56 protein-coding genes and 3 pseudogenes (1 of these 59 running past the window's edge) are annotated in these 57230 nt (G+C 39.4%); 44 read left to right on the forward strand and 15 right to left on the reverse strand.

Annotated features, from left to right (window positions below):
- The first annotated feature begins 207 nt into the window (after nucleotides 1–207).
- The 9 genes from G6W42_RS07085 (at nucleotide 208) to G6W42_RS07125 (ending at nucleotide 7439) form a co-directional block, all read left to right on the forward strand.
- Nucleotides 208–600 (forward strand): hypothetical protein, encoded by a 393-nt coding sequence (locus tag G6W42_RS07085; RefSeq protein WP_242042718.1) that lies wholly within the window; start codon nucleotides 208–210, stop codon nucleotides 598–600.
- Nucleotides 601–756: 156 nt separating this feature from the next.
- Nucleotides 757–2130, forward strand: a complete 1374-nt coding sequence (locus G6W42_RS07090) for a sodium-dependent transporter (RefSeq protein WP_194173480.1) — start codon at nucleotides 757–759, stop codon at nucleotides 2128–2130.
- 3 nt (nucleotides 2131–2133) lie between these two features.
- Nucleotides 2134–3252, forward strand: coding sequence for a hypothetical protein (locus tag G6W42_RS07095; RefSeq protein ID WP_194173481.1), 1119 nt, complete (start codon nucleotides 2134–2136; stop codon nucleotides 3250–3252).
- 8 nt (nucleotides 3253–3260) lie between these two features.
- A complete protein-coding gene (locus G6W42_RS07100; protein WP_194173482.1) occupies nucleotides 3261–4463 on the forward strand; it encodes a M48 family metallopeptidase in 1203 nt (400 codons plus the stop codon).
- The gene (gene prmC, locus G6W42_RS07105; protein WP_194173483.1) at nucleotides 4453–5265 is read left to right on the forward strand and encodes a peptide chain release factor N(5)-glutamine methyltransferase; all 813 of its coding nucleotides are present in this window, start codon (nucleotides 4453–4455) and stop codon (nucleotides 5263–5265) included. The genes G6W42_RS07100 and prmC overlap by 11 nt, the downstream gene beginning before the upstream one ends.
- A gap of 10 nt (nucleotides 5266–5275) precedes the next feature.
- Complete coding sequence (locus G6W42_RS07110) at nucleotides 5276–5755, forward strand: DUF4149 domain-containing protein (protein ID WP_107969764.1); 480 nt, start codon at nucleotides 5276–5278, stop codon at nucleotides 5753–5755.
- Nucleotides 5739–6521, forward strand: a complete 783-nt coding sequence (locus G6W42_RS07115) for a threonine/serine exporter family protein (protein WP_103635598.1) — start codon at nucleotides 5739–5741, stop codon at nucleotides 6519–6521. Before G6W42_RS07110 ends, G6W42_RS07115 begins: the two co-directional genes overlap by 17 nt.
- Nucleotides 6514–7029, forward strand: a complete 516-nt coding sequence (locus G6W42_RS07120; protein ID WP_103635597.1) for a threonine/serine exporter family protein — start codon at nucleotides 6514–6516, stop codon at nucleotides 7027–7029. The genes G6W42_RS07115 and G6W42_RS07120 overlap by 8 nt, the downstream gene beginning before the upstream one ends.
- 20 nt (nucleotides 7030–7049) lie before the next feature.
- Nucleotides 7050–7439: a YbgC/FadM family acyl-CoA thioesterase gene (locus G6W42_RS07125; RefSeq protein ID WP_002940422.1), complete on the forward strand. Its 390-nt coding sequence runs from the start codon at nucleotides 7050–7052 to the stop codon at nucleotides 7437–7439.
- Between the two features lie 12 nt (nucleotides 7440–7451).
- Here G6W42_RS07125 and G6W42_RS07130 read toward each other — a convergent pair whose 3' ends face one another.
- Both G6W42_RS07130 and G6W42_RS07135 read right to left on the reverse strand, forming a co-directional pair.
- Nucleotides 7452–8732, reverse strand: coding sequence for a hypothetical protein (locus G6W42_RS07130; RefSeq protein WP_194173484.1), 1281 nt, complete (start codon nucleotides 8730–8732; stop codon nucleotides 7452–7454).
- Nucleotides 8729–9220 carry a uracil-DNA glycosylase family protein gene (locus tag G6W42_RS07135; protein WP_242042719.1) on the reverse strand — a complete coding sequence of 164 codons (492 nt, stop codon included), beginning with the start codon at nucleotides 9218–9220 and terminating at the stop codon, nucleotides 8729–8731. Before G6W42_RS07135 ends, G6W42_RS07130 begins: the two co-directional genes overlap by 4 nt.
- Before the next feature lie 285 nt (nucleotides 9221–9505).
- On the opposite strand from G6W42_RS07135, the gene rpmH reads away from it, so the two are divergent.
- The 17 genes from rpmH to G6W42_RS07220 all read left to right on the forward strand — a co-directional run bounded on the left by rpmH (nucleotide 9506) and on the right by G6W42_RS07220 (nucleotide 24937).
- Complete coding sequence (gene rpmH / locus G6W42_RS07140; protein WP_002940373.1) at nucleotides 9506–9640, forward strand: 50S ribosomal protein L34; 135 nt, start codon at nucleotides 9506–9508, stop codon at nucleotides 9638–9640.
- On the forward strand, nucleotides 9628–9963 hold the full coding sequence (rnpA, locus tag G6W42_RS07145) for a ribonuclease P protein component (protein WP_035142427.1): 336 nt from the start codon (nucleotides 9628–9630) through the stop codon (nucleotides 9961–9963). The genes rpmH and rnpA overlap by 13 nt, the downstream gene beginning before the upstream one ends.
- Nucleotides 9960–10301, forward strand: a complete 342-nt coding sequence (gene yidD / locus G6W42_RS07150; protein ID WP_002940252.1) for a membrane protein insertion efficiency factor YidD — start codon at nucleotides 9960–9962, stop codon at nucleotides 10299–10301. The genes rnpA and yidD overlap by 4 nt, the downstream gene beginning before the upstream one ends.
- The gene (yidC, locus tag G6W42_RS07155) at nucleotides 10302–11858 is read left to right on the forward strand and encodes a membrane protein insertase YidC (protein WP_194173486.1); all 1557 of its coding nucleotides are present in this window, start codon (nucleotides 10302–10304) and stop codon (nucleotides 11856–11858) included.
- Entirely contained in the window at nucleotides 11855–12946 is a 1092-nt protein-coding gene (locus G6W42_RS07160; protein ID WP_194173487.1) for a Jag N-terminal domain-containing protein, read from the forward strand. The genes yidC and G6W42_RS07160 overlap by 4 nt, the downstream gene beginning before the upstream one ends.
- A complete protein-coding gene (gene mnmE / locus G6W42_RS07165; protein WP_194173488.1) occupies nucleotides 12943–14268 on the forward strand; it encodes a tRNA uridine-5-carboxymethylaminomethyl(34) synthesis GTPase MnmE in 1326 nt (441 codons plus the stop codon). Before G6W42_RS07160 ends, mnmE begins: the two co-directional genes overlap by 4 nt.
- Nucleotides 14269–14311: 43 nt before the next feature.
- The gene (locus tag G6W42_RS07170) at nucleotides 14312–14893 is read left to right on the forward strand and encodes an NAD(P)H-dependent oxidoreductase (RefSeq protein WP_194173489.1); all 582 of its coding nucleotides are present in this window, start codon (nucleotides 14312–14314) and stop codon (nucleotides 14891–14893) included.
- 69 nt (nucleotides 14894–14962) lie between these two features.
- Nucleotides 14963–15682: a hypothetical protein gene (locus G6W42_RS07175; RefSeq protein WP_194173490.1), complete on the forward strand. Its 720-nt coding sequence runs from the start codon at nucleotides 14963–14965 to the stop codon at nucleotides 15680–15682.
- A gap of 56 nt (nucleotides 15683–15738) precedes the next feature.
- Nucleotides 15739–17928, forward strand: coding sequence for a phosphoribosylformylglycinamidine synthase subunit PurL (purL, locus tag G6W42_RS07180; protein ID WP_194173491.1), 2190 nt, complete (start codon nucleotides 15739–15741; stop codon nucleotides 17926–17928).
- Between the two features lie 3 nt (nucleotides 17929–17931).
- Nucleotides 17932–18981, forward strand: coding sequence for an SDH family Clp fold serine proteinase (locus G6W42_RS07185; RefSeq protein WP_103633788.1), 1050 nt, complete (start codon nucleotides 17932–17934; stop codon nucleotides 18979–18981).
- Between the two features lie 6 nt (nucleotides 18982–18987).
- Entirely contained in the window at nucleotides 18988–19785 is a 798-nt protein-coding gene (locus G6W42_RS07190) for a TerB family tellurite resistance protein (protein ID WP_194173492.1), read from the forward strand.
- On the forward strand, nucleotides 19786–20358 hold the full coding sequence (locus tag G6W42_RS07195; protein WP_194173493.1) for a hypothetical protein: 573 nt from the start codon (nucleotides 19786–19788) through the stop codon (nucleotides 20356–20358). It begins immediately after the preceding gene.
- 22 nt (nucleotides 20359–20380) lie between these two features.
- On the forward strand, nucleotides 20381–21913 hold the full coding sequence (purH, locus tag G6W42_RS07200; protein WP_194173494.1) for a bifunctional phosphoribosylaminoimidazolecarboxamide formyltransferase/IMP cyclohydrolase: 1533 nt from the start codon (nucleotides 20381–20383) through the stop codon (nucleotides 21911–21913).
- A gap of 78 nt (nucleotides 21914–21991) precedes the next feature.
- Nucleotides 21992–23032: a peptide-methionine (R)-S-oxide reductase MsrB gene (gene msrB / locus G6W42_RS07205; RefSeq protein ID WP_194173495.1), complete on the forward strand. Its 1041-nt coding sequence runs from the start codon at nucleotides 21992–21994 to the stop codon at nucleotides 23030–23032.
- Nucleotides 23033–23106: 74 nt separating this feature from the next.
- Nucleotides 23107–23445, forward strand: a complete 339-nt coding sequence (locus G6W42_RS07210; protein ID WP_194173496.1) for a hypothetical protein — start codon at nucleotides 23107–23109, stop codon at nucleotides 23443–23445.
- Between the two features lies 1 nt (nucleotide 23446).
- Nucleotides 23447–24637, forward strand: coding sequence for a peptidase M50 (locus G6W42_RS07215; RefSeq protein ID WP_194173497.1), 1191 nt, complete (start codon nucleotides 23447–23449; stop codon nucleotides 24635–24637).
- A gap of 3 nt (nucleotides 24638–24640) precedes the next feature.
- Nucleotides 24641–24937 carry a metal-sulfur cluster assembly factor gene (locus G6W42_RS07220; protein WP_021084849.1) on the forward strand — a complete coding sequence of 99 codons (297 nt, stop codon included), beginning with the start codon at nucleotides 24641–24643 and terminating at the stop codon, nucleotides 24935–24937.
- Between the two features lie 271 nt (nucleotides 24938–25208).
- Here the strand turns inward: G6W42_RS07220 and ftsZ are convergent, their stop codons facing one another.
- The 4 genes from ftsZ to G6W42_RS07240 form a co-directional block, all read right to left on the reverse strand.
- Entirely contained in the window at nucleotides 25209–26348 is a 1140-nt protein-coding gene (gene ftsZ / locus G6W42_RS07225) for a cell division protein FtsZ (protein ID WP_012001610.1), read from the reverse strand.
- Nucleotides 26349–26362: 14 nt separating this feature from the next.
- Nucleotides 26363–27781 (reverse strand): cell division protein FtsA, encoded by a 1419-nt coding sequence (gene ftsA / locus G6W42_RS07230; protein ID WP_012001611.1) that lies wholly within the window; start codon nucleotides 27779–27781, stop codon nucleotides 26363–26365.
- A gap of 5 nt (nucleotides 27782–27786) precedes the next feature.
- Nucleotides 27787–29244 carry a peptidylprolyl isomerase gene (locus G6W42_RS07235; protein WP_194173498.1) on the reverse strand — a complete coding sequence of 486 codons (1458 nt, stop codon included), beginning with the start codon at nucleotides 29242–29244 and terminating at the stop codon, nucleotides 27787–27789.
- Between the two features lie 139 nt (nucleotides 29245–29383).
- The gene (locus G6W42_RS07240) at nucleotides 29384–29971 is read right to left on the reverse strand and encodes a class II aldolase and adducin N-terminal domain-containing protein (RefSeq protein ID WP_103620957.1); all 588 of its coding nucleotides are present in this window, start codon (nucleotides 29969–29971) and stop codon (nucleotides 29384–29386) included.
- Nucleotides 29972–30097: 126 nt separating this feature from the next.
- Here G6W42_RS07240 and rsmH point away from each other — a divergent pair, with 126 nt between their 5' ends.
- The 3 genes from rsmH to G6W42_RS07255 are packed head-to-tail and all read left to right on the forward strand — an operon-like array spanning nucleotide 30098 to nucleotide 33257.
- Nucleotides 30098–31021 carry a 16S rRNA (cytosine(1402)-N(4))-methyltransferase RsmH gene (gene rsmH, locus G6W42_RS07245; protein WP_194173499.1) on the forward strand — a complete coding sequence of 308 codons (924 nt, stop codon included), beginning with the start codon at nucleotides 30098–30100 and terminating at the stop codon, nucleotides 31019–31021.
- Nucleotides 31022–31023: 2 nt separating this feature from the next.
- The gene (locus G6W42_RS07250) at nucleotides 31024–31317 is read left to right on the forward strand and encodes a hypothetical protein (protein ID WP_002940285.1); all 294 of its coding nucleotides are present in this window, start codon (nucleotides 31024–31026) and stop codon (nucleotides 31315–31317) included.
- Nucleotides 31308–33257: an FUSC family protein gene (locus G6W42_RS07255; protein ID WP_194173500.1), complete on the forward strand. Its 1950-nt coding sequence runs from the start codon at nucleotides 31308–31310 to the stop codon at nucleotides 33255–33257. Before G6W42_RS07250 ends, G6W42_RS07255 begins: the two co-directional genes overlap by 10 nt.
- Here the strand turns inward: G6W42_RS07255 and G6W42_RS07260 are convergent.
- Nucleotides 33236–33742: a hypothetical protein gene (locus tag G6W42_RS07260; protein ID WP_194173501.1), complete on the reverse strand. Its 507-nt coding sequence runs from the start codon at nucleotides 33740–33742 to the stop codon at nucleotides 33236–33238. The two genes, G6W42_RS07255 and G6W42_RS07260, sit on opposite strands and share 22 nt — an antisense overlap.
- A gap of 104 nt (nucleotides 33743–33846) precedes the next feature.
- On the opposite strand from G6W42_RS07260, the gene G6W42_RS07265 reads away from it, so the two are divergent.
- From G6W42_RS07265 to G6W42_RS07290, 6 genes are read left to right on the forward strand one after another with little or no spacing between them, the layout of a single operon-like run.
- The gene (locus tag G6W42_RS07265) at nucleotides 33847–34713 is read left to right on the forward strand and encodes a D-amino acid aminotransferase (RefSeq protein WP_194173502.1); all 867 of its coding nucleotides are present in this window, start codon (nucleotides 33847–33849) and stop codon (nucleotides 34711–34713) included.
- A complete protein-coding gene (locus G6W42_RS07270; RefSeq protein ID WP_194173503.1) occupies nucleotides 34710–35153 on the forward strand; it encodes a DUF523 domain-containing protein in 444 nt (147 codons plus the stop codon). Before G6W42_RS07265 ends, G6W42_RS07270 begins: the two co-directional genes overlap by 4 nt.
- Nucleotides 35146–35640, forward strand: a complete 495-nt coding sequence (locus tag G6W42_RS07275; protein WP_194173504.1) for a chemotaxis protein — start codon at nucleotides 35146–35148, stop codon at nucleotides 35638–35640. The genes G6W42_RS07270 and G6W42_RS07275 overlap by 8 nt, the downstream gene beginning before the upstream one ends.
- The gene (locus G6W42_RS07280; protein ID WP_194173505.1) at nucleotides 35637–37652 is read left to right on the forward strand and encodes an SH3 domain-containing protein; all 2016 of its coding nucleotides are present in this window, start codon (nucleotides 35637–35639) and stop codon (nucleotides 37650–37652) included. The genes G6W42_RS07275 and G6W42_RS07280 overlap by 4 nt, the downstream gene beginning before the upstream one ends.
- Complete coding sequence (locus G6W42_RS07285; protein WP_194173506.1) at nucleotides 37653–38972, forward strand: ATP-dependent DNA helicase; 1320 nt, start codon at nucleotides 37653–37655, stop codon at nucleotides 38970–38972.
- Nucleotides 38969–39508, forward strand: coding sequence for a hypothetical protein (locus G6W42_RS07290; RefSeq protein ID WP_103650207.1), 540 nt, complete (start codon nucleotides 38969–38971; stop codon nucleotides 39506–39508). Before G6W42_RS07285 ends, G6W42_RS07290 begins: the two co-directional genes overlap by 4 nt.
- Nucleotides 39509–39535: 27 nt before the next feature.
- On the opposite strand, the gene lolA is transcribed toward G6W42_RS07290, so the two are convergent.
- Nucleotides 39536–40048: a LolA-like outer membrane lipoprotein chaperone gene (gene lolA, locus G6W42_RS07295; RefSeq protein WP_194173507.1), complete on the reverse strand. Its 513-nt coding sequence runs from the start codon at nucleotides 40046–40048 to the stop codon at nucleotides 39536–39538.
- 97 nt (nucleotides 40049–40145) lie between these two features.
- Here lolA and secA point away from each other — a divergent pair.
- The 3 genes and pseudogenes from secA to G6W42_RS07305 all read left to right on the forward strand — a co-directional run.
- A pseudogene (gene secA, locus G6W42_RS07300) lies at nucleotides 40146–42542 on the forward strand (preprotein translocase subunit SecA); the annotation flags it as partial.
- Nucleotides 42543–42650: 108 nt separating this feature from the next.
- Nucleotides 42651–42752: pseudogene (locus G6W42_RS10850) on the forward strand (SEC-C metal-binding domain-containing protein); the annotation flags it as partial.
- Nucleotides 42753–42803: 51 nt separating this feature from the next.
- Nucleotides 42804–44003 carry an ABC transporter permease gene (locus tag G6W42_RS07305; RefSeq protein WP_194173509.1) on the forward strand — a complete coding sequence of 400 codons (1200 nt, stop codon included), beginning with the start codon at nucleotides 42804–42806 and terminating at the stop codon, nucleotides 44001–44003.
- A 260-nt stretch (nucleotides 44004–44263) separates the two neighbouring features.
- On the opposite strand, the gene G6W42_RS07310 is transcribed toward G6W42_RS07305, so the two are convergent.
- The 3 genes from G6W42_RS07310 to G6W42_RS07320 are packed head-to-tail and all read right to left on the reverse strand — an operon-like array spanning nucleotide 44264 to nucleotide 47167.
- A complete protein-coding gene (locus G6W42_RS07310; RefSeq protein ID WP_194173510.1) occupies nucleotides 44264–45889 on the reverse strand; it encodes a cation:proton antiporter in 1626 nt (541 codons plus the stop codon).
- Between the two features lie 3 nt (nucleotides 45890–45892).
- A complete protein-coding gene (locus G6W42_RS07315; protein ID WP_002940240.1) occupies nucleotides 45893–46267 on the reverse strand; it encodes a heat shock protein transcriptional repressor HspR in 375 nt (124 codons plus the stop codon).
- A 3-nt stretch (nucleotides 46268–46270) separates the two neighbouring features.
- A complete protein-coding gene (locus tag G6W42_RS07320; protein ID WP_194173511.1) occupies nucleotides 46271–47167 on the reverse strand; it encodes a DnaJ C-terminal domain-containing protein in 897 nt (298 codons plus the stop codon).
- Between the two features lie 155 nt (nucleotides 47168–47322).
- Between G6W42_RS07320 and G6W42_RS07325 the strand changes: the two genes are divergently transcribed.
- The 5 genes and pseudogenes from G6W42_RS07325 to G6W42_RS07345 all read left to right on the forward strand — a co-directional run bounded on the left by G6W42_RS07325 (nucleotide 47323) and on the right by G6W42_RS07345 (nucleotide 52657).
- Nucleotides 47323–48726 (forward strand): Do family serine endopeptidase, encoded by a 1404-nt coding sequence (locus tag G6W42_RS07325; protein ID WP_149712220.1) that lies wholly within the window; start codon nucleotides 47323–47325, stop codon nucleotides 48724–48726.
- Nucleotides 48727–48823: 97 nt separating this feature from the next.
- Entirely contained in the window at nucleotides 48824–49501 is a 678-nt protein-coding gene (locus G6W42_RS07330; protein WP_194173512.1) for a response regulator transcription factor, read from the forward strand.
- A complete protein-coding gene (locus G6W42_RS07335; RefSeq protein ID WP_148822713.1) occupies nucleotides 49501–50742 on the forward strand; it encodes an ArsS family sensor histidine kinase in 1242 nt (413 codons plus the stop codon). Before G6W42_RS07330 ends, G6W42_RS07335 begins: the two co-directional genes overlap by 1 nt.
- A 30-nt stretch (nucleotides 50743–50772) precedes the next feature.
- Nucleotides 50773–51210 carry a pyridoxal-5'-phosphate-dependent protein gene (locus G6W42_RS07340; protein ID WP_194173513.1) on the forward strand — a complete coding sequence of 146 codons (438 nt, stop codon included), beginning with the start codon at nucleotides 50773–50775 and terminating at the stop codon, nucleotides 51208–51210.
- A gap of 48 nt (nucleotides 51211–51258) precedes the next feature.
- Nucleotides 51259–52657 (forward strand): annotated as a pseudogene (locus tag G6W42_RS07345) (potassium/proton antiporter).
- A 278-nt stretch (nucleotides 52658–52935) separates the two neighbouring features.
- Here the strand turns inward: G6W42_RS07345 and G6W42_RS07350 are convergent.
- Nucleotides 52936–53097 carry a hypothetical protein gene (locus tag G6W42_RS07350; protein ID WP_194173514.1) on the reverse strand — a complete coding sequence of 54 codons (162 nt, stop codon included), beginning with the start codon at nucleotides 53095–53097 and terminating at the stop codon, nucleotides 52936–52938.
- Between the two features lie 446 nt (nucleotides 53098–53543).
- Here G6W42_RS07350 and G6W42_RS07355 point away from each other — a divergent pair, with 446 nt between their 5' ends.
- A complete protein-coding gene (locus tag G6W42_RS07355) occupies nucleotides 53544–53795 on the forward strand; it encodes a hypothetical protein (protein ID WP_194173515.1) in 252 nt (83 codons plus the stop codon).
- Nucleotides 53796–54899: 1104 nt separating this feature from the next.
- Here the strand turns inward: G6W42_RS07355 and radA are convergent.
- The 3 genes in view from radA to ftsY are tightly spaced (each overlapping or abutting the next) and all read right to left on the reverse strand, a layout consistent with a single transcriptional unit that may run on beyond the window.
- A complete protein-coding gene (gene radA, locus G6W42_RS07360; RefSeq protein WP_194173516.1) occupies nucleotides 54900–56240 on the reverse strand; it encodes a DNA repair protein RadA in 1341 nt (446 codons plus the stop codon).
- Nucleotides 56215–56577 carry a VanZ family protein gene (locus tag G6W42_RS07365; RefSeq protein WP_194173517.1) on the reverse strand — a complete coding sequence of 121 codons (363 nt, stop codon included), beginning with the start codon at nucleotides 56575–56577 and terminating at the stop codon, nucleotides 56215–56217. Before G6W42_RS07365 ends, radA begins: the two co-directional genes overlap by 26 nt.
- Nucleotides 56570–57230, reverse strand: partial view of a signal recognition particle-docking protein FtsY gene (ftsY, locus tag G6W42_RS07370; protein WP_194173518.1) — the 3' portion only. The gene runs 206 nt beyond the window's last position; 661 of the gene's 867 nt are visible here — the last part of the coding sequence; its start codon lies off the right edge, out of view; its stop codon occupies nucleotides 56570–56572. The genes G6W42_RS07365 and ftsY overlap by 8 nt, the downstream gene beginning before the upstream one ends.

A 57230-nucleotide genomic window follows, 5' to 3' on the forward strand; every position in this document is an offset into this window, starting at 1 on the left:
TCCCCCTTTAGATCCCCCAAACCCCTCGCACGTTAGAAGTTGCTGTGCTACGCACAGGTTTTGATGCGTAAAATCGCAAAATTACATTAAACGCTTAAATAAAATTTTATATAATCCCTCTTTTACAAAGGTGTAGTAACTTTACAAAAAAGGAGACAAATGAGCTAGAAAAATCCAGTTTCAAATTTCATCTCAGCCGATGATGAAATGCTTTCTTTTTTGTCAAATTTGGGTCAAAAATGGCGTAAAAGCGATGATGTAGCAAATTTTATAGAGCGAAATTTTACCTTTGTCGGCTCAAAACCTCTTTTGCAAAATTTAAAAGATTATAAAACGGCTGATTATGAAAATTTCGCTGATATAAAAAATTTTCTTAGCTCATATCCAAGTATCCAAAGTAAAATTTTAAGCAGCGAGATAGGCTACGTCGGCTATGGTCTAACAAGCGTAGAGCTTAAATTTGCGCCTGAATGCTTTTATGATTTTTTAAAATTTATGGTTGAAAATGTCGCGCAACATCACTATTTTTGCAGTCCCAAAGAGGGTTGGATCTTGCTCGTTGCGATGGAGGGATACGTAGAATTTGGCGTTTTGCATTAACAGAGTTAAATTTACCCACAAAAGTAAAAATAAATTCCGTCCAAAAAAGTCCTAAAATTTATCAAAAAAGCCAAATTTACACGCAAGTATCGCCTGCCGCTAGTAAAATTTAATCAATTTTTTTATATAATCCCTATTTTTCACAAAGGTAGATAGATGGATAGAAAATCGTGGAGTTCAAGACTTACATACATTTTAGCTGTTGCAGGGGCTACGGTCGGCTTTGGCGCGACGTGGCGGTTTCCTTACTTGGTCGGTCAAAACGGCGGCGGGGCCTATGTTCTCGTATTTTGCATAGCGATGATAGTCATTGGTATTCCTATGATTTTGGTTGAAAACGCCATCGGCAGGCGACTAAAGTGCAACGCCGTTGATGCATTTGGCGGCACAATAAATGGCAAAAAGATCAGCAAAAAGTGGCAGATAGTGGGCTGGATGGGGCTTGTGGGCGCATTTGGTATCATGGCTTATTATATGGTTATCGGAGGCTGGGTTTTAAACTATATCGCTCAAATTTCATTTGGCCTGCTTGATCTCTCGCACATCGTGAGTTTTGAGCAAACTAGCGCATTTTACGAGCAAAATATCGTCAGCAACCCGCTAGCCATCAGCTTTGCGACCCTTGTTTTTGTTCTGGTTAATTACGCTATCTTGGTGCAAGGCGCGGTTGGCGGCATCGAGCGCTCAGCAAAATATCTAATGCCGCTTCTTTTTATCCTAATGCTCGTCATGATCGCTAAAAACATCACGCTTGGGGGTGCGATGGAGGGTGTGAAATTTTACTTAACGCCTGATTTTTCAAAGATAAGCTTAAAGCTTTTTGTCGAGGTTTTGGGGCAGGTTTTCTTTGCACTTTCGCTTGGATTTGGCGTGATGATAACGCTCTCAAGTTTTGTGAAAAAAGACGAGGGTTTAGTTAAAATTTCTATCATCACAGGCATCTTAAACACCGTCATAGCCGTGCTTGCTGGCTTTATGATATTCCCGTCACTCTTTAGCTACGGCGTCTCGCCAGATAGTGGTCCTAGCCTAGTTTTCAAGTCGCTTCCGATCGTCTTTTCGCACATGCCGTTTGGCGGATTTTTCGCTGTTGCGTTTTTCGCGCTTCTTATGATCGCTGCGCTTACAACATCGTTACCGATATATGAAGTGATCATTACTACATTACAAGAGAAATTTAAGATAAAACGCAAAAAAGCGATATTTTTAGTGCTTAGTATCATTTTTGTGCTAGGTAATTTACCCTCACTCATGGCTACAAATTTGCTAAGCCACGTAAGCATTTTTGGTAAAAATATCTTTGACGCATACGACGCGATAAGTGCGACGATATTTTTCGTGCTAACCTCACTTGGATGCGCGATATTTGTCGGCTGGGTGCTAAAAGATGAAGCGAAAAAAGAGATCTTGCAAGGCAGCGAAAGATACGCAAAGCTTATAAATATTTGGTTTTTCTACATCAAATTTATCGTGCCTTTTGTCATTTTGGTGCTATTTATCAGTAGTTTTTACGACAACTTTTTGAAGTGAAATATGCGTGAGCTTGTAAATTTTGATAGCACTGAGCGTTTAGGGCTTAGCGTAGAGGATAAAGCTTTAGTGAGCGTGAGCTTAAAAGGTGGCAAAACAAAGCAGAGTAAAAAAGAATTTGCAAGCGAGCAAGATGCCAAAAAAGCCTGCATTAAAAAAGAGTGGGAGAGCCTAAAAAAGGGCTTTATCCTGCAAGATAGCGAGGCAAAAGCCGGCAAAGCGAGCCTGCACGTTTATATCGGCGGTGGATACACTGGAGCGCTTTCGTTTGCTGGCTTAAGAGATGAAATTTATGTTTATAAAAGTGGTGGTCAAAAAGATGGCGGCAAGCCTAGTGATCTTTTAGTAAGACTAGATAAAAGCGGTGCTATAAAAGAGCAGATCGCCTTGCCAAAGCCACTTGCGTGGCATGCCGAGCATGTAGGTGAAAATTTACTTTTAGATCTTGATCATGAAATTTACATTTTTGAGCCAAAGGAGGCTAAATTTCGCCAAATTTCAGCCGAGAAAAATGTTAAAAAAAGTAGCGAGATAGCAAGCTTTATCTGTGCTTCAAACGGCGTGGCTATTTTTGGTATGTTTGGGCAGATTTTTACTTTTTGTGATGGTAAAATTTCAAAGATCGGTGAGTATAAATGTAGCGAAAAAAGCCACGTGCCGATACTTTGTGCGGCTCTTAGTGTGGATGCTAGCATGCTTGCGCTTTGCACCAAAGAAAATGAACTGCAAATTTTAAACGCAAAAAATGGCGAAATTTTAAGCGAGCTAAGAGCCGAATTTGGCGCGCTTGATAAAATTTGCTTTTTGGACAAAAACACGCTTTTGCTTAGGCACTATCTTGAAAACAATCTATTTTGCCTAGATATCAAAAGCGCAAAAGTGACAAAGCAGCCTTGGATAAAGGACGAGTATCTAATAGCGAGCGAGTTTTGCATTGACGCCGTAGCTGGCAAGCTTGTAGTGGCAGATCAAAGTAGAGCCTACGCTATCGATCTAAAAAGTGGCGATGTGATGACGGAATTTACGCTAGATCATGTCGTAAAGAGCTGCGAGGCTAAATTTATAGATGGCAAGCTCGCAGTTAGAACGGACTATGGTTGCTTTAGTCTTTATGAAATTTAAGGGAGAATATGTTTTATACACTTTTATCTATTTATATTTTTTATGTGGTTATTAAGCTTTTTTTGGCGAATTTACAGATCAGCTTTGTAAGAGCTGAAGCCAAAAAAGAGCCAGTCGTGCTTGAAGAGAGCGAATACAAAAACGCCGCAGTTGCCGCCGTGACAAATCTAAAATTTGAAATTTTTAGCCTCATCTATCACGCCGTTATCTTCTTTGCGTGGATAAGCTTTGGGCTAAAAATGCTCTCAAACGCTTGCCTAAAAGATGGCACTACGCTTGAAAATATCATATTTGTGATGAGCTTTTTGCTGATCTCGTCGCTGCTTGATCTACCGCTAAATATCTATGAGAGTTTTGTAAAAGACAAAAAACTTGGCTTTTCAAACATGAGCGCAAAGATATTTTTGGTTGATACTATAAAGTCGCTAGCGTTAATGCTCGTTTTTGGCTCGGCCTTCGTCTGGCTCGTGCTTTTATGTATAAATTTCCTTGGGGATTTTTGGTGGTTTTGGGCATTTTTGCTAAGTTTTGGCATCGCTTTAATCATAAATTTGGTATATCCAACGCTCATCGCGCCTATCTTTAATAAGATGTCGCCGCTTGAAGATGGTGAGCTAAAGGGCAAGATAGAGGGCTTACTTACAAAATGTGGCTTTAAAAGTAGCGGCGTTTTTACGATAGATGCTAGCAAGCGCGACAACCGCTTAAATGCCTATTTTGGCGGACTTGGAGCGACAAAGCGAGTAGTGCTTTTTGACACGCTGATAAAAAAGCTAAGCACCGCGGAGATCGTGGCAGTTTTAGGGCACGAGCTTGGACACTTTAAACATAAAGATATCCTAAAAATGATAGCGCTAAGTGCGATCATGCTATTTTGTCTATTTTTCATCTTTGGAAACGTTGGCGCAAGCGCATACGAGGCGATAGGACTAGGGCAAAATGGCGCTAGCATCATCATCTTTTTGGTGCTTTTCTCACCTATTTTTAGCTTTCTTTTCTCGCCGATCATCTCGCACTTTAGCCGCAAAAATGAATTTGGCGCAGATAGATTTTCAAAAGAAATTTCAAACAAAACCGACATGATAAACGCCCTAACCAAGCTTGGCAGCGAAAACAAAGCATTTCCAAAGTCGCACTGGCTTTACTCATTTGTCTATCACTCGCACCCAAGCCTTTTTGAGCGGATAAATGAGCTAGAAAATGAGAGTTGAAGAGGCGCTAAGAGAGGCAAATTTAAGGCTAAAGCCACTTTGCGAGAACCCTAGCAGGGTGGCTAAAATTTTGCTCATGAGCTACCTTGATGTGAGCATCGAGTGGATATTTTTAAATCAAAAGAGTGAATTTGACGAGAGCGGCTACTTTGACCTTGTAAAGCGCTTTGAAAACTACGAGCCGCTTGAGTACATTACTGGCAAGACTGGCTTTTATGGACTGAAGTTTGAGGTAGAAAGTGGCGTTTTGATACCGCGCCCTGAGACTGAAATTTTAGTCGATAAAGTGCTTGAGATTGCAAGTGGCTATAAAGCGCCAAAGATCGCTGAGATCGGCACTGGCAGCGGGATAATAAGCGTCATGCTTGCCCTTAAAACAAACGCTAAAATAGTAGCTACGGATATAAACGAAAAGGCTCTAAATTTAGCTAAAAAAAATGCGCTTAAATTTAATGTAAGCGAGAAGATCGACTTTGTAAAGTGCTCTTACATAGATGAAATTTCAGGCGATATCGACATCTTGGTCTCAAACCCGCCATATATAGCGCGAGGCTATAAGCTTGATAAATTTGTGATAAATGAGCCGCATGAGGCTCTATTTGGCGGTGAGATCGGAGATGAAATTTTAAAAAATATCATCCTTATCGCTAGAAACCGCGGCATAAAAAATATCGCCTGCGAGATGGGCTATGATCAAAGGGCGAGCATGGAGATGGCACTAAAATTTAATGGCTTTAAAAGCGCTTTTTACAAGGACTTAGCGGGCTTTGATCGGGGCTTTTGCGCGAGTTTAAAACTATAAAGGAGAGAGGTTGAGAAGTATCTATTTTTTACTATTAGCAGCGGTGATCGGCACTGAGCTAACGCTTGGAATTTTGGTCGCACCAGTCATATTTTTCCCACAAAGCATCATAGGCGAGGGGGTGCTTACGCATTTTATGAGCGGGCAGATGATGACAAAGATATTTTTAAAATTTAACTATGTTTTGCTATTTGTAAGCGCATTTGTGGCGGTTAGCGAGCTCTTTGATCTAAGAAAAAGGCTTGCATTTTCACTAAAATTTAGCACGTTTATGCTCTCGTTTTTAAACTTAGCCCTAGCGCTAAGCTTTGTCTTTATCTTCACGCCTTTTATCGTGCAAGCTCAGGGTCTTGGCGCAGAGGCTACGCAGACAGCAGAGTTTGCCAAGATGCATAGCGCAAGCGAATATGTGATGAAAGTGATGCTTGTTTTGCAGCTCATTTTGTTTTTTGTGAAATTTAAGATCAGTCAAGATGAACGCCAAGCCTGATATCCAAATTTTAACGAATTTTTTAGCCGAATACACGACAGCTATGGTGAGCGCTGGCACATACACTGCGCGCGTAGAAAAGTGCGTCGACCGCATAGCTACGCACTACGGCTACGACGTTAGCGTGACAATTTTTGTGAAGTATTTTACCATTAGCGTGATGGACTCACAGGATAACTCCTTGCGCCGAACTTATGTGAGAAAGATCCCTCTAGGGCAGGTTAGTTTTAACAGAATTTCTGAGTTATCCTCACTTAGCTGGCAAATTTTAGATGAGGGTTTAAGTTTAGATGAAGCTAAAGAGAGCTTTGAGGGCGTAATGAGTGTTGGTGCAAATAAATTTGCTAGCTCACTTATCTTGATAAGCCTTGCAAATGCGGCATTTTGCAGACTTTTTGGAGGCGATGCTGGCTCAGTTGTTTGCATATTTTTTGCAACGCTTGTTGGCTACACTCTTAAATTTGCCCTTGCGAAAATGGGTGTAAATTTAAAGGTTCAATACGTCCTGACATCCTTTGTCGTCTCATTTATCGCCTATCTTGGCGTATCTTACGGACTTACGCATACAAGCGACGTGGTGATAGGCTCGTCTGTGCTCTTTATGATGCCTGGCGTTTTTCTCATAAATTCAGTCTTTGACATCCTAAATGACAACACACTTGTTGGCATCAGTAGAGCCATAAGCACAGGCATCCTCATACTTTGCATGGCCGTTGGCGTCTATATCACGCTAACGCTTAGCAGCGCGGAGATATTAAATGTTTGAGCTTTTAAGTGAAACGCTTGTAGATGCTGGCTTTGCTGCGGTGGCTGGGCTGGGCTTTGCCTATGCTAGCTCGCCTCCAAAAAGAACTCTCATCTTTTGCGCTTTGCTCGCTGCAGTTGCGCATGCTAGCCGCTTTTGGATCATGCAGATGGGATTTTTTAACATCAGTGTCGCAACGCTCATCGTCTCTTTTATGAGTGGAATTTTAGGCATGCTCTTTGCCAAACGGCTAAAGGTGCCAGCTGAGATCATCGCATTTCCAGCGCTTTTGCCGATGGTGCCAGGAGTTTTTGCGTATAAAGGCATTTTGGCAATTTTTTCATTTTTAAATGAGACAAGTATCGCTAAGAAAAATGAGTATTTGATCATATTTTTTGATAATGCTATCACGACTACAACGGTCTCACTAGCCTTAGGTGTGGGTGTTTCGGTGGTGCTTATCTTGTTTTATGATCAGTCACTTACGATAACTAGAGGCGCTAAAGGCAAGCCTAGTAATAGCAAATGAAAATTTAAAGGAGCTTTGCTGTGAAGATAAGAATTTATTACGAAGATACCGATGCAGGCGGCATTGTCTATCATACAAACTATATTAAATATTGCGAGCGAGCTAGAAGTGAGGCGTTTTTTGAGGCTGGGCTAAATTTCACAAAAGAGGGCGGATACTTTGTCGTTTCGGCACTTGAAGCTAAATTTCTTGCTTCAGCCGTGCTTGGTGATGAGGTTTTTGTGAGAACAAAGCTCATAGAGCTTAAAAAGGCAAGCCTTGTTTTAGAGCAAGAAATTTATAAATTTGATGAAAAAGATGCCGAAAAAGTGCTCTTTAAAGCGACTATCACGCTAGCTTTTATGAAAGAGGGCAGGCTAGCAAAGATAGATGAGAGCATGAAAACTTTTATAAACGAGGTTAAATTTTAGCAAGCAAAACTGCTAAATCCCGCTTGTACTGTTTTGCTCCTGCGAATTTACCTCATTAAAGTGATCGCTTTTTGTGTCATAAATTTTTACATCATATAAAACTTGTGAGTTTTCAACTCTCTCAGCAAAAATTTTGCTGGCATTTTTGTTTATGAAATTTGTATAGATATACTCCACTCCCAAGGCACTTGAGTAGCCGATCTGTGAGTATCTAAAATCAACTCCAAAAAGATCTCCAAGCCCTAAAAAACTCTCATCAAGTAAATTTAGTGAATTTGCCACAAAGAGGTTTTGTCTATCTCTTTGCGTGATGGCGCTAAAGATATTTGGCAAGAAATTTATCTGCGTGCTTAAAAGCGCGTAAGGCTTTATCTCAAAGCCTCTCATCTGCGTTGCTACAAGGGAGGCTTTAACTATAGGGATATTTAAAAAGATGCTTGCGTTATCAAATTTAGACTTTTTGCTTAAAGTGTCGTTTAAATTTATATCTTTGCCAGTGATCGAGCTCTCGTAGTAGTCGTTGCTTTGCATGCGTACATACTCGTTTAGCTTTTGTGCTAGCGCGCTGCCATCGTCAAAGGCGACTATCTTTTCGTTGGCAAAAGCTAGCAGGGCTGAAATTTGTGCTTTGTAATCAACTCCACCAAAGATAAAATTTGGCTTTGGAGCTGTCACAAAAGAGCTATGAACGCTTGGGATGTAGATGAGTTCGTTTGGCAAGATGAGAGAATTTACTATGTTTGCGCCATTTTGAGTAAGGGCTGCTATAAAGTAGATAAAACCCTCGTTTCTAGCGTTTTGAAGCGCATTTTGAAGACTAGGCAAACTCTCGTCACTGCTATTTATAAATTTCACTTCGACATTTGCATCTTGCTTTAAGATGTAACTCAAAATAGCGTTTGATACGACATTTGCGTATGATTTTATAATCTTTTGAGGGATGATAACCGCTATCTTATCGCTTTGTGTGAGCTTTAAAACCATCTCTCCGCCAAGCGAAGTGTAAAGGTCTAAAAGTGCCTTATTATCTATCTTTGCTGGCTCAAATCTCGCCATAAAGCTAGCTAGCATATCGCTCTTAATAAGCTCATTTAAACAAGAGCTATCACAAAATTCTGGCTCTAAATTTATGTAAGTGATCTTTGCTGGCGGTATGCTTGAGAGGCTTTGATTTTTAGTGATGTTACTTTCAAATTTTGCCTCAGTGATCTCGTCTTGCATTTCGGTTGAAATTTCATTTTGCGCTGCAAAAAGGCTTACAAATATAACTAAAAAAAGAAAAAATCTTTTCATACCACTCCCCTGATTTTTTTCAAATCATCTATAAAATTTTCTTCAAAACTTGGATTTTTGCTGATCCACTCTGGTGAAAAAGTTGGCATTATAAACCTATCATCATCTTTTAAAATGCTCCCTCTTATGCTTGAAAATCCGCCCTTTGAGAGCAAATTTGGATAAAGATGCATGAAAGCTTTCTCTCCTAAAGTGATGATTATTTTGGGCTTAATAAGTCTTATCTCTTCTAAAAGATAAGGCCTACAAAGCTCAAATGAGCTCTTTAGTGCTGGATTTTTCGCGTCACTATTTGAAATTTCACAGCGCAAAAGCAAGCTTATATAAACACTATCTTTTTCTAAATTTAAGCCTTCTTTTATAGCATTTTGCAAAATTTTGCCGCTTGTGCCTTCAAAATAATCATCTTTTTTGCAAAGTAAAACAAACATTATCTTGCTATTTTTATCACCAAAGCCAGTAGAAACGCACTTTGAACTGTTTCTCAAAAAGCAAAGAGAGCACTTTTTTATCTCACTATTTAGCTCGTCTATGCTGTTATAATCTTGATATTTACTTAAATTAAGAAAATTTTCATCTATAAAATTGTAACCGATCGCTTTTAAAAAAAGTAATTTTTCTAAGAGATCTTTATTTTTATGAAATTTCATTTTTGGATTATAACTTGATTTACTTAAAGTTTAAATTATAGTTTTTTCGGGCTGATTTATTCAAAGGAATTTAAGTATTGCTTTGATAAAATCCCACTTTTTATATTAACTTTAAGGATAGAAATGAAAAGGACTTATCAACCTCATAAAACCCCTAAAAAACGCACTCACGGCTTTCGTTTAAGAATGAAAACTAAAAATGGCCGCAAGGTTATCAACGCTAGACGTGCTAAAGGTAGAAAAAGATTGGCTGCTTAGCTGGTTTTGAGTCACTAAGTGACTCGAGAGAATTTTCTCAGGTTTATAAAGAGGCCAGCAAATGGCACTGCGACGCTTGCGTAGTTTTTTATAAGCCTACAATTGAAAAAAAATTAGCAGTTGTTGCTAGCAAAAAAGTGGGAAAAGCAGTAGTTAGAAATAGAGCAAAGAGGCTTTTAAGAGCTGCTTTTTTTTCTATTTCTAACGAGCTAAAAGATGGCACTTACATTATGGTCGCAAAAAATGGAATTACAGAAATTTCATTTGACAAAATTTGTAAAAATTTGAGCTGGTCTACAAAAAAAATGGGATGTCTAAAATGAAAAAATTTGCGATTAAATTTATCGCTTTTTATCAAAAATATATTTCCATACTTCTGCCAAAAAGCTGTCGCTACTATCCGACTTGCTCACAATACGCCATTTGGGAATTTCAAACAAACAGCTTTTTCTCTGCTTTTTTTGCAACATTTATGCGAATTTTAAGATGCAATCAACTTTTCAAAGGCGGTATCAACTACCCAATCATCCGCAAAAAATTTAACTCATGTTTTATATTTCAAAAAAGCGATACCAAAAATGTAAATTTCTGGTTTATCCCTTGCCAAAATAGTAAATTTTATGTCGTAAAAGTATTAGATAAATTAAAGGAAAAAAATTAAATGGAAGAGATGTCTATGCAAAAAAGACTGCTTCTTGCAGCGCTTTTGTCTATCGTATTTTTTATAGTATATGACTTTTTTATGCCAAAAAGAGCTCCACTAGAGCAGAACCAGACAACGATCTCTCAAACAATGGATCAAAGCAAAGCTCCAGCCTCTACTAGTGATACTCCAAAATCAAATGAAAATTTAGCTTCAAACGAAATAATCGCTACCATCAAAGGTCAAAGCTACGAAGCAAAGATAGATAAGCTAGGCAGGATTGCGAAATTTTATCTCACCGAAGATAAGTACAAAACAGAAGACGGTAACAAAATCGAGCTTGTTTCGCAAAATCCATTACCACTTGAGCTTAGATTTAACGATAGCACTTTAAATACTGATGCTTTTAAGGTTGCATATAGCAGTGATGCTAGCGAGGTAGATGCTAGCAGCGAGCCTAAAACTATAAAACTCATTCAAAATTTAGATGGCGTTACAGTCACAAAAAATATCAAATTTTATCCAAATGGTCGCTATGAGGTAGAAGTAAATTTAAGTAAAAGTGTTGATTATTTCATCACTCCTGGCTTTAGGCCAAACATCGCGATAGATAGCTACACAGTTCATGGTGTCATGCTTAGAAATACAGACGATAGCCTAAATATCATAGAAGATGGCGATGCAAAAGAGGTTAAAAACTATGCAAACACAACTATAGCAGCTGCATCTGATAGATACTACACAGCGCTATTTTACTCATTTAATAAGCCATTTGAAGCAGTTATAGATAAAGATGCAAATAACAATCCTATCGTCTTTGTAAAGGCAAACGATAGCCTAAAATTAGGCGCTTATATCGGACCAAAAGAGCATAAAATTTTAAGCTCGATGGATGAGAGACTAAACGACATTATCGAGTATGGTTGGTTTACATTTATAGCAAAGCCGATGTTTGCATTCTTAAATTTCTTGCATAACTACATTGGCAACTGGGGCTGGGCGATAGTCGTGCTAACGCTTGTTATAAGGATAGTTTTATTCCCACTTACATATAAGGGTATGCTATCGATGAATAAGCTAAAAGAGCTTGCTCCAAAGGTAAAAGAGATCCAAACAAAATATAAAGATGATAAGCAAAAGATGCAAGTTCATATGATGGAGCTATACAAAAAACATGGCGCAAACCCGATGGGCGGCTGCTTGCCGATCTTGCTTCAAATTCCGGTATTTTTTGCGATCTACCGCGTTTTACTAAATGCGATCGAGCTAAAAGGCGCTCCTTGGATACTTTGGATACACGATCTTTCAGTGATGGATCCATACTTTGTGCTACCTATCTTAATGGGTTTAACGATGTTTTTACAACAAAAACTTACACCAACGACATTTACCGATCCTATGCAAGAAAAGGTTATGAAATTCTTGCCTTTGATCTTCACTTTTTTCTTTGTGACATTCCCAGCAGGTCTTACACTTTACTGGTTTGTAAATAACGTTTGTTCAGTCGTTCAACAAGTCTTTGTAAATAAACTTTTTGAAAAACATAAAAAAGCTGCGGAGGTAAAGGCTCAATGAAAATAGAAGCAAATACCCTTCAAGAGGCATTTCAAAAGGCAGCCGAGCAGCTTAACTGCTCAGTCACCGAGCTTGACATCAAGGTCTTGCAACATCCAAGCGGTGGAATTTTTGGATTTTTTAAAAAGACAGCGATTATTGAGGCAAATTTAGAAAATCAGCCAAAACCACAGCAAAAACCAAAAAATGATAGAAATTTTGCTAAAAAAAGTGATGAAAACGAGCCTGCAAAAGAAGAGAAAAAACAGAGTAAAAAACACGATCATAATGATAAAAAGCGAAATCCTAAAAAGCATAAAGATGAGAAAAACGAAGCTAAGTCTGAGCAAAAAGAGCATAAAAATGAAAAGCCAAATTTAAGCGAGAAAAACTCAGCTCTTGCAAAAGATGCCTTTGCTGAAAAGGGTGAAAAAGAGGCTGAAGAGCCGGGATATGTCATAAAAAGACTTGATGAGCCAAAAGAGCCAAAAGAGCAAAAAGAGACTAAAGTGGCAAAAGAGCCACAAGCTAGTAAAAGTGCTCCTAAAAACATCCTAGATACTTCAATCATCGAAAATTTCAACCAAACTGATGAAGAGAGTGCATCTCAAACTTTACCAAAAGAGAAAAAAGAGAAAGTTGTAATCGACTTTGATAAAATTTTGCCCGAGATAAAAGAGGGTATGACACGTCTTTTTAAAGCAAGCTGCTTTGAGATAGACAAGGTAGAAGTTAGTAAATTTAACGATGAGACCGTGCTTATCGAGCTAGACGGTGCTGACGCGGCGCTACTTATCGGCAAAGAGGGCTATAGATATAAAGCGATCTCTTATATGCTCTATAACTGGCTAAATTCAAAATACAACCTCGCTATTCGCCTTGAGATCGCGCAATTTTTGCAAAATCAAGAAGCGATGATGGATCAATATCTAAATGGTGTGATTGAGCGTGTGCAAAATAGCGGTAGAGCCCAAACTAAGCCACTTGACGGAGTTTTAGTCAAGATCGCTCTTGAGAAGCTTAGAGAGAAATTCCCAGATAAATATGTCGGCATAAAAAGCGGCAATGACGGCAAATTTGTCGTCGTAAATGACTTTTTTAAAAAATGAGTGAAACTATCGCAGCCCTTGCCACAGCTTATGGCATCGGCTCAGTTTCTATCGTAAGGCTTAGCGGCAAGGACGCACTGGCCACCTCTTTAAAACTTCTTAAACTTTCAAATTTAGAGCCAAGATACGCAAAACTAGCCAAAATTTACTCCCTTGATGATGAAATTTTAGACGAGGGCATCGTTATATATTTTAAAGCCCCTGCAAGCTTTACTGGCGAGGATATCGTCGAGTTTCAAACTCATGGTGGCGTTATGGTGAGCGAGAGAATTTTAAATGAGCTAATAAGGGCTGGTGCTAGGCTTGCTATGCCAGGAGAGTTTAGCAAGCGGGCATTTTTAAATGGCAAGATGGATCTAGCCAAGGCCGAGGCGATGCAAGGGCTTATCACTTCAAAAAGTGAGATCGCTGCTAAAATTTTAACCCGCCAAATGCAAGGCGATCTTAGTAAATTTGTAGGCGAGATAAGGGGCGAAGTGGTAAAAACCCTTGCCTTTGTTGAGACGATGATTGACTACGCTGATGATGATCTGCCTGCAAATTTGCTAGAGCAGACTAAGCAGATGCTTTTAAAAAATAGCGAGAAATTAGAGCGCATAGCCACTCTTAGCGAGCAAAGAAGGGGGCTAATAGATGGCTTTAAGATCGCAATCGTTGGCAAGCCAAACGTTGGCAAAAGCTCTATCTTAAACTCATTTTTGGCATACGAAAGAGCGATCGTTAGCGACGAAGCTGGCACAACTAGAGATAGGATAGAAGAAAATTTTAAGATCGGCTCGCATCTAGTTCGCATAATAGACACCGCAGGCATCAGAAAAGATGCTGGAAAGATCGAGCAAATCGGCATAAACTACTCGATCTCAGCCATAAACGAGGCAGACATTATCCTAGCTGTATTTGACGGCTCTTGCCCAAGTGACGAGCAAGACAAAGAGATAATAAGGCTCGTTTCTAACTCAAACAAAAAAGCCTTTTTTATCCTAAACAAAAGCGATCTTGCGTTTAAATTTGACATAAATTTGGACGGCGCTATCAAAATTTCAGCAAAAAATGATACGAGCGTAGTTTTAAAAGAGCTTGAGGGCTACCTCAAGACGCAAGACACCGACGAGATCATGCTAAGCTCAAACCGCCAAATTTTAAGCTGCAAAGAGGCGAGCGAGGCTTTAAAAAGAGCGTTTTTAAGACTAAGTGAAGAGGAGCTAGAAATTTTCGCTTACGAGCTAAATACCGCGATAAAGGCGCTTGCAAGTATCACAAAGCCATTTGAGAGAAGTGAAATTTTAGACGAAATGTTTAGCCATTTTTGTTTAGGAAAATGATACTTTTTTTTGGTTAAAATTTGCGCTTTTTAAAGGAGAGAGAATGAAAATTTTACTTATAAATGGTGGCAAAAAATTTGGCCATTCAGATGGCAGGCTCAATCAAACACTTCACGATCTTGCCTGCGAAAAACTAGCAAATATGGGTCACGAGGTAAAACAAACCGTGATAGATCATGGCTATGATATCGAGGCTGAAGTTGAGAAATTTCTCTGGATGGACGCAGTAGTTTGGCAGATGCCAGCTTGGTGGATGGGTGAGCCTTGGATAGTGAAAAAATATATCGACGAGGTCTTTACGGCAGGTCACGGCAAGCTTTATACGAGTGATGGCAGGCACAGGGTCGATCCTGCGAAAAACTACGGCAAGGGTGGCTTGTTAAATGGCAAGAAATTTATGCTAAGCCTTACTTGGAACGCTCCAGCCGAGGCATTTAGCGATCCAAACGAGTTTTTTGAGGCGCGCGGCGTTGATGGGGTTTATTTTCATTTTAGAAAGGCAAATGAATTTATGGGCTTAAAATCGCTTCCACACTTTATCTGCTGCGATGTCATCAAGATGCCAGAGGTGCCAAGATACCTAAAAGAGTATGAGGCGCACCTTGAAAAAGTTTTCAAAGCGTAAAACATTTCTATCACTCTCTAGCCATTTGCGCTAGAGGGCATTTAAATTTATATATCTTGGTTGGGGAAAATGAGGATAAAATTTCTATTTTTAGTTGCTGTTATATTATTTGCAGGGTGCGCCGGCAAGCAAATTTTAACGCCAAGCGAAAAGTTAAATTTGCTCTACCTTGAAAATAATGAAACCTTGCATGAGATGAGATTTTATAAGCTTCAAAACAGCCTAGATGACTTTAATAAATTTGCAAACATTGTCGGTAGGGCTGAAATAAAAGCAGCTGGAGTAAATGCAGAATTTAGCGCTCTTGGCGAGCTAATGCAAAGTGGCGACGCAAATAAAACGATGATCGTTAAAAACCTAGACACCAGCAAGGACGCTGTGCTATCAAATTCTAACGATATAGATGAGCTAATAAATGCAAAAAATATCAAATTTTATGACATTGGAGATGGTATAGTAGAAAGTATAGTTTATAGCACGAGCGCCATGTCAGTTTGCGAGGCGTTTGTGAGCAGCAAAGAGGCTATAAAAACAAAAAGCGTGACAAATTATTTTGTAAAAAATGGCTTTTTTGCAGTGATCTTAAACTCAGATATAGTTGGCAACGAAGGCTTTGTGCTAAGGGAAACTAACTACTTTTTCAACCTTTCGGACGAGGATGAAAAGATGCTTAAAAATGACACTCATAATCCAAATTTTCAAAAGACAACCATAGAGAGCGACCTCTTAAAACAAGGCAGAATTCTCCTAAATGTGCTTTGTTTTAGTAAATTCCAAAAGGCTTTTTAGTAACTTTTTATAAGCGAGGTTGTAAAATAGCTTAAATTTCTTAAAAGGTTACATCAATGGATAAAGCTACCATACAAGCACATAAAATCAGCGATGAAGAGTATGAAGAGATCTTAAAAATCCTAGGCCGTGAGCCAAATTTACTAGAGCTTGGCATATTTTCAGCGATGTGGAGCGAGCACTGCAGCTACAAATCAAGCAAAAAATATCTAAACGGCTTTCCGACAAAGGCACCTTGGGTCATTCAAGGACCTGGCGAAAATGCCGGCGTCATCGATGTTGGCGATGGGGTCGCAGCTGTGTTTAAGATGGAGAGTCACAACCACCCAAGCTTTATCGAGCCGTTTCAGGGCGCTGCAACTGGTGTTGGTGGAATTTTAAGAGACGTCTTTACGATGGGCGCAAGAGTTGTTGCGAATATGAACTCACTTCGTTTTGGCGAGATAAGAGGCGAGGGTGAGCTAGCCAAAAAGCATAGATATTTGCTAAAAGGAAGTGTAGCTGGCATAGGACACTACGGCAACTGCATGGGTATCCCAACGATCGGCGGCGAAACCACCTTTGATCCTAGCTTTAATGGCAATATCTTAATCAATGCCTTTGCGCTTGGCCTTTGCAAAAGTGATGAAATTTTCTACGGCAAGGCTGAAGGTGTTGGCAATCCAGTCATCTATGTAGGCTCAAAGACTGGCAGAGACGGACTTGGCGGTGCTGTGATGGCGAGCGATAGCTTTAACGACGAAAATAAATCACTTCGCCCAACGGTGCAAGTAGGCGACCCATTTGCCGAGAAACTACTCATGGAGGCGTGCTTGGAGCTTTTTAAAAAAGACTACATCATCGGCATCCAAGATATGGGCGCAGCAGGGCTTACAAGCTCTAGTTTTGAGATGGCTGGCAGAAGCGGCAGTGGTATGAAGATGTATCTAGACCGCGTACCGATGCGCGAAGTTGGCATGACGCCTTATGAGCTAATGCTAAGCGAGTCTCAAGAGCGTATGCTAATATGCGCCAAAAAAGGCTATGAGCAAAAGGTACTTGAAATTTTTAGAAAGTGGGACCTTGACGCTGAGATCATCGGCGAGGTCACAAGTAGCGGCGTGATGCAGCTTTACTGGCACGACGAGCTTGCAGGCGAAATCCCTATCGGCCCACTTAGCGAGGCAGCTCCAGTGCTTGACCGCCCAGTTGCACGTCCAAAATACCTTGATGAGATAGCAAATTTAAAAATTCCAAATAATGTTGATAACAAAAGCGCATTTTTCAAGCTTTTAAAAGAGCCAGAAGTGCTAAATAAAAGCTTTATCTACGACCAATACGACGCAAATATACAGACAAATACGATAAAACAGCCTGGCTGCTTGGGCGCTGCAAGCATCAGAGTAAAAGGCACTAAAAAGGCTGTCTCTATGGCTGCGCAGTGCGATCCAAGAGCAAATTTTGTTGATCCAAAGATCGGTGCTGCAAGAGCAGTTGCTGCAGCTGGTAGAAAGGTAGCGATGAGCGGTGCTGTGCCACTTGCGATCACCGACTGCTTAAACTACGGCAACCCGCAAAATCCAGAGGTTATGTGGCAGTTCAAAGAAGGATGTGAAGGCATAAAAGAGGCTTGCCGTGAGCTAAATACGCCAGTCGTTAGCGGTAACGTGAGCCTTTATAACGACACCGACGGCGTTAGCGTCTATCCAACGCCAGCCATCGTCACTGTTGGCGTAAATGACGATGCAAATTTAAACCTAAAAAGCATATTTTTAAGCGAGGGTAGAGCGATATATCTACTTGGCGAGACAAGCGGAGAATTTGCTGCTTCACTTTACGCAAAGGCGCTATTTGATGTGGTCGGCGGCAAGCTAAAAGAGGTTGATTATAAAGCTGAAAGGGCTATTTGGGAGCTAGTGATAGCTGCAAATAAAGAGCAAATTTTAGAATTTGCAAATAGCGTTGGCGTTGGCGGTCTTGCTATCACGCTAGCAAAAATGGCTAGCATCTCAAATATCGGCATAAACTGCGAAGTTAAATTTAAAGAGCCAAATTTCATCTTTGACGAGAGCTTTTCAAGGGCGGTCGTGGGTGTAAAAGACGAGGCTAAATTTAAAACGCTTGCGGCTAAATTTGGAGTGAAATTTGAAAAGATCGGCGTTAGCGGAGGCAAGAGATTTAAGCTAAATGATATCGATGAGAGCTTAGAGGACGTAAGAGAAATTTATCTAAATGAGTTTGCGAAAATCGTAAAAAAGGAGGACTAAGAGGTGTTTTCTAAAAAGGAAAAAGCAAGCGGAGAAAAGGAAGTAGAGCAAAACGAAAAAAAGGGCGTGGCGAAACCGCCAGTGCTCTTTAGCGATACTCAAAATTTGATAAGTACGATAGAAAAAAGGCTAAATGCCCCTTTGATAACCTACTACAACTCAAACGCTGGTAATGTTTGCGGTAACGATGCAAGCGCAATGTATGAAATTTTAAAGGGTAAAAAGATAGACACTGCCTATCTTTTCATAAAAAGTGATGGCGGAAGCGGTATAGCCGCACTTAGGATCATTAGCACCCTTAGAAACTACTGCAAAAATTTAATAGCACTGATCCCATCAAACTGCGCTTCAGCTGCTACGATGATGGCACTTGGCGCAAACGAGATCGTGATGGGTCCGCTTGCCTATCTAACGCCAGTTGATACTTCGCTCAAGCACGAGCTAAGTCCTACAAACAAGGGCAACGAGCTTGTAAGCGTCTCTATGGACGAGCTTAGCCGTGTGGTGAAGCTTTGGAAAGAGCAGGACAAAGATAGACCAAACGACACAAACCCCTACAACTCGCTATATGAGTATATCCATCCACTAGTTTTTGGTGCGGTTGATCGCGCTAGCTCGCTTTCGCTTAAAATTTGCTCTGAGCTACTTAGATATCACATAGATGATGATAAAAAGATCGTTGAAATTTCAGAGAGGCTAAACGCAGACTACCCAGCACACGAGTATCCGATACTCTTTCGTGAGGCGCAGGAGATCGGTCTGCATGTCAAAAAGATGGACGATGATCTAAACGAGATGCTTCAGGAGCTAACGCTACTTTACTCAGAGATGGGACAGCGAGCCTTTACAGACTACGATGAGAACAGCTATCACGATAACAACATCGCAAATATCATCGAGACAAACGGCAAGCAAATTTACTATCAGATCGATAAAGACTGGTTTTATCGTCCTGAGGAGCGCCGTTGGAACGTGATGAACGACGAGAGCTCATGGCGCAAAAATGAGCTGGTAAATGGCAAGATAAAAAATACCATATATCACTTGTGGTAATATAATATGTTTGGAGTTTTGTTTTTACTGATATTAGGCGGTGTGATATTTTTCTTTAAGAAACAAGCAAATGCAAATGAGACTAAATTTCTACTCTCACTAAGTGAGGCTATGTTTCTAGTATCGCTACTTGCAAAAGTAGCTAAAAGTGACGGCAGGGTTAGCGAACTAGAGGCTAGACTGATCACTCAAGCACTTGATGATCTAAGCCAGAAAATTAGTGGCATTAGTGGCGTGCGTGAGTATTTAAAAGAGGTATATAGCAGTCAAAAAGAAAATATGGATAACGCAAGTGGCGTGCGTGAGTATCTAAAAGAGGTCTATAACAGAGAAAAAGAAAATGTGGATAACGCCTATGAAATCGCCAAAGCTTATAAACGCGCGTTTAATCTAAACTACGACACCTGTGTGGCTAAGCTCACTTTTTTTCTAAATTTAGCCTATATAGACGGAGAATTTAACAAAAGCGAGCAAGATGTTATAAGAAACATCGCTTATGGATTTGGCATAGATAAAGAGACGCTTGATGAGATAATCTATAAATTTGATAGCTTCTATGGCTCAAGATTTGGGGCAGATCACGATGAGGTGAGCCAAGAAAACGATGCGTTTGAGGTTTTAGGACTTAGTAAAAATGCAAGCCTTGATGAGGTAAAGGCTCGCTACAAAGAGCTTGTGAGGCAGTATCATCCTGACATTTTGATGGGCAGGGGCGAGAGCAAAGAGGTGATAGAGCGCTCGACTAAGAAGCTTCAGGAGATAAATGAGGCTTATGGGCGATTAAAAGAGAAATTTGGAGTTTAGATGAAGAAATTTATTATTTTGCTGCTAGCGGTGGCTGGCTTTTGTAATGATTTTAAAGTGGTAAATGTCGATGGAAAAGAGATAAAATTTAAGCTTACACAAAGCGAGCTTTATCAAGATCAAAGGTTGCTCATCAGCAACTACGATGTTAAAGATAGCAATGTGAGCATAATATTTGTCGATAAAGATGGCAACAAGAGTGACATTATGTCAGTTCAAGCAAAAAAATTAAACGAAATTAGTGAGTATATCTTTTCGTATGATCGCGGTATAAAGGTGATGAAATTTAGCTCGAAAAAGCCGATATGCGAAGCGTTTGAGAAAGAGGAACCTGTAAATTTAAGCGTATTAGATGCGAGTTACTTTGATGGCAATCAAATTTCAAGCTATGCCTTTAGCGTTGATATTGTTGGTCAAAAGCGTGAAAACTTTGTAGATAGAAAAGACTATTATATAGATGCAGCTGCAAATGTTATGATTACACTAGAAGCTTTATCGATAAAGAATATCGCAAAGGATATAAAAATGGGGCAGCTTCTGCTTGTAAAAGGTATGTGTTTAACAAAAAGATAAAAAATTTAATAAAGGAGAAAAAATGAGAGCGTTGCTTAGCGTTAGCGATAAAGAGGGCATTGTAGAGTTTGCAAAGGGGCTAGAAGAGCTTGGCTGGCAGATACTTTCAACTGGTGGCACCTACAAACTTTTAAAGGCTGAGGGCGTCAAAGCCACTGAAGTTAGCGAATTTACGGCGTCGCCTGAGATGTTTGAGGGCAGGGTAAAGACACTTCATCCAAAGATACATGGCGGCATCTTGCATAAGCGTGATGATGCTACGCACGTGGCTCAGGCAAAAGAGCATGGTATCGAGGGGATTGATCTGGTTTGCGTAAATTTATATCCATTTAAAGAGACTACCATAAGGACTGATGACTTTGGCGAGATCATCGAAAATATCGACATCGGCGGCCCAGCTATGGTAAGGAGTGCTGCTAAAAACTTTAAAGACGTCCTTATCGTCACAAGCGTGCTTGACTACGATGAAATTTTAAAGCGCCTACGAGAAGAAAGCGATGATTTTGAGTTTAGAAGATCGCTTATGATAAAGGCTTTTGAGCATACAGCGGCCTATGATAGCATGATCGCAAACTATATGAATGATAGATTTAATGGCGGTTTTGGCAATGCTAGATTTATCGTGGGAAGCAAGGTTTTTGACACCAGATACGGCGAAAATCCACACCAAAAAGGCGCGCTTTATGAGTTTGATTATTTCTTTACGAACAACTTTAGGGCCCTAAAAGGCGAGGCAAGTTTCAATAATATGACCGATATAAATGGCGCATTGATGCTTGCAACTAGCTTTGATGACGCGCCAGCAGTGGCTATCATCAAACACGCTAACCCTTGCGGTTTTGCGGTAAAAGATACGTTGCTAGAGAGCTATGTAGCAGCGCTTAAGTGCGATCCGATCTCAGCATACGGTGGCGTGGTCGCGATAAATGGCATGCTTGATGAGGAGCTTGCTAAAAAGATAAATGAAATTTACGTTGAAGTAATCATCGCTGCAAATGTCGATGATGCCGCGCTTAAGGTATTTGAGAGTAAAAAACGCATCAAAATCTTCACACAAGATAATAAATTTTTAGTGCGTGCAAATGATAAATTTGACTTTAAGCACATCGATGGTGGCTTTGTATTTCAAGAAAGAGACTTTGTAAAAGACGAAGAGCTTGAAAATATGAAGCAAATGAGCAAGAAATTTGCAACTGGCAGCGAGCTAAAAGACGCTCAGATCGCATGGAAAGTGGCTGCGCTAACGAAGAGCAACTGCGTAGTTTATGTAAAAGATGGCGCGATGGTGGCCATTGGCATGGGTATGACTAGCCGTGTGGATGCTGCTCGTGCGGCCGTAGCGAAGGCAAAAGAGCTAAAGATCGACCTAAGTGGCTGCGTGCTTGCAAGCGAGGCGTTCTTTCCGTTTAGAGACAGCATCGACATCGCCAGCAAAGTGGGCGTAAAATGCGTCATCGAGCCAGGCGGCAGCATCAGAGATGATGAGGTGATAGAGGCTGCCGATGAGCACGGCATGTCGCTATATTTCACTGGCGTTAGACACTTCTTGCACTAAAATTTAGGGGCGCTTTGCCCCTTGCTTCACACTTTATAACTTTAAATTTTATATAATCCTTCAAAAAAAGGAGCTCTCATGAAAAAGATATTAAATTTTCTCTTGGTTTTTATTGTATTTTTGGGTGTAAATTTGACTGCAAAAGATGAGTTTTTAAAGGAGCAGACGATGGCAGGGCAAAATTTAAAAGAAATTTATTTAGCAGGTGGCTGCTTTTGGGGCATGCAGGGATATTTTAAAAAGATATTTGGCGTGGTCGATACGAAGGTTGGCTACGCAAATGGCAAGAGCGAGAGCACGAGCTACCAGGGGCTTCATGAGAGCGATCACGCCGAGACGCTTTATGTCAAATTTGATGAAAACAGGGTCGCTTTGGCTGAAATTTTGGCTCATTTTTTTAGAGTGATCGACCCAACCTCGCTAAATAAACAGGGCAATGACGTCGGCAGGCAGTATAGAAGCGGGATTTACTATGTTAGCAAGGACGATCTACCAGTTATTGAGAGCTTTATAAAGATCGAGCAAAAGAAATTTAAAGATAAGATCGTGGTTGAGGTCGCACCACTTAAGAATTTCGTCATTGCTGAGGAGTATCATCAAGACTATCTTGATAAAAACCCTTTTGGATACTGCCACATTGATCTAAATTTGGCGAGCAAACCACTCTATGACGAGGCTAAATTTAAGCCGCTTAGCAAAGAGGAACTAAAGAAAAATTTAAGCAGCGAGCAGTATGCCGTGACGCAGGAGGCGGCGACTGAGAGGCCATTTAGCAGCGAGTATGATAAATTTGACAAAAAGGGCATCTATGTCGATATCACCAGTGGCAAGCCGCTCTTTTCAAGCGCTGATAAATTTGACGCAGGATGTGGCTGGCCAAGCTTTACAAAGCCTATCACGACAACGGCGCTTGCCTATAGCGAGGACAACTCTTTTATGATGAAAAGGGTTGAAGTTAGGTCTCAAAACAGCGATGCACACCTTGGGCATGTCTTTGAAGATGGGCCAAGTGACAAGGGTGGGCTAAGGTACTGCATAAATGGCGCAAGCCTTAAATTTATACCGCTTGAGGATATGGCTAGGCTTGGATACGAGGAATTTATCCCCTATGTTAAGTAGCCTTTTGTTGAAGCAAATCAATGGTTTGAAAAGTTTAATCAGAGTATAATTCTCCAAAATCAAAAGGAGAAAAAATGAGTGAATTTTTCAAAAATGCAGAGCAGTTTAACGTCGATGGTGCGACGGTGCCGTTTTATAAATTTAGTGAAAATGGTGTAAATTTTGTGGGCTTTGACTCACGTCCTTGCGTGCCGCCAGAGCCTATGATAAACGCACTTTTGGCTATAAAATTTGCTGATAAAAACACAAAGATCGTGATGATAAATCACAAATTTCCAGCTGGGCTCATCCCAAAGATAGAAAAGAGCTTTGACATTAAGCGCGAGGACCTTGAGGGCGGGGCTGTGAAGATGACTTTTAGCCTAAAAGAGGGTGCGAGCATAGAAAACATAGACACTAGCCTTTGCCACTAAAATGCTTTTAAACACCTATGCGCCGCCTTTTAAACTAGTTGGCGGCTACTTTATCGCTGGCATTTTTTTCTTAGCGCTAAGCGTCCCGGCGTTTTTTTACGCTGATTTTGAGGCGATTAGTTCGCTAAATACGGCTGGCTTTTTGCATATATTTTTCGTGGGCTTTGTGATGAGCATCATCATCGGAGCGCTCTATCAGCTAACCTCGGTCATCTTGGAAAAGCCATTTTTTACGGTCAAAGGGGCTATTTTAAATTTAGCCATCTTTTGCCTATCGCTGCTTGCTATGAGCTATGCGATGATATTTGGCGAGGCTAGGATTTTGCAAATCAGCGCAGTTTTGCTATTTGGCACGCTTGTCTTTTTTGGCTCGACCTATGCGCTAAGCTTTATGGGTAATGAAAAAAGAAGCTTCGCTGCCTTTGCACTCTTCGCCTCGGCGATATTTTTGCTAGTTGGCATAACGCTTGGATTTTGCTTAGTGATGATACTCGGCGGCACACTTATGCTTGATTTTACTATGACGCTAAAATTTCACGTATATTTTGTGCTGGGCTTTGTATTTTTCGTGATACTTGGGGCCGCAAGCGTGCTTTTACCGATGTTTGCGCTGGCGCATGATCTTAAATTTACGCTTAGTAAAGCCTCTCTTGCCTCTTATATTTTGGCTGGGGTTTTGCTGGCAATCGATGAAAATTTAGCGATTTTTGCGGTGGCTATGGCGGTTTTGCTTTTTATAGCACAGGCGTTTTATATATTAAAAAAGCGCGTGAGAAAGGCGTATGATTACTGGAACGTAAATATCGCTTTTTCGCTGCTTGCTTTGTTTGTGGCTGCTATTTTTATGATTTTAGAAAAGCTAAATTCGGCTGCATTTTTTATGATATATGGCTTTTTATTTGCCTTTATCGTGGCTCATCTATATAAGATCGCGCCATTTCTCATCTGGTATCATTACGTAGCACCCTTTGTTGGCAAGGCAAAAGTGCCGCTGCTTGATGCGATGATACTAAAAAAGGCTGCATATTTTGCCATAGCGTTTAATGCCATTTCGCTTGTGTGCTATCCTTTGGCAGTTATCTTTGAGATGAGAAATTTGGTCTATGCAAGTATGATTTTTATGGCTTTAAGCATCATTTTGCTTGCTATAAATATGATAAATGTTTTTAAATTTACTGGTTTTAAAGGATAAAAAATGAAAGAAAAAATTTATGATGCTCTGTCAAATATCGTCGATCCCGAGGTTGGCTTTGACATCGTTTCGCTTGGACTGATATACGACGTAAGCTGCGATGAAAACGGCAAAGCAAAGGTGACTATGACACTTTCAACTAAGTCTTGCCCGCTTCATGAGATGATACTTGGCTGGGTTGAAACGGCTGTGCTTGGTGTAGAGGGCGTAAAAGAGTGTGAGATCGACCTAGTTTGGGAGCCAGAGTGGAATATCCAAATGGCAAGCGACTTTGTAAAAGCACAACTTGGAGTGAATTAATAAATTTGGCTAGAAATTTAGCTTAGCTAACAAATTTCTAGCTTTTATTCTTGAACTTCTACTTTAAATTTTAAAAATATCATAAAGCGTAGTTAAATTTGCCTGGTCTGCTTAAACTCTTTAATAAATTTATGCAAGTAAAAACTAAAAATAATGCGAGTTATAGAATATAATTTTAGGCGTTTGTTAAGTAATGGTTAAAATTTGAATATATAAAAAGGTAAATTGCAAGATAAACTTGCAATTTAACAGGAGAATTTTTAGTTAGGACTTAGTCCATTTGGTGACGAAGATATGATGGGATATCTAGCTGAGAGATATACTCATCACTGTTATATCCACCACTTACTCTTCTTTTTAAAACGATATTTTTATTTAGAAGATCGTTTTCAGGCTCTTGGGCTATTTTTTTTTCTTCGCTTTCTTTTTCAGCACCTTTAAAACCTGTTGCGATGATAGTAACTTCGACTTTATTGTCTTCTATGTTTTCATCAGTTGTTGTACCAAAGATCACATCAGCATCATCATCAGATGCCTCCTCGATCATTGACATTGCGCTATGAAGATCATCAAGTGAGCAGTTTGGATGCATTTTAAAATGAACTAAAACGCCAAGCGCTCCGTTTATGTTCATGTTATCAAGTAGTGGTGATTGGATAGCATTTTTGATAGCTTCTTGAGCTGCGCCCTCGCCATAAGCCTCGCCAACGCCCATTAAAGCATGACCTCTGTGGCTCATAACTGTTTTTACGTCAGCAAAGTCGAGGTTGATATCGCTGACACCAGAGTCAAGCACGATAGAGCACATACCATTTACCGCTCTTGCAAGCACTTCATCAACCATTTTAAAGCTCTCTTTGATGCCTGATTTTTTATCTATCAAAGTTAAAAGTCTATCGTTTGGTATGATAACGATAGAGTCGCTCTCTTTTCTAAGCTCGCTTAGACCTATATCTGCTAGCTTGCTACGTTTTTTACCTTCAAATGAAAAAGGCATAGTCACAACAGCAACTGTTAGCGCACCTATCTCTTTTGCAGCTTGTGCAACAACTGGAGCAGCGCCTGTGCCTGTACCACCGCCAAGGCCTGAAGCGATAAACACAACGTCAGAAGTCTCAAGAGCACTTTTTATCTCTTCGTAGCTCTCTTGTGCAGCTTCTTTGCCGACCTCTGGTCTCATACCAGCGCCAAGACCTTTTGTCTTTTTCTCACCAAGCTGTATCTTTGTGTGTGCAGGAGAATTGTCAAGTGCCTTAGCATCTGTATTTGCTATCATTAGATCGATGTCTAAATTTGGATTCTCTCTTATGATGTGGTTTATCATATTACCACCACCACCACCTACGCCTACTACCTTTATCTTTGCGCTATATAGGCTCTTGTTCTCTTCGATTGTGAAACTGTTGCTCATTGTAAAAATTCTCCTCAAAATAGTTGTGTCATGCTGTGCCAAAATTTCTTTAAAGCACTTGGTTTTTTTTCTTGCTTACTTATATCAGCGATATTTGCAAGCTCGTTTTTGTTGTTTGTTTGCTCTAAATTTATATCCATATTTACAAGCTCAATGCCTTCTTCAAAATCATTTTTATCCTGTTTTTTTACTTCAAATTTCTCTTTTTTCTCTTCTTCAAAAATGTTGAAATTTGCTTTTGGCTTTGATCTTAACTCACCTTTATATCTCATCTTTTTTTCTGAGTCTATCTCATAAGGTGTAAATTCACCAGCGCCATACATACAAAGTCCTATGGCACAAGAATTTGCTGGATCTCTTAAAATCTCATATAAACCATCCATCTCTTTTGGTCTTGCGATCCTAACTGGCATGTTGTCAAATATTGCAGAAGCTAGGTCTTTTAGTCCATCAAGCTTTGTCATGCCGCCAGTTAGTACTATGCCAGCACCAACAAGGTCTTTGTATCCACTATCTTCAAGCATATTTGCAAGCACCATCACAGTCTCTTCTGCTCTAGCTGAGATGACATTTGATATAACATCAAGTGAAACTTCGTGGGTTTTTTGCTCATCACCAAGTCTAGGAAGCTCGATAAGATCAACTGATTTATTTACCAGTTTGCCATATTCTAGTTTTATCTCTTCAGCTTTTGGTAAAGGAGTATGAAGCGCCATTGAAAGATCTATAGTTATATTTGCTGAGCCAACGTGTAGATATGAGTTATATCTTAGTGAATTTCCAGCGTGCACTACCATATTACATGTCTCGCCGCCCATATCTATAAGAGCAACACCAAGTTCTTTTTCGTCTTTTGTTAGTGTTGCTATGGCTGAAGCGTAACCAGAAAGAACTACATTATCAACCTGCACACCTGCTAAATTTACAGCTTTTCTTAGGTTGCTTAGTTGTGATTTTTGAATACTTATGATATGTGTTTGCACTTCAAGTCTAGTGCCATTCATGCCAATAGGATCTTCTATAAATTCTTGTCCATCCACTTTAAAGTTGTAAGGTAAGACATGAAGTTTTTCATATTCTGGTGAAGTCTCGGCATTGTGATCTGCCATCTGCATGGCACGCTCTATCTCTTTTATGCCTATTTCATGATTTGGTATATTTACTACACCGCTGCTATTTACGCTTTTAGTATATTTTCCAGATATCGAAACTACTACTCTTTCGTAGTGTGTGCCAGCAACTTTTTGCGCTTCTATGAGTGCATTTTTTATAGATTTTGCAGCTAGTTCAATGTTGTTTATAGCACCTTTTTTTATACCTTGTGCTTTTTCTGTGCCTATTCCTATTATCTTTATGCCATCATCATTTTGCTCTGCTATAACAGCGCAAATTTGAAATGATCCGACATCTATGCCTAAAATTCTAGTACTCAAAATTTTTACCTTTTGACATATTCTTTAACTTCATAATATTTTAGAAGTTTGTTTGTTAAATCTTTTATCAACTCGTTGTTTTTAAGCATTACAACATTTTGTTGTGTTATTTGCTTATAGTTGTTATTTATATTGTTAGTAAGCAATCTTTGTTCCAAAATATCGTACACTACGGCTTTGTCATCTAATATAACATAACCTTTTGTGTTGTTAGTGTCAAAAAGTTGAGATACAAAAGCTCTTGTATCACTCTCATTTAAGCCCGCAATAGAGCCATTTACCTCTCTGCTAACAAAGCCAACATCTGTGCCTTTAAAGTTTTGTAGAGTATCTTTTGCTTTTGCTGTTAAAATTTCTTTTTCTTTTTTACTTTTATAAATTTCAAGCACATTAGCTCTTGCTTGTTCAAAGCTCATAGGTTGTGGAGGAGTTATACTTTTTATTCTAGCTATCAAATAGCCATCTTTGTAGATAAATGGTTTTATCACTTCGCCAACTTTTGCGCCCTTTATCTCATCAAGTGAAAAAGTAGCGTTGTCTTCATTTACACTTATAAAACCATTAGTTGCAAGTTCAGCTTTTTTAACAGCGACATACTTTTCTAAAGCATTAGTTTTGCTTTGCTCTATGTTGTAGTCTTTATTAACCTCAGCTTTTACCTCGCTAAAAGGTTTTATCTTGTCATCAGAACCCTTATATTTATCTTGGTTCTCGTTATAGTAAGATTTTAAAACGCTTTCATTTGCGTCGCTTTTTTCTGACTCGACAAAGTATGTATCTATACCATAAAGTGTCTTTGTCATATAGTTATTTTTATTTATCTCCCAAAGATCTTTTAGCTCTTTCTCATCTACCTTGATCTCGTTTTGATCAGCATTTACTATTTGCACAGCTAATTTATCTTGCATGAAAAAGCTAGCTTCCATCATGGCGATATCTTCTTTGCTTGCAGGTAAATTTAAAATAGTTCTAAGTTTGTCTAGTAAGATAGTTAGCTTTAGATTATCTTCAAAATCAGTTGGGTTTATCCTGGCTCTTCTTAGCACATCATAGTATAAATTTTTGTCAAAAACGCCGTCTTTTTGAAATGTTGGATCGACGATTATATATTTTAAAACATCATCTTTATTAACACTTAGACCGATGTCGTCTGCAAAATTTAATAGTAAATTTTCTTGGATAGCAGCTTGAAGTGCAGCATTTTCTAAGCCTAACTCTTCAGCTTTTTCTTGAGTTAGTTTGCCTTCAAATACGTTATTGTAGTACTGATAAAGTCTATCGTATTTTTGTTGCAACTCTTGAACGCTTATGTTTCTATGTCCTACTTTAGCTACTGAAGTAGCTCTGTTGCTGTTTAGATCGTATGCGCCCCAGCCGACAAAACCAGCACCGACAAAGGCTATCGTGCTTACCCAAATTGTCACGACTAGGTATTTTTTATGTTTTTGCATCCAAGATAACATTAAGTTCTTCCTTTAAAATACTAACAAAGCTTGTGCGATATTTTATAGAAATTTGGCTTAAATAAGCTTAAAATGGGGCTTTATAAAAACGTTTCTTGCTAAATTTTTACTAACATTTTTTATCTTTGTTAGCAAAAATTTAAATGCTAAAATTGCTGTAATCACCAGTAAAATGAAGCAGTTTGCAGCTATTTTCTAACAAAGCTATATCTTTTGCAAGTAGCTGAGGACTCCTGCTATACGCGTAAACGCCGTATCCTTTGATCACGACGACGTTAGTGTTTTTCTCTATCATCGCTCTATAAATTTCTGTCTCAGCACGCTCATACCAGTCGTCAAACTGCTTTGGATCATAGACTAAAATTTCATTAAATCTCATGCATCCAAAATAGTCTTTTGGTGCGATCTTTTCATGTTTCATTGCATAAGCTGTCACGTATGGAGGCATGGCGTAGCAGACAAATTTTGCTTCATTTATGTTTTTGTAGATGTTTAAGTGTATATCAGCATCTAAGCTTGCATCATTCCATCGGTAGTCTTTTTTTGATGAAAGAAGCGTTAGATCACTATCTTGCAAGTCGTCAAAAATGGCACTTTGCTTGTTGATGATAAATTGATTTTTTTCTACTCTTGCCGAGATAGAACCATGAAAAACACCAAAAAAATTCTTTCTAAACATCGAAAGAGATATCTTTTTTATCTCATTTGTTGAGTGCAATAAGTCCATTTTTTCTCCTATGTTTGGGTGATTATATTTAAGCTATCTTAAAATTTGTGTAAAATTTTATGTAATGATAGCTTTTTAAGTAAAATTTCGATAAATTTTCACACTAATTTCATTAAAGAGGCAGCGTTGCAAAGTCCGCATATTAGCGTTTTACTTGACGAAGTTTTATCTTTTTTTAAAGATTTGCGTGGAAATTTTATAGATTGCACGCTTGGATATGCTGGACACTCTAGTGCCATTTTGTCTCAAAATGAAAATTTAAATTTGATCGCTTGCGACAAAGACAACGAAGCTATAAATTTCTCGCTCAAAAAACTTGAGCCATTTGGCTGTAGAGTAAAAATTTATAAGAGCAATTTCTCTGAGCTTATTAGCAAACTTAGCGGCGATGAAATTTTAAATGTTAGAGCAATTTTAGCTGATATTGGCGTTAGCTCTTTACAGATAGATAAAGATGATAGAGGCTTTAGCATCGGCTCAAGCATGCTTGATATGCGTATGGATAAAGAGCGAAGTTTTAGCGCCTATGACGTTGTAAATGACTACTCGTTTGATGAGTTAGTTAGGATTTTTAGGGACTACGGCGAGCTAAAAAATGCTTCTGGGATCGCAAACAAGATAATAAATGCTAGAAATTTAGCCAAGATAACGAGCGCAAAAGAGCTAGCAAATTTGATCGGCACAGCTCAGATAAAAGGGCGCGGTGTTAGCCCTGCGATACTGGCGTTTCAGGCGATCAGGATAGAGGTAAATGGCGAGCTAGACGAGCTAACAAATTTGCTTGATAGTATAGAAAATGGTGGTTTTAAAGATTGCTTAGTGGCGATCATAACATTTCACTCACTTGAAGATAGGATCGTAAAAGAGCGCTTCAAAAAGTGGGCAAACAGCTGTATCTGCCCGCCTGGTATCTACCGATGCGAGTGCGGAAATAACCATGAACTGGGCGAAATTTTAACCAAAAAGCCACTAACAGCAAGCCAAAGTGAGCTAGCGCAAAATTCACGAAGTAAGAGCGCAAAACTGCGTGTTTTTAAGATAAAGGGATAAAGATGCAAGAAAAAGAAGAGCTGCTAACACTTCACGACGAGGAGCAAAAACGTGAGGTAAATTTAAGCTTTAAGACGCTAGTGATGGTCTATCTGGCGGTTTTTATTGCACTAGCTCTATTTTTGCCAAAAATTTACATAGCAAATCAAATTTATTATATAAGTAGAGATATCGCCGACATAAGTGGCAAAAGAGATATGCTTCTTGAAGAAAACAGAGCTCTTAGTATAAAGCTTGAAAATTTGCGTTATAAAAATCAAATTTTAAACAATATGCAAGAGCGTCAATGGAAATAATCAAGAAATTTAAAAGTTTCATCCACCACTACGACCCTGCAAATTTCCAGCTCATCTACTCGCTAAAAGCTGCCACGACTATCGCCTTTAACTGCTTTTTGTGCTTTCACTTCTTTCATCTAAGTGGCGCCATCATGGCTGTAAATATCACGATGGGCATCTTCTTTCTTGGTGAGCTTGAGTGCAAAGATAGGAGCAAATTTGCCTTTTTGCTACTTTATATTGCACTTTCTTGCGCTTTTATGCCCTTTGTTGATCCATTTATCAGCCTTGGCGCTTGGCTCTCGCTTATCGTATTTGTCTGGATATTTGTGGTAGGCATTAGCCAAATTTATAGCTCAAATTTAAACAAAATTTTACTCGCCGTAAATGCAACAGGGCTAGTTGCTTTTGTGACAAAGGCCGCAGTTGGGCTAAATGTGGTTGAAAGCATCGGCGGACTTATCTTGGCTGGCGTGCTAAGCATCATCATAAAATTTGAAAACTTTGGCAAATACGGCAAATTTACTAAAAAGAGCATCAGCTTCTTGTTAGATAACGCCATTTTGTCGAGTAAGGCGCTTGGCACGAGCCATTTTTACGCAAGTATCGCAGATTTGATGAGTTTGATTGATAAATCAAAAGAAATTTTTGCAAACAAAAGCCTAAAGATAAAAGATGTTAAGCTAGTTAGAAATCAAGCCAAGGCGCTATTTTATTTTTATAAAGTTGAAGAGATCGCTCTTTTGCTTCGAACATTAGGCGCTTCGTTTGAAAGGATCGATGATAAAGCACTTTTAAATGAGGTAAAAAATGAGATCGCTTACAATCTTTTTGAGCTTAAAAAAATTTTCAAAAATCAAACTCCAAAGCTAAAATTTGAAGCGCTAAATTTAGCCAAAAACTCAAATTTTAAAATTTTTGCAAGCTCGCTTGGCGTGCTATATGATAAATTTTTACTTATAAAAGATGGCGGCGAGGATAAGCTCTCGTTTAATAACACAAAAAAGATCACGCTAAAAGAGGCGTTTAAAAAGATAAATTTAAAAAATGAAGTATTAAAAGAGTCTTTAAGGCTTGCCATTTGTATGTCGCTAGCTATTTTTATAGCGCAAGCTTTGCATATAAACCATGGAATTTGGATCGCCATAGCGGTGATGAGCCTAAACAAAAGCGACGAAGATGCTTTAAAAAATGCAGGCAGAGATAGCCTTCTTGGCGGGGTTATCGGCTTTTTTATCTCGCTTGTTTTTGTGAAATTTATGGGTGAATCATATGCATTTTACGTGGTTGTCTTTATCGGTATGTTTTTGGTTTATTATCTTAAAGCCTACAAACAAATCGTCTTTGCAACGGCTTTTATGTTTGAATTTACATCCATTTTTTCGCTTATAAAAAGAGACTTTTTAGCCCTTATGGTCGATAGATTGCTCGACGTGGCGGCTGGCTTTGTGATAGTTTTTGCCGCATATTTGCTAACTAGAAAAAATGACTATACTAAGGTAAAAGATAGCTTAAGTGATGTCTTGATAGGTTTTAGAAAATTAGTGCAAATTTCTCTAAATGAGTCAAACAAAGATGCTTTTAGCACGGATGAAAAAGAGATTTTAAGCTCGCTAAATGAGCTAAACTACGCTATAAAAGTTAGTAAAAATTTAGACGATGATAATATAAAAAATGCAAAATTTATAGCTAGCAAGCTTGATGATATAAATAGCGATCTGATTAAGCTTAGAAATTATCTGAATTTAGATGAGCTAAAAGAGAAAAACGCCTTGCAAAATGATGTAAAAATCATCTCAGATAGGTTTTTAATGCTAGATAAAAAGATTAAAAAGCTTCCATATTATTTCATAAGTGAGATAGAAACGAAGCTGCTTTGCAAAGACGAAAACGCTCAAAAGCTAATTTTACGAGTTGCTTTAGGGCAAAGTGAAATTTACTCAGCGCTCTCTTTTTGAGAGATTAGCTTTTCATATATATATTGTTCTAAATCTTTTTTTGAAACGTCATTTTTAAGAGCGGTGTTGTAAATTTCTTCAACTTTGTTTGAATACTTTTCATATCCAAAATATGGAAAATGCACGCTCCAAGCCTTTTTTATAAGATCCAAGCTTATCTCTCTTCTTGCCCAAACCTTAAACATATCAAAACCGATAAAGACAGCTGAAGTGACGATCGTGGTTGCTATTATCGAGATGTGAGCGTCAGTATTTGCTAAAAAGTGATGCGTGATGATGAGAAGCGGAAATAAGACAACAAAACATATTAGTGCGTAAATTTGGTAGAGCTTCACGTGGTTAAATCTAAAATTTAGCTTTGCGCCATCAACTAGCATACCTTCGTTAAAAAGGGCATTTGCTTCTAGCAAATCTCTAAATAAAACTGGCTGTTTTGATACGAAAAAAATATTTTTAATGATAGTGTTTCTTAGATTTTCTTTCATTTTTTATAGACTTTTTACCTTAAAAATTTCAGCTCATTGTATCTAAAAATCTATAAATTCAAACAAAATTAGATACAATTTGCACAAAATTTAAGGAGCTAAAAATGGCAGATAAAGCTTTAGAAACGGTCTTTTTAAATGGCGAGTTTTTGCCAAAAGATGAGGCAAAAGTTAGTGCATTTGATAGAGGATTTATATTTGGCGATGGAATTTATGAAGTGGTGCCTGTGATAAATTCAAAAATGGTTGATAAAGAGGGCTTTTGGGCGAGGCTTGAGAGAAGCTTAAATGAGATAGATATAAGCCTACCTTACGAAAAAGATAAATTTGAAGCGATCTTAAATGAGATAATCGCCAAAAACGGCCTAAAAGAGGGCGGAATTTACATGCAAGTAACAAGAGGCGTGGCATTTAGAAATTTCTACTTTATGGAAAATTTAACCCCAAGCGTCTTTATCTTCTGCTATGAGAGCGAAATTCTAAACAACCAAGCTGCAAAAACAGGCATAAAAGTGGTAAGCGTCGAGGACATCAGGTGGAAAAGGCGTGACATCAAGTCTATCTCGCTACTAGCGCAGTGCTACGCTAAAAATGAGGCTCACAAAAAGGGTGCGGACGAAGGCTTTATGGTCGAAAACGGCTTTGTCACAGAGGGCTGTAGCTCGAGCGCCTTTATCATCAAAGATAAAACTCTTATCACTAAGCCACTTTCAAATGAAATTTTGCCAGGGATTCGTCGTATGAGGCTCTTAAGGATCGCTAAAGATATCGGACTAAAGATAGAGGAGCGTAAATTTAGCATGGACGAGGTTTATAGTGCTGATGAAGTCTTTATCTCGGCTGCTACGCTCATCCTTTTGCCAGTCATCTATGCTGACGGCAAGGCGATAAACGGCGCAAAAGTGGGCGAAATCTCAAGCAAACTTCGTGAAATTTATGCTAGCGAGCTTTTAAAAGAAGCCAGACTTTGAGAGAAAAGCTCTTAATAAGCGCCTGTCTAGCTGGCATAAACTGCAAATTTAACGGCGAAAATAACCTTTTGGATAGAGGCGTTTTAGATGAAATTTCAAAGAGGTATCATCTGCTTTTTGTCTGCCCAGAGGTTTTTGGCGGACTTAGCACGCCAAGAGAGCCAGCTGAGATGAAAGATGGCTTAGTTGTCACAAAAACAGCTAAAGATGTGAGCGAAAATTTCATAAACGGAGCTAAAATTTGCCTAAAGATAGCCAAGCTAAATGGCTGTAAAAAGGCTATTTTAAAAGCTAGAAGCCCAAGCTGCGGAAGTGGGCAAATTTATGATGGAAGCTTTAGCAAAAGGCTAATTTTTGGTGACGGCGTAGCGGCAAAACTGCTAAAAGAGAATGAAATTTTAGTTTTTAGCGAAGATGAGATAGGGCGGCTTGATGTTTGAGAGGCTAAAAGATAACGTCTGGCTCGAGGTCGTCTTTAAATACATCATCTTGTTGCTACTTTTTGTCTGTGTGGCGGGGCTTTTTGCAAGCGGCGTGCTCTTTTTAAAGGGAGAGATGAGCGAAAATTCGCTAAATTTGCACATTTTCTTTGGCTTTAGCTTGGTTGTTTTAACTATCATTCACAGCTACGTTAAGAAGAAAAAGCTAAAAAAGCTAACTCTTGAGTTTAAAAATATCTTAAAGCATAAGCCAGTGCAGATGGACTGCAATACAACTAGGTTTTTAAACGCGCTAAATGATGTTAAAGTGGGCGAGCTTTCAAAGAAATTTGGCTCAGACATTGCAGAAATTTTAAGATCAAACGATATAAGGGTCAGGGATCAAAACGAGACGATGAAGCAAATTTGTAAAAACAACGATGAAAAGATGTTTTATATCTTTGTTTTGATCGTAGAAGCTATATTTAAGGATAAGGAAGAAATTTGAAAAAAGGTATATTTTTAGCACTTAGTGTTGCTTTGTTTTTGGGTTGTTCGCAGACAACAAAACCAGAGCCAAACAAGCAGCAAAATGCCCTGCCAGACGAAAATGTCTATAAGCCAAATGAGCGTATCAGCTTGCTTGAATTTGAAGTAAAACAAGACGCCTCGTCGCTACCTCAAAATATGCAAAGTGCGAGTTTTGCTCAGGATGAAATTTTAAAAAGAAGGTTTAAAGTTTTCACCCTAAGAGGCGTGAAATTTAACCCAAATGACGCTTTTTGGGCGTTTAATGTATATAAACCAAGCGAGAAAAGAAAGTATTTTGGCTCAAATTTTAGGCAGATACCTCAAAGCTGGTTTGACGCGCAAAAGGACAATGCAAATTTCGCTGGCTTTTTGCAAATTTCAGCTTACGCTCTAACTTCAGCAAACACAGCTGTAAGAAATTTCCCAACTGACGAGCCGATATTTTTAAACCCGCAAACTCCAGGTGAGGGCTATCCGTTTGATTATTTGCAAGAATCAACCCTAAGCATCGCTCATCCGCTCTTTGTATCGCATCTCTCAAAGGATAGGGCGTGGGCGTTTGTGAGTGATGATGCGGTTTTGGGTTGGGTGAAGGTTGAAGATATCAAATTTATCAGCGATGAAGAGGCGCTTGCCTATCAAAAATCAAGCTTTGTAACAATAAAAACTGACAAGATGCCAGTTTATGACAAGGGTGGAAACTTTTTATTTTACTCGCGTGTCGGCGCGATACTGCCAGTTTTGGCGCAAGATGACAAAAACTACTACGGCAAAATTTATGTAAGAAATATGCTTAGGGAGTTTGTCCTCCCAAAGTCTTTTAGCGCCCTTTTTCCACTTAAATTTAATGACTCAAATTTAAAGACAATTCTTAGCTCGCTTCTTACTCAGCCTTATGGCTGGGGCGGGGTGGATAAGCTAAGAGACTGCTCGCTTTTTACAAAAGACTTGCTAGCAAGCTTTGGCGTGTGGTTACCTAGGAACTCAAGGGCGCAGGCAAATATGGGAGAGAAGATCAATCTAAAAGGTCTTAGTAACGCTGCAAAGAGCAAAGAGATAAAAGAAAAGGGCGTGCCATATCTCACTCTCGTGCATCTACCAGGTCACATCATGCTCTACGCTGGATACAAGGGCGATGATATCTACGTGGTGCATGATGCTTGGGGGCTAAAGACTGCAAATAATGGCAGAGCGCTGATAGGAGCGACTGCCATAACGACGCTAAATATCGGACAAAACAGAAGCGACATACAAAGTGCAAATTTGCTAATTTCTAAGGTTGATTCTATAAATGTGATGAGGCCTGAGCAAGGGATGCTAGATAAGGCTAGAAAGATCTCAGCTTTGCAAAGAGCTTATGGCGTAAAGATCGAAGAAAATTTGGTTAAATTTAGTGATGGCACGAGCCTAGTCTATGATGATTTTAAACAAAAAGATGAAGAGTGCAGCTCTGGGACTGATATCGAAGATATGAACGCACTTGATTACGCTGCATTTTCGCCACTAAGCACTGCTCTAAGTGATGCTGGCAGATGCAGAAACTACGAGCTTTTAGGCAAAATTTATGGCTCAAGCGAGAGCGCGGTAAAAGCAAATTTGGTTGATGTCATCTGGCTAAAGGATTTTTTAAATTTACCTTTGAAATTTAACTCTAAAAATGGCGCCGCAGCTGCCTTGCAAGAGGTGAGCAATGAGCTAAACGAGATGGTAAAGAGCGATCCAGCCTTGCTTGAATACCTAAAAGATCCAGGCGGGACATTTAAGTGGCGAGTGATCGCTGGTACAAATCGCCTAAGCGCGCACAGCTACGGTATCGCAGTTGATATAAATGTCAAAAAGAGCCACTACTGGCAGTGGAGCAAGGGCTATGAGAACTTGATCCCTGAAAAGATCGTGCGAGTATTTGAAAAGCATAAATTTATCTGGGGCGGACGCTGGAAGCACTTTGATACGATGCATTTTGAGTATCGCCCAGAGATGTTTGAGTAGATGAAAGATCAAATTTTAGAAATTTTATCTCGCTCAAACGTCTTTTTAACAGGCGGCGGCGGTGTTGGCAAGAGCTATCTAACCGCCTCTATCATCAGACACTACAAAGAAAATTTCAAAAACATCATCATCCTTGGCTCAACTGGCATAAGCGCTGTTAGCCTTGGTGGTGTGAGCTTACATAGCTTTTTTAAATTTGGCTACTGCAAGGACTACGAGGAGCTAAGACGGCTTGACTACCGGCAAAAAGACAAGCTAAGCAAACTACGAAATATGCTAGATGCCTGCGACCTGCTTGTGATCGATGAGATTTCTATGGTTAGCTCAAATGTCATGGAGATGATAAGATACCGCTTGCTTACATCTAAATTTAAAGGCAGGGTGCTTATAGTGGGCGACTTTTATCAGCTCCCGCCCGTGCAAAAAGAGCAAAATGAGAGCAAGCTTTTTAACTTTTTATACGCTTTTAACTCCAGTGCGTGGGAGGATATGAAATTTACAAATGTCGAGCTTCTCGTTTCAAAACGCACAAATGATCTTAAATTTTATGAAATTCTCTCTCGTCTTAGAGTTGGCGAGCTAGATGATGAGATGATGGCTTATATAGAGGGGCTGCGAGTGGATGTCATAGAGCCAGATAGCGAGACAAGCGTGCTTTTTGGTAGAAACGCAGAGGCTGAGATGCTAAATCAAAAGAGGCTTCTTGCGCTTAATGCTCCGCTTGAAATTTCAAGCTCAGATGTGATGATAGTCGATGAAAATTTAGATAAAAAAGAGTTTGAAAAGTGGGCAAACACGCTAAATATATCGCGAAATTTAGAGATGAAGATAGGGGCTAAGATCATCTTTACCTCAAATAAATGGGGTGAATACTACAACGGCGAGCAGGGCAAGATCATGCAAATTTTAAAAGAAAAAGGCGCCATTGCAAGCGTGATCGTGCAAAAAGATAGTGGCGAGATATGCGAGATAGAAAAGTGCGCTTACAACTTTTGCGCGCTAAATTTAAACGAAGACGAGATCGAAGAGAACGTGCAAGCCTCGCTTTATCAGTTTCCATTTAAGCTAGCCTATGCGCTAACTATCCACAAGTCCCAAGGCATGAGTATAAATTCGCTCATTTGCAATATCAATCACATCTTTGCCAAAGGACAGCTCTACGTTGCACTTTCTCGCGCAGTAAATCCTAAAAATTTAAAACTTTTTTATGATAAGAAAAGTGATTTTAGGCAGCATTTAAGAAAAGTGGTTAAAATTGACGACGAAGTTAAGAAATTTTACCAAGAAAACGTATTTTTGCATATTAAGGAGAGTTTATGAAAAAGCTACTTTTAAGCCTTGTTTTTGGCGTTTTTGCATTTGCAGATGTGCTAAAAGTGAGTGACTTTCAAACAGATATCTACTCAAAAGCTGGACAAAATTTAACAAAAAAGATAAGCATGAACCTTGAAGTTGTCGGACGTGACGTGGAGGAGAACGAAGCATACGTGCTTGACGCGCTAAACGTCGTTGTTGGCAGCTTTTACGTGGAGGATATCCTAACCTCAATGGGAAAAGAGAAATTTAAAGAGCTCTTTATGAAATATGCAGCCAAAAAACACTCGCTTGACATCGACGACGTGCTTATTTTAAACATCAAAGTGATAAATAATTTGGAGCTAAGCGAGATCATAAAAGCTATAAAAAGCCAAAATTTATGTTCTGATCCAAGCGTAAATGAAGATGTGATGACAAAGCCAGAAAAGAAGAAAAAGGGCAATGAGATCATCGTCGCGCCTGATCCAAATGACGTGGTGCAAAAGCCGATTGATCTAAATAATGTGCAAGAATTTGGAAAAGACTTCGGGCAGAAGTGAGTAAATTTGGCTAAAAGCTAGCCAAATTTATTGATTTACGATGTCGTAACCTTGTGGGATGACTGGAGTTAGTGTTTCTTTTGGGATGAGCGAGTCTTTTACAGGGTTGCTTAGGGTGATTTTTATCTTATTTGAGAGCTTGTCTTTATAGTCAATCGTCGTTGGAAGCGTATTTTTGATCGTTATAAAATACTCAACTCCGTCATATATCGCCTTATAAAGTGTCGGCTGAATTTGCTCTGCGTGAGCCAAAACCTGCGTCAAATTTGGCGTGTCATCTAGCCTTGAAATGATGGCTTGCTCAAGCTCATCCTCGATCACAATCACTTTGTCTTTGTCAAAATAAATCCTCTTTGGTGTCGGACTTTCATATATCCAAAGTGCGGTGTTATCGCTTTTAGCGTAAAATCTACCCTTGTAATTTACACTTTTGCCCTCGCTAAAAACAGTTTGCGTAAAGTCACTTTGCAGGCTTTTGAAATTTAAGCCAGCGCCAAATGAGCAAACTGCGACAAGAGAAGCTATTAAAAATTTTCTCATTTTTTATCCTTTTTTTGCGTATTCTAGCCCAGTTTAATTAAATAAATAGTTAAACTATGCTAAGATCCAAAGTTTAAAAATTTAGGAAGGTAAAGTAATGATTTCATCGGTATTTAGAAAGATTTTTGGCACGAAAAACGATAGAGAAGTCAAAAAATATATAAAACGCGTGGCGCAGATAAATGCGCTAGAGCCAACTTATGAGAAGATGAGCGATGATGAGCTTAAGATCAAATTTAACGAGCTTAAAGCTCAAGTCGTCGAAGAAAAAGTCACTTTAGATCAAATTTTAAATGATGTCTTTGCGATCGTTAGAGAGGCTAGTAAAAGGGTGCTTAAGATGCGCCATTTTGACGTGCAGCTAATCGGCGGCATGGTGCTAAACGAGGGCAGGATCGCTGAGATGAAGACAGGCGAGGGCAAGACATTGGTGGCGACTTTGCCAGTTATATTAAACGCGATGAGTGGCAAGGGCGTGCATGTAGTGACCGTAAATGACTACCTTGCAAAGCGTGACGCGACGCAAATGGGCGAGCTTTATAACTTTTTGGGCTTAAGCGTCGATGTGATACTAAGTGGCGGATATGACGATGAAGTAAGACAAGCTGCCTATAACGCTGACATAACATACGGTACAAACTCAGAATTTGGCTTTGACTATCTGCGTGATAATATGAAATTTGAAGCTAGCCAAAAGGTGCAAAGAGGTCATAACTTCGTCATCGTGGACGAGGTCGATAGTATCTTGATAGATGAGGCTAGAACACCGCTTATAATTTCTGGTCCAACAAACCGCACACTTGATGGCTACATAAGAGCCGATCAAGTTGCAAAACAGCTTACTAGAGGCACTCCAGCTGATCCAAACGTGCCAGGCTCAAAGCCAACTGGCGACTTTATAGTAGATGAAAAAAATAGAACGATAATGATCACAGAAGCTGGCATAAGCAAGGCTGAAAAGCTCTTTGGAGTTGAAAATTTATACAACCTTGAAAATGCCGTGCTAAGCCACCATTTAGATCAAGCTCTAAAGGCGCACAATCTCTTTGAAAAAGACGTTCATTACGTTGTAAAAGATGGCGAGGTTGTTATTGTTGATGAATTTACAGGACGTCTAAGCGAGGGTAGGCGCTTTAGCGAGGGACTTCATCAAGCGCTTGAGGCAAAAGAGGGCGTGAAAATTCAAGAAGAGAGCCAAACTCTTGCCGATACGACCTACCAAAACTACTTTAGGATGTATAAAAAGCTTGCTGGTATGACTGGTACGGCTCAGACAGAAGCTACTGAGTTTTCTCAAATTTATAACCTTGAAGTTATCTCGATCCCTACAAACGTGCCAGTTAAGAGGATCGATCAAAACGACCTTATCTATAAAACTCAAAATGAGAAATTTAAAGCTGTTATTGATGAGATCAAAAAAGCTCACGAAAAGGGTCAGCCAGTGCTTGTGGGAACTGCAAGTATCGAGCGTAGTGAGGTGCTTCATGAGATGCTTAAAAAAGCTGGCATCCCACACTCTGTGCTAAATGCTAAAAACCACGAAAAAGAGGCTGAGATCATCGCGCAAGCTGGTGTAAAAGGTGCTGTAACTATCGCTACAAACATGGCTGGACGTGGTGTTGATATCAGGATAAATGATGAGGTGAGAGACCTTGGCGGTCTATATATTATCGGCACCGAAAGGCACGAGAGCAGAAGGATAGATAATCAGCTTCGTGGCCGTGCTGGACGTCAGGGCGACCCTGGTATGAGTAGATTTTACCTAAGCTTAGAGGACAATCTTTTAAGGATTTTTGGTAGCGACCGCATAAAAGCGATCATGGATAGGCTTGGTATCGACGAGGGCGAGAGTATCGAGAGCCGCATGGTGACAAGAGCTGTTGAAAATGCTCAAAAGAAGGTCGAGAGCTTGCACTTTGAGGCTAGGAAGCACTTGCTTGAGTATGATGACGTGGCGAACGAGCAAAGAAAGACTATCTACAAATACCGCGACGAGCTACTTGATAAGAGCTACGATATGAGCGAAAAGATAGCTCAAAATAGGGTTGAATACGCTACAAATTTACTTGATACGGCTGAAATTTTCCATGGCGGCTTGAAAGATGACTATGACATTAAAAATTTATGCTCTATCATCCTTGCAGATTGTGGCGAAGAGATCGACGAGAGCGAGCTAAAAGGGCTAGAGTATAATGAGCTAGTAGAGAAAATAGCGCAAATTTTAGAGGTTAGATATAACGAAAAGATGAGCGTGCTAAACGAAGAGCAAAGAAGGGATATAGAGAAAATTTTATACCTTCAAGTGCTTGATAATGCGTGGAGAGAGCACCTTTATCAGATGGATATCCTAAAAACTGGTATCGGTCTAAGAGGCTATAACCAAAAAGATCCATTAGTGGAGTATAAAAAAGAGAGCTACAACCTCTTTATGGAACTAGTTGGCAGGCTAAAAACTGAGAGCGTTAAAACGCTTCAAATCGTTAGATTTAAGAGCCGCGAGGAACAAGAAGAGCAAGCTAGGATGATGCTTGAAGCTAGCCAAAATGCTGAAAATGAGCCTCTAAGCTACAACAACCAAGGCGAAGAAGAAAATTTCACGCCAGAAAAAAAGATACCAAGAAATGCTCCATGCCCTTGTGGAAGCGGTAAAAAATATAAAGATTGCCACGGCAAAAGTGGCCCTAAAAAAGGCATATTTGCTTAAAATTTCTACTTTTAAGGCGCCAAAGCGCCTTAATCTTTTAAAGGCTATTTGATGACAAGCTTACCAAAGTATCTACTTTTTAAATATTTAAGATTTGATAAAACTCAGCCATTTATCGCTCTAAGTGCCTTACTCGCCTTTCTTGGTGTTAGCATCGGTCTTATGGTTTTGATCGTTGCTATGGCTATTATGAATGGATTTGATAAAGAATTTGAGCGCAAACTTTTTACGATGAACTACCCTATAACCGTTCAAAGTGCCTTTAAAGGATCGATCGATGATGGCTTTGTAGATGAGCTAAAGGCTAAATTTAGCGACCTTAAATTTAGTCCATATATCAGCACGCAGGTCATTTATCGCTCGGCAAATGCGCTTGAAGGTGGGCTAATTTATGGCGTAAATTTTAAAGATGAAAAGCAGATAAATTCAGTTGTAAATGAAGCTTTGAAAGAAAAAGAGCTAGAGGGCTTTGAGATACTTGTGGGAAGTGGCATAACGAGTGAGTTTAGGCTAAGAGACGATGAAAAACTAACGCTTATCTTTACAAAGGCTGATCCTGCTGGCTTTTCGCTAACGCCAAAGATGAAACGCTTTGATATCGGCGGCTCATTTACATCTGGACTCATCGCCTATGACAAGGCATTTTCATATACTTCGGTTGATGCATTAAGGAAAATTTTAGACTATCCAAAAGGCGTTTATGATGGAATCCACATCTTTTCAAGTAAGCCATTTGATGATATAAAAAGGGTGCGCGAGGGGCTTCCAGCTGGCACGGTTGCTATTGGCTGGTGGGAGCAAAATGGCAACTTTTTCTCAGCTCTCGCACTTGAAAAAAGAGCACTTTTTATCGTTTTGATGTTAATTATCCTTGTGGCGTCGCTAAATATCATAAGCTCGCTACTAATGACCGTGATGAACCGCAGGCAGGAGATCGCCTTACTTTTAGCGCTTGGTGCTAGCAAAGGCGAGATAAAAAGAAGCTTTTTTTATCAAGGGCTAGTAATAGGTGGAGGTGGCATTATATTTGGCCTAGTGCTTGGCTTTTTGGGGTTATTTTTACTTGGAAATTTCAACATCATAGACCTGCCAGCTGACGTCTATGGCTCAAGCAAACTACCACTTGAACTCTCAACCATCGATCTTGTGCTTATCGTAGTTGGAGCTGTATTTATCGTCGCTATCTCGTCTTACTACCCAGCTAAAAAAGCCACAGAGGTAAATGTGCTTCAAACTTTGAGAAATGAGTAAAAGCCTGGCAAAGTTAGGCTTTAAATTTTTTAAGCATATTATTGTCTAATATGCTTTTATTTTAATTTGTACTAAATTCTATATTTTATCTTTTAGTAGCTCTTCGATTTTTAATTCTTTGCCATTTATATTTAAAGTATCCTCAAACAGTTTATATATTTTCATTATGATGCTGTGTTTAGACAAATTTTTAGCTTTAAAATGTGTCTTATTGTCTCTACGGACTTAACAAAAAAGCGTTTTTTAAGAAGCTAAATTTACTACGCTCTTACGTCGTGGTCGATCTTGCACTGAAGGGCTTCGTGAACAAGGGTTTTTGCCATGACGCGCTCCTCACTTATAAGGTGGAAATTTGCACCTAGCTCGCCAAAGATCTCTTTATTACCCTCGCCATTTGCTTTGATGATCGTTTGGATATTTGCTCCGTAGTCTTTGATCTTTTGCGCGATCAGCTCAACTCTTTGCTCGTTATTTACAGTTATGATGACAGCGGCTGCATCGTCTAAGCAAGCGTTTTCAAGAGTGTTGCTTTGAAGCACGTTTCCTAAAAATACATTTTCCCCGCGGCTCCTACCAAGCTCAACTAGGCTGATGTCATTATCAAGCACGATGTATAAAAGCTTTGTCTCTTTTAGCCTCAAAACTACCTCTTGACCGAGCCTATCGTAGCCAAAAACTACGATGTGATTTTTTAGTTTTTGTGGCTTTAAGGTCTCGTTTGACTCGACTACCACCTCACGCTCTACAAGATCAGCTAAAGCGTCAAGCTTTTTAAGTATAAAAGGTGTTACAAACATCGATATAACAGAGGCTGCGATGAAAATTTGAGCTGTTTGAACGTCAAGTAGGTTTCTAGTAGTCATCAGACCAAAAACAGCCAGTGCAAATTCGCCGATCTGGCAGACGCTAAGTGCGGTCTTAGCAGCGACTCTGCGTTTTAAGTAGATATTTAAAACGGCAAAAACGACGATAGCTTTTACGACCATTATGCTAAAGACTAGACCTAGAACTAGCCAGATATTTGAGAGCACGACTACAAAATTTATCTGCATGCCAACGGTTATGAAAAATAGTCCAAGAAGTAGATCTCTAAAAGGTATGAGATCGACCTCGATCTGGTGCTTATACTGCGTCTCTGCCATCATCATGCCAGCTAAGAATGCACCAAGAGAGTATGAAAAGCCAAAGAAGTGAGCTAGCGTGCTGGCGCCAACTACTAAAAAGAGGATCGTAGCTATAAAGACCTCTTGAGAGTTTGTCTGAACGACTTTGTAAAATATCCAGTTGATGACGTATTTGCCAAGTAAAAATAGCACGACTATAAGGATCGCAGCACTCGTAAATGTCTTTAGCAAAAGCTCATTTATGGAGGCATCTTGTGAGCTAAACATATCTATCATAAGAAGGATTGGTATGACGGCAATATCTTGAAATAGCAAAATTCCAAGCGCCTTTCTACCATAAATTTTACTTACATCGCCATTGTCATTTAGCGTTTTTAGCACGATCGCAGTCGAAGATAGAGCAAAGGCAAGACCAGCGATAAGTGCTGTCTCGTCATTTAGATGAAGCGCGTAGTAGAGCATCACGCCCATCACAAAGCCGCTTAGGCAAACTTGCAGACCGCCATTTAGAAAGACCTCTTTTTTCATGCTCATCAGGTGCTTAAAGCTAAACTCAAGTCCGATCGTAAACATCAAAAATGCGATACCAAACTCAGCTATATGAGAAATTTCATCGTTGCTTTTGAGGTTGAAAAACTCAGATATAAGCGTGCCGGTTACGATGTAGCCGATGATGGTTGGTATCTGAAATTTCTTAAAAATGACGTTTAACGCGACTGAGATCGCAGCGACAAGCAAGAAGCCTTCTAAAATTTGTTCCATAAATTATTTTTTGCCTTCGTAAAATACAAGATCAAAGCTACTTTTTCTCTTCACAAGCGATCTTTTGGTGCTAGTTTGACTGGTAGCTTCGTGTAATTTTTTATTTAAATCATCAATAGTTGCTTCTAAATCGTCAATTTTCTCTTTTAGCTGAAGTATCACATCAACACCTGCTAAATTTACACCAAGTTCTCGGGTTAAATTTAGTATCGTTTTGACACGATCAACATCTTTTTGTGAGTAGAGCCTCATCTTACCATCTGTTCTTGATGGCTCTACTAGCCCCTCTCTCTCGTACTGCCTTAAAGTTTGTGGATGTATGCTTAAAACCTTTGCTACAACGCTTATTAAAAAAAGTGGTTCTTCATAATTTTGCATTTTTTACTCCGGTAATTTTTCTTTTAACTCTTTTACTAAGCCCTCGTCAAGCTCACTAATGTTTGGAAGTTTTACCCTGGCTTTTAAGTAAAGATCGCCATAAATTCCGCTCTTTCTGTTTTGCACGCCGTATCCTTTTAGGCGGATTTTCGTGCCTGTTTTTGAGTTCTCAGCGATCTTGATGGTTACATCTTTTTTATATGTATGCACATCTATCTTGCCGCCAAAGAGCATAGTTTTTAGTGGAATTTCTACATCTTTGTATAGATCATCGCCAACTCTTTCGTACTCGTCGCTTGGCTCAACACTAATGGCAAGTATAAGATCGCCAGTTTGACCGCCAGCACTCTTGCCTTTGCCTTTTATGCGAAGTTTTTCGCCGCCTTCTATGCCGCTTGGGATCTTTATCTTGATGCTTTCGCCATTAAAATTTATCTTGTGTTCGCCGCCAGTTACAGCCACGTCAAATGGTATAGAAATTTTGGCATTTACATCTAGATCAGCTCCTCCAAAGCCAAATCCGCCTCCGCCAAAGCCTTCAAATCCTTCAAAACCTCCGCCAAAGCCACCGCTAAATTTAGCGCCGCCTCCGCCAAAGCCGCCTGAGAAGATATTTTTCAAGATATCGTTTAGATCGCCCATATCGGCCGAGCCTCTGGCAAAGTCGTGGAAATTTTGACCGCCAAACATATTATCGCCGTATTGATCATACTGGGCACGTTTCTTCTCGTCACTTAAAATTTCATAAGCAGCGTTTATCTCTTTAAATTTATCCTCTGCTCCAGGGTCTTTGTTGATGTCTGGGTGGTACTTTCTAGCAAGTTTTCTATAAGCTTTTTTTATCTCGTCGCTTGATGCGCCTTTTGAAACTCCTAAAGTTTCATATAAGCTTTCGCTCATATATTCTCCTTATATTTTTTGACACGGATTATATCACAAAACTTTAGTCTATGCAAGTCAAGTTTATTTTTATTTACAAAGGAGAAAAAAGCGTTAAGATTTTATTTTTAAGCTCTATTTATAATTTCAAGACATTTTCAATTTAAAGGAAAAAAATGAAAAAATTTATGCTAATTTCATTAGCAGCGGCTTCTTTGCTAATGGGAGCTGACATTAAATTTAACGAAGCAAACCAAGATGTAACTAGAGTTTCGCCGTTAAGCGATAAAAATAGTGTGCTTTCATACTATGACTCTATCGCTCAGGCAAAACTTTCAGTTGTAAATATCTCAACTACAAAAACAGTAAGCAATGCAGGCATCGAGCAGATGTTTAATGATCCGTTTTTTAATGAATTTTTTGGATTTAACTTTGCAAAACCAAAAGAGAAAGAAAAGACAACCTCTCTTGGCTCTGGCGTCATCATCTCAAATGACGGCTACATCGTTACAAATAACCACGTCATCGAAGATAGCGACCAGATCGTTGTGACCTTGGCAAAGGGTGGCAAGGAGTATAAAGCAAAGCTAATAGGCAGTGACCCAAAGACCGATCTAGCCGTCATAAAGATAGAGGCAAATGGGCTAAATGCGATAACATTTGCTGATTCATCAAAGCTGCTTGACGCGGACGTCGTCTTTGCCATAGGTAATCCATTTGGCGTAGGCGAGAGCATCACTCAAGGCATCGTCTCAGGGTTAAACAAAGATGATATCGGACTTAATCAATATGAAAATTTCATCCAAACAGACGCCTCTATAAACCCTGGCAACTCAGGTGGCGCTTTGGTTGATAGCAGGGGTTATTTAGTTGGTATAAACTCAGCCATACTTTCAAAAAGTGGCGGCAACAACGGCATTGGCTTTGCCATACCATCAAATATGGTAAAAGATATCGCTAAAAAGCTGATAACTGACGGTAAGATCGAGCGCGGATTTATCGGCGTAACTATCGCAAATTTAACAGATGAGCAAAAAGAGCTTTATACAAATAAAGAGGGTGCGCTAATAAGCGGCGTAGAGCAGGGCATGCCAGCAGATGAGGCAGGGCTAAAAAGAGGCGACTTGGTTATTTCAGCAAACGGCAAAGCCATCAAAAACGCAAATGATCTTAAAAATTTCATCGGCTCACTAACTCCAAATAGCAGCGTTGATATAACTTACGAGCGATCAAATAAGGTGATGAATACAAAAATCAAGCTTGTAAATATGGACCATAACGCAAAAACAGCCTCAAAAAGCGTCATTATCGAAGGTCTTAGCGTTAGTAATCTAAGCGATGAGATAAGATTTAAGTATAAGATCAGCCCAGACACTCAAGGCGTGCTTGTAACTGATGTAAAATCTGGCTCAAAAGCTGAAGACTTTGGCTTTGAAAGAGGTGATGTGATCGTTCAAGTTGGCGAAGAGAGCATAAAAGATCTTCAAACATTTGCAAGCACAGTTAAAAACGCAAAAGGCAAAAAGACGCTAGTGTGGATAAACCGCGGTGGTATCATGCAAGGCCTTGTTATAAAATAACCACTTAAGAGCTGAAATTTCAGCTCTTAACTCTTTTAAATTTTTAAAACCTTTATCTGCTATAATCCTTAAAAATAAATTTACAACAGGAAAGATCATGACTAGAATTTTAATGATAGAAGATGATATGGAGCTTGCTGAAATTTTAACTGAATACCTAGAAAACTACGACATAAAAGTGACGACGGCTGAGGAGCCATATATCGGACTATCTACTCTAAACACGAGCGAATTTGACCTAGTTATCCTTGATCTTACGCTCCCTGGCATGGACGGACTAGAGGTTTGCAAAGAGATAAGAAAAAAGCACAACATCCCTATAATCATCTCAAGCGCAAGGCACGATATAACAGACAAAGTAAATGCCCTAGATAACGGTGCGGATGATTATTTGCCAAAGCCTTATGACCCACAAGAGCTTCTTGCTCGCATCAAAAGCCATCTAAGAAGGCAGAGTATCGCTCCTGCTAATGAGGCAAGAAATTTAAACAAAGACTTGGTTTTAAAAGAATTTGAGCGTGAAATTTTATTTAAAGGAAGTGTCTTAAATTTAACCGCAGCGGAGTATGACATCTTAAAATATCTGCTTTTAAAAGAGGGCGGGGCGGTCACTAGAGAGGAGCTCATCTACAACTGCGAGAGCATAAATGAAGATAGCTCAAACAAAAGTATCGACGTCATCATCGGCAGAATTCGCCAAAAACTAAATGAAAATCCAAAAGAGCCAAAATACATCCACGCGATCCGCGGCATCGGCTATAAGTTGGTTCTTTGATGCCAAGATCTTCTATATTTATCACGATAACGTTTATCTTTGGACTTGCGCTCGTTTCGATATTTCTAGCCTTTTTGTGGCTTATGGGCTTTGATAAACAAAACTACACAAGAGAGCTAAATAACAAGTACTCAAACGTCGCTAGGACAAATTTGCTCTACATGGGTGGCATCATAAACAAAGCCCAGTATGACCGTCAGCTCTCAAACATCGACATGCCAGAGATCACCGCCAAAAATGAAAAAGAAGAAATTTTAAAAAATGCAGCCGTTTTAGAAGAAATTTCAAGTGATCTAGGATCAAGTGCTATCTTGCTTTATGATAAACATCACTACCTAAAGATCGAGCATTTAGACGAGCTAAAGCTTTTGATGGATAAAGAATTTCAGCCTTACAGATACGAGGTGATAAAGGCTGTGTTTGCCGTAGTTGCGGTCATTTTGCTGGCTGCTTATATCTTTGTAATTTACAAGATAAAACCGCTTAGAAAGCTAAAGCGTCAGATCGTGAAATTTGCAAATGGCGAGCTTGATGGCGTGCAAAATGTTGGCAACGGCAAGGATGAAATTTCTGAAGTTTCAGAGGCATTTTATGAGGCTGTTTGTCAGATCAAAGCACTAAATGACTCAAGGCATCTTTTTTTAAGAAATATCATGCACGAGCTAAAAACGCCTATCACAAAGGGGCTGATCGCCGCTCAAATGATAGAAAAAAGCAAAAATCAAGAGAGGCTAATCTCCGTCTTTCACAAGCTTGAAAATTTGATAAATGAGCTTGCAGCGATCGAGCAGATAACCTCAAAAATAGGCCTTACAAACAAAACGCCTTGCCTTATGAGAGACCTCATCGACGAGGCGATAGATATAGCGATGATCGAAAAAGAGCACGTTGGTATCAGCGAGCTTGATGAGGTTAGGGTGATGGTTGATTTTAAGCTATTTTCAGTCGCTATAAAAAATATGATAGATAATGGCATAAAGTACTCAACCGATAAGCACGTAAATATCATGGTTAGCAAGGATCATATGAAATTTATAACCCAAGGCGAGAAGCTAAAAAATGACCTTGACTTTTACATCCAGCCATTTATCAAGGGCGAGGACGCACAAAAGAGCTTTGGCCTAGGTTTATATATAGTTAGCAACATCCTTGAGGCTCATGGACTAAAATTTGGCTATGAATACAAAAATGGAATGAATGTCTTTATTTTTGAAAATTTACAAGATATAATAGCGACGTAAAATCAAAACCGCAAAAAAAGGAGTGTAAAAATGGCGGCAAAAATTTTCTCGGCAGTTGATATTTTATCAATAATCGATCTTGAGATAGCTTTTATAAAGCGATACAAAAATGTAAAGGACTATGCGAAAAATTTATCTTTGATATATTTTTCTTTGCCAAATAGTAAAGAATATGGCGAAATTTTTGAAAAAATTCTAAGACAAACAGACGTTGTCATAAGAGAAAATGAACACTACGTGGTTGTGCTTCACGGCACAAACGAGAGAGGTGCTAGCGAGCTACTAACTGGCATACAAGAGTTTTTAAACGTTGAGCCGATCGATCTAGTGGTCACCTATCCAAAAGATGGAAAAGACGCGAAAGAGCTTGCTATAAAACTTCAAGATGAGATAAAAGACAACTACGGCGTCTTGCTTGAGATGCTTGTAAATCAAGATAAATTTGAAGTTTTTGAAGATATAGTTTGAGATAAATTTGGAGGATGAGCGGAGAATTTACTACTATTTTTTGCAGTTTTGCTGATAGCTAGCATTTTATTTAGCAAAATCTCTGATAAATTTGGAATTCCTTCTTTAATAATCTTTCTAGGTGTTGGCATGCTAGCAGGCTCAGACGGCCTGCTTGGTGTAAATTTTGACGATCAAGTAGTCGCTCAAAATGTCGGCATGCTAGCCACTCATCTTTATACTCTACGCTGGTGGGCTTGACACTGACTTTTCAGCGATAAAGCCAGTTTTTGGCAGAGGGCTAACCCTTGCCACACTCGGCGTTTTTCTAACAGCACTTGCGATCGCCCCAGTTGCAAAATATCTGCTTGATTTTACTTGGGCGGAGGCCTTTTTGCTAGGCTCCATCATCTCATCAACCGACGCAGCAGCCGTCTTTGCCATACTAAGAGCGAAGAAAATTTCACTAAAAAATGGCATCGCGCCGCTTCTTGAGCTAGAGTCTGGCTCGAACGATCCGATGGCGATATTTTTAACTATGACGATCATTCAGATGATCTCGCTAAATAGCACGCCAACAGCGACTGAATGGGCGATCACACTGGTTAAGCAGTTTGGTATCGGCATAAGTATGGGCTATTTTTTTGGCATGGCGCTACCAGCTATTTTCAACAGACTTCGCCTAAAGCTTTATCCAGTTTTTTCTATTGCTTGGATACTGCTTTTATACACGGTTTGTTTCAAGACCGGTGGAAACGGATATTTAGCTGTTTATATAGCGGGAATTTTTATAAATAAAAAAGAGTTTTCGCATAAGAAAAATTTGATCGGCTTTTACGACGGTATTGCTTGGACGATGCAGATAGTTGTATTTTTGACGCTTGGTCTTTTAGCAAATCCATCACAACTTCCAGCAACTGCGCTATTGGCGCTCATTTTGGCTTTGTGGCTTATGCTTGTTGCTAGGCCGCTTGGCGTTTTTGCCTCGCTTGCATTTTCGAAATTTAAGATAAACGAGCAAATTTTCATCTCGTGGGTTGGACTAAGAGGCGTCGTGCCTATCGTGCTTGCGACCTATGTTTATGTAGATGGCATTCCAGACTCGGATATGATTTTTAACATTATATTTTTCATGGTTTTGATCTCGATTTTGATGCAGGGCATGTCGATCGGCTTTGCGGCTGATAAATTTAAGGTAAAAGAGAGCGAGCAGGTATCGGCTGAGGTCATCGTAAACTCGCCGATCCTTACCTACACGCTTCGCCAGCACACCATACACTATGGCTCAAAGCTAGTTGGCAAAAACTTGGCCCAGCTTGAGCTACCAAGCGAGTTTTTGATCCTTCTTGTAAAGCGCAAAAACGAGTATCTAAAACCGACAGGATCAACTATCTTTGAAGAAAACGACCTACTTTTGGTGCAATGCGAAAACCAAGTGCTCTACACCAAGATACGGTTAAGTATTTGACTTATTAAAAGTAAATTTAATCAAGCGATTTTTGCAAATTTTAAAATCAAACGCATGCAGTGCGCTAGCACTGAGGCATGCACCTCTAATGTGCGAGGTTTTACTCGGGCTTCGCCTTGTACCGCATTGCTGGTTGGCATCTTTGGCTGTTATGATGATGTTATCATTTTTAACAGCCATTAAAGAATCAAATTTGACGCATAGATCATATAAAAACTCTATGTCACTTACATTATCTTGGATAACAGAAGCTATATTTTGGTCGCTACCGCTTGTTTTTAAAGATAGTGCATTGGTATAGCTATCTTTTTAGCTATACCAAAAAGCGTTGTATTTTCCCAGCTCACACGTCTTTTCTCTTTTGCAGGGCTTGCAAAATTTACAGCAGTTGCTCTAACCTCTGTTGTATTTGCTTTGTAGTCTGCGCTAGTTGTTTGCACGCTAAAAGTACCACAAAGGTAGAGCTCATTTTCATACCCTAGCCAAAGCTTAAGCTTATTAGGTTTTGTCTAATGGTATTTGTTATGTCTTTACCGCTGGCTTCTAGCCTAAAGGTTGGATGATTTATCATTTTTATGTCTTTTATAAATAAATTATTGTTTTTCCATCGCTCGTATCGCAAGCGATATACTCGCTCACTCGCTTAGGCACGGACGCTAAGCAGTTAGCGTCCTACTTTGTGCCTTCGCTCACCATAGTTTTGCCTGCTCTTTCACTGCTTCTTTTATATCAGGCAAAAATACCCTACACCGTCTTTAACTATACTTTGTTAAATATTAAAGATTCACTTCAAATTTAGAAAAAATTGCAAAAGTTTTTAATGTTCAAACGTCATATTTTTTAAAAGACAATAATGGTTCGTTAGAAGTTCGTAAGTCCTGAAAATTTGTCCATAAGTCCTACAAACCTTAAAAACTCACAAATACAGCAGTTAAAAGAAGATCAGATCCTTATATGTGAGCTAAGCTCTAAAGTCGGAGCAGGCGAAAGTGTCGATATAAATGGCATTGAAGTATATGACACAACCAAACTCGTCCCATTTTCTCAAATGCTCTTTAAAACTCGCCTAAAAAACACAAATAACCTACGCTGCATGCAAGTAGAAGGCTACTCTATGATCCCTATGCTTATACCCTGATAGCTGGGTCATTGCTGACGTTACAGCTAGATTTGAGGGCGATGGGCTATACATTATAAACTTTTGTGGAAATTTCATGGTTAAATTGTTCCAAAAAAAGCCCTGACGGCGTGCTTCATATCATAAGCATCAACAAAGACTATCAAAGCTACGAGATAGATGAAGATAGTAACGTTGAGGTCTATATAGTAGGTAAAGTATTAAGATGTGTGATTTAAGCCCATTTAAACAGCTTTTAAAAAAGTTTGTAAAAAGATGTAAAGCTTTTGTAAAGTGATGTAAAGAAATTTTCGCCACTTTGATTTTGACCAAAACTCACTCTAACTACGAATTAATCGCACTTTTCTATGCCTTTTTATAACTTTGATGTCTAACATAACTTTACAATATCTAAATAATCTATACTTGTCATATTTTCATATATTTGTTGCAGCAAGATGAAGTTGAAGTAATATCTAAAAAATTTTTATACGATTTGAATATTTTTGTTATTAGTGAATTTGTTTTTTGTATGTTTTGTAATGAATTTTGGTTCCGTAATCAATAAATCTATCATAGTCATTTCACTAGCTTAGAGTAAATTACACTTTTGCCTATATTACTAAACTAAGATAATTATAGGCATTAGTTCTTTTCTAGAATATTTTTTAACACCTGGTTATATATACAAAATGCCGAAATTTTATTTGTTATATCCCTATCTTTTTTGCCTCTTGTTTTTTAGGTCTGAAACAATTTTTATAAATCTCTAACTTACCACTAAAATTATTTATTATTTTACGCTCTTGAGTATAATCACTAAAGACTTTACATAGTATTATTTATACATTCTTCGTGAAGTATTTTATAATTTCTATAAAATTAGCTTTATAAATTCTTGAATGGACTTTTTCATAGTTTTTCTAAAACTTAATGCTTCTTTGCATGAGATTAAGTTAAGGAGAGTCTTATTTTTGTTTTTGAACCAATATAACAACAAAGTTGACTGAACTATCTTGAGTGTTCTTTATAATTTAATATTATTTTATTTATTAAAAAAATATGTATAATTTATTTTTATGTATTATCTGCTAAAAAATAAGCATAATATATTTCGGAATAAATTTACATCCACTCAAGCACTTGCGTGATATCTTTGGCGTAGAAGCACTTTAGACCTTGTGTGTCAAGCGGTTTGTTTGGGATGATGGCGTTTTTAAATTTCTGCGTTTTTGCCTCTTTTAGTCGCTGATCGAGGTTAAAAATTTCTCTTATTTCGCCATTTAGGCTTAGCTCGCCGATGAAGACGCTGTCTTTGCTGATAGGGCGGTTTTTGAAGCTGCTTATTATCGCTGCGATGACGGCTAGATCGGCAGCAGTCTCGCTTATCTTAACGCCGCCTGAAACGTTTATAAAGACATCGTAGTGCCCAAGTGGAATTTCAAGCTTTCGCTCAAGTAGGGCTAGCAGCATATCTAGGCGGTTTCTCTCAAAGCCAGTCGAACTTCGTTTTGGATAGGCACTCTCGCAAACAAGGGCCTGAATTTCGATGCTAAGCGCCCTTGAGCCTTCCATTATGATAGTGATCGCGCTACCACTCATCGCCCCGCCACGTGTGAAAAATTTACTCGATACCTCATTTGCGCTCACAAGTCCGTGCTGGCTCATCTCAAATATACCAACCTCGCTCGTCGAACCAAAGCGGTTTTTAAATCCACGCAAAATTCTCAGCTCTCTACTCGCATCACCCTCGAAATAAAGCACCACATCGACCATATGCTCAAGCACTCTAGGCCCTGCGATCGAGCCCTCTTTGGTGATATGACCGATGATGAAAACGCAGATATTTTGGCTCTTTGCAAGCCTCATCAGCTCAAACGTGATCTCGCGAACCTGCGTGATCGAGCCTGGCGCGGAGGTAATATTTTGGCTATAAAGCGTTTGTATGGAGTCTATCACAAGCACCTTGTAGTCGCTCTTTTGCACTTCAACTAGGATATCTTCTAGGCAAATTTCAGTTAGCAAGTATAAATTTTTATCCACCGCATTTAGCCTGTCAGCTCTCATTTTTATCTGGCTTTGGCTCTCTTCGCCGCTTACATAGAGCGTTTTTTTGCCGTCTTTTGCTAAATTTGAGCCGATTTTTAGAAGCAGGGTTGATTTGCCGATGCCTGGACTACCGCCTATAAGCACAAGTGAGCCCTCAACGACACCGCCACCAAGAACTAGGTCTAGTTCGCTATCTTTGGTGCTAAATCTCGTGAAATTTTGAATTTTAACTTCGTCTATGCTTATGGCTTTGCTAGGTGCGCTAACGCTTTTTGCTATCTCTTTGCTTATCTTTATCTCTTGCTGGCTAAGCTCGACAAAGCTATCCCAAGCCCCACATTGTGGGCATTTGCCGAGCCATTTGCTCTGCTGATTACCGCAGGCTTGACACTCAAAAACTGGCTTTGCTTTTGCCATAATATATCCTTTTTAAAATTTCAACTACCATCACTCCAAAAGCTGCTCCTATCATGTCTGCTACGATGTCAAGCAGGCTAAAGCTCCTGTTTGGTAAAAATGCCTGAACGAGCTCTATTTGCACGCCAAAGGCTAAAAGTAGGGTTAAATTCTTTAAAATTTTAAACTCATAGCCAAGGTGGAGCAGTATATAAAGGACGAAAAAGGCTAAAAAATGGTTTGCTTTGTCCCACGAATTTTCGATGATCGCAGGACTTTTTGGAGTAAATGCAAGAAAATCAATCGCCAAAAGAGCAGCGAAAAAGCAAATTTTACTAAGAAATTTTACCTTACTCAAAAATGGCGTCCATCAGCTCGTCTAAAAACTCGTCTGGGTTAAATTTGATGATATCATCCATGCTTTCGCCAACGCCTATATAAAATATAGGTAGCTCAAGCTCTCTTGCCACGCCAAATAGCGCTCCACCCTTTGCGGTGCCATCAAGTTTTGTGATGATGACGCCATCAAGCGAGACGATCTCGTTAAATGCCTTTGCCTGCGCGACGCCAGCGTTGCCCTGCGTGCCATCAAGGATGAGTATCTTGCGGTGTGGCGCCTTTTCATAGGCCTTTTTGCTGATACGAACGATCTTATCAAGCTCGTTTGCTAAATTTGTCTGGTTTTGAAGCCTGCCAGCCGTGTCTAAGATGACGCGGTCGATGCCTTTTGCAAGGGCCGAGCTGATCGTATCGTAAGCCACAGCTGAAGGATCATGCCCTTGCTGGGTGGCGACTATTGGCACATTTAGCCTGATTGACCACTGGCGCAGCTGCTCGATCGCCCCAGCTCTAAATGTATCGCAAGCACCCAAAATGACGCTTTTGCCGTTATTTTTATATAAATTTGCTAGCTTTGCGATGGTCGTCGTCTTGCCAGCGCCATTTACGCCAAGGATGAGATCGACAAATGGCTTGTCAGGCTCGATCACGCGCTCGTTTTCGTAGATAAAA

The organism is Campylobacter concisus, from assembly GCF_015230015.1.
GTDB classification, from domain to species: domain Bacteria; phylum Campylobacterota; class Campylobacteria; order Campylobacterales; family Campylobacteraceae; genus Campylobacter_A; species Campylobacter_A concisus_AF.

What these genes read in the sequence shown, in the direction of transcription:
- G6W42_RS07085 (WP_242042718.1), top strand. Translation starts at nt 208, where the DNA reads ATGCTTTCTTTTTTGTCAAATTTGGGTCAAAAATGGCGTAAAAGCGAT.
- G6W42_RS07090 (WP_194173480.1), top strand. Translation starts at nt 757, where the DNA reads ATGGATAGAAAATCGTGGAGTTCAAGACTTACATACATTTTAGCTGTT.
- G6W42_RS07095 (WP_194173481.1), top strand. Translation starts at nt 2,134, where the DNA reads ATGCGTGAGCTTGTAAATTTTGATAGCACTGAGCGTTTAGGGCTTAGC.
- G6W42_RS07100 (WP_194173482.1), top strand. Translation starts at nt 3,261, where the DNA reads ATGTTTTATACACTTTTATCTATTTATATTTTTTATGTGGTTATTAAG.
- prmC (WP_194173483.1), top strand. Translation starts at nt 4,453, where the DNA reads ATGAGAGTTGAAGAGGCGCTAAGAGAGGCAAATTTAAGGCTAAAGCCA.
- G6W42_RS07115 (WP_103635598.1), top strand. Translation starts at nt 5,739, where the DNA reads ATGAACGCCAAGCCTGATATCCAAATTTTAACGAATTTTTTAGCCGAA.
- G6W42_RS07120 (WP_103635597.1), top strand. Translation starts at nt 6,514, where the DNA reads ATGTTTGAGCTTTTAAGTGAAACGCTTGTAGATGCTGGCTTTGCTGCG.
- G6W42_RS07130 (WP_194173484.1), bottom strand. Translation starts at nt 8,732, where the DNA reads ATGAAAAGATTTTTTCTTTTTTTAGTTATATTTGTAAGCCTTTTTGCA.
- rpmH (WP_002940373.1), top strand. Translation starts at nt 9,506, where the DNA reads ATGAAAAGGACTTATCAACCTCATAAAACCCCTAAAAAACGCACTCAC.
- yidD (WP_002940252.1), top strand. Translation starts at nt 9,960, where the DNA reads ATGAAAAAATTTGCGATTAAATTTATCGCTTTTTATCAAAAATATATT.
- yidC (WP_194173486.1), top strand. Translation starts at nt 10,302, where the DNA reads ATGGAAGAGATGTCTATGCAAAAAAGACTGCTTCTTGCAGCGCTTTTG.
- G6W42_RS07160 (WP_194173487.1), top strand. Translation starts at nt 11,855, where the DNA reads ATGAAAATAGAAGCAAATACCCTTCAAGAGGCATTTCAAAAGGCAGCC.
- mnmE (WP_194173488.1), top strand. Translation starts at nt 12,943, where the DNA reads ATGAGTGAAACTATCGCAGCCCTTGCCACAGCTTATGGCATCGGCTCA.
- G6W42_RS07170 (WP_194173489.1), top strand. Translation starts at nt 14,312, where the DNA reads ATGAAAATTTTACTTATAAATGGTGGCAAAAAATTTGGCCATTCAGAT.
- G6W42_RS07175 (WP_194173490.1), top strand. Translation starts at nt 14,963, where the DNA reads ATGAGGATAAAATTTCTATTTTTAGTTGCTGTTATATTATTTGCAGGG.
- purL (WP_194173491.1), top strand. Translation starts at nt 15,739, where the DNA reads ATGGATAAAGCTACCATACAAGCACATAAAATCAGCGATGAAGAGTAT.
- G6W42_RS07190 (WP_194173492.1), top strand. Translation starts at nt 18,988, where the DNA reads ATGTTTGGAGTTTTGTTTTTACTGATATTAGGCGGTGTGATATTTTTC.
- G6W42_RS07195 (WP_194173493.1), top strand. Translation starts at nt 19,786, where the DNA reads ATGAAGAAATTTATTATTTTGCTGCTAGCGGTGGCTGGCTTTTGTAAT.
- purH (WP_194173494.1), top strand. Translation starts at nt 20,381, where the DNA reads ATGAGAGCGTTGCTTAGCGTTAGCGATAAAGAGGGCATTGTAGAGTTT.
- msrB (WP_194173495.1), top strand. Translation starts at nt 21,992, where the DNA reads ATGAAAAAGATATTAAATTTTCTCTTGGTTTTTATTGTATTTTTGGGT.
- G6W42_RS07210 (WP_194173496.1), top strand. Translation starts at nt 23,107, where the DNA reads ATGAGTGAATTTTTCAAAAATGCAGAGCAGTTTAACGTCGATGGTGCG.
- G6W42_RS07215 (WP_194173497.1), top strand. Translation starts at nt 23,447, where the DNA reads ATGCTTTTAAACACCTATGCGCCGCCTTTTAAACTAGTTGGCGGCTAC.
- G6W42_RS07220 (WP_021084849.1), top strand. Translation starts at nt 24,641, where the DNA reads ATGAAAGAAAAAATTTATGATGCTCTGTCAAATATCGTCGATCCCGAG.
- ftsZ (WP_012001610.1), bottom strand. Translation starts at nt 26,348, where the DNA reads ATGAGCAACAGTTTCACAATCGAAGAGAACAAGAGCCTATATAGCGCA.
- G6W42_RS07235 (WP_194173498.1), bottom strand. Translation starts at nt 29,244, where the DNA reads ATGTTATCTTGGATGCAAAAACATAAAAAATACCTAGTCGTGACAATT.
- G6W42_RS07240 (WP_103620957.1), bottom strand. Translation starts at nt 29,971, where the DNA reads ATGGACTTATTGCACTCAACAAATGAGATAAAAAAGATATCTCTTTCG.
- G6W42_RS07250 (WP_002940285.1), top strand. Translation starts at nt 31,024, where the DNA reads ATGCAAGAAAAAGAAGAGCTGCTAACACTTCACGACGAGGAGCAAAAA.
- G6W42_RS07255 (WP_194173500.1), top strand. Translation starts at nt 31,308, where the DNA reads ATGGAAATAATCAAGAAATTTAAAAGTTTCATCCACCACTACGACCCT.
- G6W42_RS07260 (WP_194173501.1), bottom strand. Translation starts at nt 33,742, where the DNA reads ATGAAAGAAAATCTAAGAAACACTATCATTAAAAATATTTTTTTCGTA.
- G6W42_RS07265 (WP_194173502.1), top strand. Translation starts at nt 33,847, where the DNA reads ATGGCAGATAAAGCTTTAGAAACGGTCTTTTTAAATGGCGAGTTTTTG.
- G6W42_RS07275 (WP_194173504.1), top strand. Translation starts at nt 35,146, where the DNA reads ATGTTTGAGAGGCTAAAAGATAACGTCTGGCTCGAGGTCGTCTTTAAA.
- G6W42_RS07285 (WP_194173506.1), top strand. Translation starts at nt 37,653, where the DNA reads ATGAAAGATCAAATTTTAGAAATTTTATCTCGCTCAAACGTCTTTTTA.
- G6W42_RS07290 (WP_103650207.1), top strand. Translation starts at nt 38,969, where the DNA reads ATGAAAAAGCTACTTTTAAGCCTTGTTTTTGGCGTTTTTGCATTTGCA.
- lolA (WP_194173507.1), bottom strand. Translation starts at nt 40,048, where the DNA reads ATGAGAAAATTTTTAATAGCTTCTCTTGTCGCAGTTTGCTCATTTGGC.
- G6W42_RS07305 (WP_194173509.1), top strand. Translation starts at nt 42,804, where the DNA reads ATGACAAGCTTACCAAAGTATCTACTTTTTAAATATTTAAGATTTGAT.
- G6W42_RS07310 (WP_194173510.1), bottom strand. Translation starts at nt 45,889, where the DNA reads ATGGAACAAATTTTAGAAGGCTTCTTGCTTGTCGCTGCGATCTCAGTC.
- G6W42_RS07315 (WP_002940240.1), bottom strand. Translation starts at nt 46,267, where the DNA reads ATGCAAAATTATGAAGAACCACTTTTTTTAATAAGCGTTGTAGCAAAG.
- G6W42_RS07320 (WP_194173511.1), bottom strand. Translation starts at nt 47,167, where the DNA reads ATGAGCGAAAGCTTATATGAAACTTTAGGAGTTTCAAAAGGCGCATCA.
- G6W42_RS07325 (WP_149712220.1), top strand. Translation starts at nt 47,323, where the DNA reads ATGAAAAAATTTATGCTAATTTCATTAGCAGCGGCTTCTTTGCTAATG.
- G6W42_RS07330 (WP_194173512.1), top strand. Translation starts at nt 48,824, where the DNA reads ATGACTAGAATTTTAATGATAGAAGATGATATGGAGCTTGCTGAAATT.
- G6W42_RS07335 (WP_148822713.1), top strand. Translation starts at nt 49,501, where the DNA reads ATGCCAAGATCTTCTATATTTATCACGATAACGTTTATCTTTGGACTT.
- G6W42_RS07340 (WP_194173513.1), top strand. Translation starts at nt 50,773, where the DNA reads ATGGCGGCAAAAATTTTCTCGGCAGTTGATATTTTATCAATAATCGAT.
- radA (WP_194173516.1), bottom strand. Translation starts at nt 56,240, where the DNA reads ATGGCAAAAGCAAAGCCAGTTTTTGAGTGTCAAGCCTGCGGTAATCAG.